Source organism: Martinezella miluonensis, from assembly GCF_900094545.1.
Lineage (GTDB): Bacteria > Pseudomonadota > Alphaproteobacteria > Rhizobiales > Rhizobiaceae > Rhizobium > Rhizobium miluonense.
Map to the genome: position 1 here is coordinate 169,590 of NZ_FMAH01000005.1, position 47,763 is coordinate 217,352.

The following is a 47,763-nucleotide window of genomic DNA, read 5'->3' on the forward strand; positions in this document are numbered from 1 at the left end:
GAGGCCCTGTTCTTCGATGCCGGCCGCTTCCGGTTCCGGGCCGACGAGGGCTGCGTCACCTGCGCCGTGGGTCTTGCCGAAGGTATGGCCGCCGGCGATCAGCGCGACGGTTTCCTCGTCGTTCATAGCCATGCGGGCGAAAGTCTCGCGGATGTCGCGGGCGGCGGCAAGCGGATCGGGATTGCCGTTCGGGCCTTCCGGGTTGACGTAGATGAGGCCCATCTGCACGGCTGCGAGCGGATTTTCGAGGTCACGATCGCCGGTGTAGCGCTTGTCGGCGAGCCAGGTGTCTTCCGCACCCCAATAGATATCCTCTTCAGGCTCCCACACGTCTTCACGACCGCCGCCGAAGCCGAAGGTCTTGAAGCCCATGGATTCCAGCGCGACGTTACCGGTGAGGATCAGGAGGTCGGCCCAGGAGATGCTGTTGCCGTATTTCTGCTTGATCGGCCAGAGAAGGCGGCGGGCCTTGTCGAGATTGACGTTATCCGGCCAGCTGTTGAGCGGAGCGAAGCGCTGCGTGCCGGAGGAGGCGCCACCACGGCCGTCGCCCGTACGATAGGTGCCGGCGCTGTGCCAGGCCATGCGGATGAAGAGCGGGCCATAATGGCCGAAGTCGGCCGGCCACCAATCCTGCGAATCCGTCATGAGCGCGACGAGGTCCTTTTTCAGGGCCTCAAGATCGAGCTTCTTGAACTCCTCGGCATAGTCGAAGCTCTTGTCGAGCGGGCTGGATAAGGAAGAACCCTGATGGAGAATTTTGAGGTTCAGCTGGTTCGGCCACCAGTCGCGGTTCGATCTGGCCGAGACGCTTGTGTTTCCGTGCGGAAACGGACATTTGCCTGTATTTTCAACCTTTGTATCCATGACTTTCTCCCTTGGATGCCTTGAATTGTACTGCCCGAAAAAGGGTATAGGTTCCCCTCGGGAAGCAATGTGGGATCTTTCGTTGTTCCGGCTTTCCGCAAAGCGGATCACCTTGAAACAAAACACGATTCCATGCCCGGATTTCAGATCGATCCGGGCATCGATGAATTCTCTCAGTCAAAGCTCCCAATGTGAGCTGCGTATGACATACGGCGGCATCTCACCGCTGCTGCACGCACTCTAGCCAAGCTATTCGATTAATTTAAGTTGGATTTCCTGATGGGTGCGATAAGGTGAGGTTATGATAAATCTCACCCTCAAGCAGCTGCGCTATTTCGAAGCCTTGGCAAAGCATGGCCATTTCGGACGTGCGGCCGATGTTTGCGCCATTTCTCAGCCTGCCCTCTCGATGCAGATCAAGGAACTGGAGGAGCAGCTTGGCACCGACCTCTTCGAAAGGGGCGCCCGCCAGGTCCGGCTCACCAATTTCGGCGAGGCGTTCGCCGAACGCGTCCGCGAGATTTTGCGGTCGGTCGATGAGCTGGGGGATCTCGCGCGTGCCTCCCGCAGCCAGCCGGTCGGCCGTTTGAGGATCGGCATCATCCCGACCGTCGCGCCCTATTTGCTGCCGACCATCATTGGCAATCTCACCAGCATGTATGACGGTCTCGACATTCATGTGCGGGAGACACTGACGTCGAAGCTGGTCGAGGAACTGGCCGAAGGCCGGCTCGATACGGCCATCGTCGCTCTGCCTGTATCCGAGCCGTCCCTGACGGAAGTGGCACTTTTTGCTGAGAACTTCGTGCTGGTGCGGCCAAGCGAGGACGAGGGCAAGCCGGTGCCCAATCGCGAGGCGCTGCGCGAAATGCGGCTGCTGCTTCTCGAGGAGGGGCATTGCTTTCGCGATCAGGCCCTGTCCTTCTGCAACATACAGTCGGCGCTGCCGCGGGAGCTTATGGACGGCAGCTCGCTATCGACGCTGGTGCAAATGGTCAGCGCCGGCATCGGCGTCACCTTGATCCCGGAGATGGCTGTTGCGGTTGAGACGCGATCTGCCTCGGTATCGGCGGTGCGTTTCCAAAGTCCGCAGCCTTCACGGACGATCGGCATGATCTGGCGCAAGACAAGCCCCTTGGCCAAGCAGCTCATGCGGATTTCGGAAGTCGTTCGTCAATCGGCCGAGGCGATGCGCGAGCAGCACGATTCGATCTGGCGCACACAGGATTTTGCCGTTGGCGGTCTAACGCCCCCGCCTGTGCAGGGCGGCGTCGATGATGCTTTATCGTCCGGAGATCCCTGATTGCGCCCCGGAATAGCTGCTTTCGCCGACGCGGCGTGGGAAAAAATCCGAACGAGGTTATTTCTTTTCCACAAGCGCAGAGATTTCAAACGATTAAAGTAATTTTAATCGTTTAAATTTTTTAATGCCTTGATTTACAAAGAAACTCTTCCATGTCATCCCATTATCGCATGACAATGGAGGTCGTGATGCAAGAGTTCGAAAACGTACGAAATGAGATTCCTACGTATGTGATTGATCGCCTGGAAGGCGAATGGCGGCTGATGCAGGCTCAGGACTCGCAGCTGAAGACCGGGCTGCGGACGCAGACCCGGGAAAACACAGCCCCTGCCACGACCGACCGTTTCGGATCTCTGGATAAGTGACGGGTTTCCAGGGATCGGCGTTGACCGCGCCCTGCTAGGCCGAGACTTTCAAACCGCGCTTGGCGCCACACTTCTTCCCATTACCTCGCAGCGAAATTCGGATCAGCTCTGACCATTGGTCAGGGCTGTCGTTCCGCTGCGCAGGTTTGGGCCGGCAGGAGATGTTACTGTCTTAGGCGTCGAGATAGCGCTCGGTCAGCCGCGCCCACATGGCGGCGCCGGCCGTGAGGCTTTCATCGGCGAAATCATACTTTGCGCTGTGCAGAACCGGCGAGTTGACGCCATTGCCGAGGCGCAGGAAGCTGCCGGGCTTGTGTTCCAGGAAGTAAGCGAAGTCTTCGCTGCCGGGAATGAGGTTGCATGTGGAGACCTTGTCGGCACCGACCAGCTCTTCTGCTACTGTGCGTGCCAATTCGGTTTCCTTCTCCGAATTGACGACGACCGGATACCCGCGGATGTAGTCGATATCGACGCTGGCGCCATAACCTTCGGCAACAGAGTGCGCGAGCTGGCGGATTCTTGTCTCGAGGAGTTCGCGGATCTTCGGATCGAAGGAGCGGACACTCAGCGCCATCCGGGCGCTTTCGGGGATAACGTTCGAAGCTTCGCCGGCGTGGATGGAGCCGACCGTCACGACGGCCGTCTGCGTCGGGTCGATGCTCCGGGCAACCACCGTCTGCAGGCTGACGACGAGGTTACAGGCGACCACGATAGGATCGATAGTCAGATGCGGACGCGAGGCATGGCCGCCCTTGCCCGTTATGGTAATCTCGACGGTATCGGCCGCCGCCATCAATGGTCCCGAGCGCATCAGCCAGCTGCCTTCCGGCGCGCCCGGATGATTGTGCAAGCCAAAAATCGCGTCAAAGGGAAAGCGCTCGAACAGGCCGTCCTTGATCATGGCTTGGGCACCGCTCACCGCTCCGGCTTCTTCGGCGGGCTGGAAGATCAGGTTCACCGTGCCGTTGAACCGGCGGGTGCGGGCGAGATATTCGGCAGCCCCCAAAAGCATGGTCGTGTGGCCGTCATGGCCGCAGGCATGCATCTTTCCAGGCGCCTTGCTGGCATAGGGACGGCCGGTCTGCTCGAGGATCGGCAGCGCGTCCATGTCGGCACGGATGGCGATGCTCTTCTTGCCGGCTCCAGCCGTCAGTCGTGCGACGACGCCATGGCCGCCGACATTGCGTGTCACCTCATAACCCCAGGATTCCAGCTTTTCGGCGACGAAGCGCGCGGTTTCGGCCTCCTCGAAGGAGAGCTCGGGATTGGCGTGCAGATGCTGGCGGATGCCGGTCAATTCGGCCTTCATCGGTTCGAAGTCCGACAGGCGTGCGAAGTCGTTGTCGAGGGTCATGGCCACTCCAATGGTTTGTTTGAGCCGCGCGCACTATGAATCTGGGCGCGGCGGCTCAAAATGGGATCGATACCATCGCGCTAGATGAAGCGCGACAGGAAGCTTCTGGTGCGGGGATGCTGCGGATTGCCGATCACATCTTCCGGCTTGCCCTGCTCGACGATCTTGCCGCCGTCCATGAAGACCACCCGATCGGCCGCTTCGCGGGCAAAGCCGATCTCATGAGTGACGACGATCATCGTCAAGCCTTGGCTGGCAAGGTCGCGCATGGTGGCGAGCACCTCGCCGACCAGCTCCGGGTCGAGCGCGGAGGTCGGCTCGTCGAACAGCATCAGCTTCGGCCTGATGGCCAGCGCCCTGGCGATCGCCACGCGCTGCTGCTGGCCGCCGGAAAGCTGTCGCGGATAGTTATCCGTTTTGGCCGAAAGCCCGACGCGATCGAGCAGTGTCCGCGCATTGTCCGTCGCTTGGCTGCGGCTCTCGCCATGGATGCCGATCGGCGCCTCGATGACATTCTGCAGCGCCGTCATATGCGGATAGAGATTGAACTGCTGGAACACCATGCCGATCTTGCGCCGTTGCAGCGCGATGGCGTGATTGGACAGCTTGACGAGCCGACCCTTGTTCAGCCGGTAGCCGATCTGCTCGCCGTCGACTTCGATCGATCCGCGATTGATCGACTCCAGATGATTGATGCAGCGCAGGAAAGTCGACTTCCCGGAACCGGAAGGGCCGAGGATGACGACCACTTCTCCGGGGGCGACGTCGAGGTCGATGCCTTTCAGCACCTCGAGGTGCTCGAAGGATTTGTGGACGTTGCGGGCGCGGACGAGGGGCGACAAATTGACGTTGGCGTTCATTGGCCCGCCTCCTGCGCCGGTACGAGCGCCGGCGTGTCATCCTTTGCGGGCTTAGCCGCCGCGGAGCGACGGTCGCTACGGCTGTAATGACGCTCGATGTAGCTCTGGCCGATGTTCAACACCGAGGTGATCAGCAGATACCAGATCACTGCGACCAGCAGCATCGGGACCACTTCGAAGGTGCGGTTGTAGATCGACTGCACGGAGTAGAGCAGGTCGGCCATTGCGATGACGCTGACGAGCGAGGTCGCCTTGATCATGCTGATGAGCTGGTTGCCCGTCGGCGGCACGATGGAGCGCATGGCCTGCGGGATGATGATGCGGCGCAGAGCGCGGATGCGGGTCATGCCGAATGCCTCGGCGGTTTCGAACTGGCCCCTGTCGACCGAAAGCAGGCCGCCGCGGATGATCTCGGCCATGTAAGCCGCTTCGTTGAGCGCCAGGCCGGCGATCGCTGCCGTCATCGGGCTGATGACGGAATTCGTGTCCCAGCTGGCGAAGGTCGGGCCGAAAGGGATGCCGATCGACAATGTCGGGAAGAGTGTAGAGAGATTGTACCAGAAGATCAGCTGCACGAGCAGCGGCGTGCCGCGGAAGAACCAGATGAACAGGGAAGCAAGCGAGCTTGCCAGCGTGTCCTTCGATAGCCGGGCGATCGCTAGCAATAGGCCGAGCACGATGCCGAGGGCCATGGCGACGACGGTCAGCCCAAGCGAAACATAGAGGCCGTCGATGACAACGGGGTCGAAGAAATACTGGGCGACGACATGCCAGCCGAAGTTTTCGTTATGGGCGATTGACCAGGCGCAATAGGCTGCGATCAACAGCGTTACAACCCAGGCCGCCACACGGCCCTTCGGGAACGGTGTGTGGGCATTCGCCACATCCCGCTCCGCCGCATCGCCAGATGGCGATGCGATGTTTCCGGTATTCGTGCTCATTTTGGCAATATCCCGCCAAGATTAATACCGGGTTCCTTGATCATGTTGTTCTCAAGGCCCCATTTCTTCATGATGGCGGCATAGGTGCCATTGTCCATCAGAACCTTGACGGCATCCTTGAGAATCGGTCCGAGCGGCGAGCCTTTCGGCACGACGGCGCCCTGATAGAGATCTTCGAAACCGTTCTTCTGGCCGACGCCGGTCAGCTCCAGCTGACCGTTTGCCTGCGAGACGAAATAGGTGAGCGGTGCCTGCGAGGAGAAGAAGGCGTCGGAACGCTTGGAGCGGACGGCGAGGATCGAGCTTGGCTGGTCGGTGAAGGACTGGACCTCGATCGCACCCTTGCCGCCGGTCTTGCACTTCTCGGCCTGCACCTGGATGACCTTTTCGGCCGAGCCGCCGGCCATGACGGCGATGCGCTGGCCGCAGGCGCTATCAAGCGAGGTGATGCTCTTTGGGTTGCCTTTCTGGACGGCGAAGACGACGAACTCCTGCACCCAGTCGACGAAGTCATTGGCCTCCTCGCGGCTCTTGAAATCGCCGATCGGGCCGAAGGCGAACTGATAGCGGCCAGAATTGATGCCTGCGAGAATGGCAGGCAGGCCGCTGACGCTCTCATGCTCGATCTTCACACCGAGCACCTCGCCGATCGCATCGGTCAGATCGGCGCTGGCGCCGGTCAACTTGGTACCGGTGACGATTTCATAGGGAGGGAACGAGCCGTTGTTGACTGAAATCATTTTGCCTGATGTGCGAATGGCTTCCGGCAGCTTGGCCTGCAGATCCTTGTTGATCGAAAGTTTCGGCAAGCTGGCATCCTGCGCAAAGGCCGAGCCCCACATCATCAGGCTTGCCACGGCGAGGTAGCTCATTTTCTTCAGCGACATGTTCATTCCCCTTTTTTGCTTTGTGTCTCTGATTTTTCAGTCGATGATCAGGCAGCGCTCGTCCGGCTGCCGTCGACGTCGAACGGGAAAAGTTCCTCCGGCGTCATCAGGCGCGGCAGGATACCCTGCACATGCAATTCCCCAGCGAAGTCGGCGATCATCTTGCGGTTGGCGGCAAAGCCGCTCGCATCCCAACCCTCGGGCAGCTCGGATGCCGATTTCAACAGCTCGTCGAGCATGAAAGGCGTCGTGTCGGCATATTTGCGCCGCTTGCTCAGCCAGATGCGCTGCGATTCATCGAGGAGGGCACTCAATTCGGCGACGACCCAGGGATGCTCGGCGACGATGTCAGCCTTCAATCCGATCAGGTGCATGCCTGGTACATAGCCCACATCGGCAAAATAGCGATGTTCGGCGGCGCGGAAATCCGAAAGGACCTGACGGAAACCGGAATTGCCGGCAAAATAACCATCCGGCATGAAGGGTGTGAAGATTGCGTCGAGCAGGCCTTCCTTCAGCAGATCGACCATCGGTCTCTCGCCGGGTGCTGCCTCGATCCGGCCGGGACGGCCGAAACCGTCGAGGCGATCGGTGATCGGATGGGCTTCGGTGAGGCGGCCGGCATACCACATGGCATCCTCGACGCCGACGCCTTCTCGGCGAAGTGCGGCGCGTGTCCAGGTGTTACCCGAGTCGCGCCAGCCGGTGACGCCGATGCGCTTGCCTGCCAGCTGAGCAAAGCTCGTGATCGGGCTGTTCTTCGTGGTGATGACACAGCGATGGCGGAAGCCGCGCATGATGAAGTTCGGCATGCCGACCACGCTCTCGTCGCCATCGATGCGCATCTGCGTATAGCGGCTGAACGAGGTTTCAGCTGCGTCATAGGCGTCGCTCTTGCCGACATGCGAGATCAGCGTGCCGACCCGGTCGACCTTGAGGTCGAGTTTCGGGGAGGAGACATCGCCGAGGACCAAAGGCGTAATGTAGTCCCAGTCGCGGAGGGCAAGGCGGAGAGTAAGGGGCATGAAATTCACTCGCGGGAAAACTTGTTTTCTAAGTGAGTAAATGTTCAATATGTGCCGATCAAATGTTATTACGTTATTGAACATTAAAAGTGGCGCAGGAATGAGCGGAAATCGAGACGCGGCGTGGTTTGCCGAAAAATTGAACGATCGGACAATCCGTGGCATCGCACTGGAGACGAGCGCGCTCATTCGCGCCGGCGCGCTGCCTGTTGGTACGAAGTTGCCGCCAATCCGCGATCTCGCATTCGCGCTCGGGATAAGCCCGGCGACCCTGTCCGAAGCATGGAGCGAGCTCCGGCGTCAGAAGATCATCAGCGGCCGCGGCCGGAACGGTACATGGGTCAGCGGCGATCGCTTCGTTGCCCAGCCGGCGCGGCTCGCCAGCGTCGGTGATTATGGCTACGACGCCCTGAACCTCACGGCGGCCGTTCCCGACGTTAAGCTGCTGCCGAAACTGGAAGCGGCCATGGCCTATGGCGCATCAGCCGAAAATCTCAACAGCTATGAGCGCAGCCGTATCCTGCCGGAACTGGAAGAGCAGGTCAGGACGACCTGGCCCTACGAACCGGAGGCGTTCCTGGCGACCAATGGCGGCTACAACGCCGTCTATACCCTGATCAATGCGCTCGTCATGCCGGGCGCTGCCGTTGCGATCGAAGACCCGACCGGCATGCGCCTTCTCGATATTCTCGAGGATCGTGGTGCACGCATCATTCCGGTAAAATGCGATGAGGAGGGCCCGCTGCCGTCTTCGCTGGAGGAGGCGCTGAAATATCGCCCGGTCGCTTTCATCTTTCAGCCGCGCATCCATGCCGTCACTGGTCAGAGTGTGAGCGCGGCGCGCATGGCAAGCATGGCCGAGATTCTTCGGGACAAGGACACATTGATCGTGGAGGACGATGGTATCGCCGATATCTCGACGGCGCCGCGCCATTCGATGGGACATCTCTATCCCGATCGCGTCATCCATGTCCTCTCTTACTCGAAGACGCATGGGCCGGATCTGCGGCTTGCGGTGCTGTCGAGTTCGCGGGCGATCGTCGATCAGATCCAGTCCTATCGCAGCTTCAGCTCCGGCTGGACGAGCCGAATTCTCCAGGCGGCCGTTGCCTGGTTGCTGCGGGATGAGGCAACGGCGGTATGCCTCGATCATGCCCGGCAAATCTACCGGGGGCGTCGGGCCGGCCTGATCGACGCTCTCGGCGAGCGCGGCGTGGAAGCGCGACATGGGGGCGGACTATGCGCCTGGATACCCGTATCGTCAGAGCCTTTCGCAATGGTAACGCTTGCGGCGCGGGGCATTGCCGTGCATCCCGGCGCCAAGTTTTCGATCCTGCCCAGCAGCCATTTGCGCGTCGCGACGGCCAATCTCTCGGAACGGCGCAAAGAGGTTGCGGACGCAATCGCACTGGCCGCAGTTCATACCTGAACGACGGTGCTACCGGCTCGACGCCGCGCCCGCACCTTTAGGCGCCTCCTTCCCGGGTGAGGCATATTTGACCAGGACTGTCGCGAGCTTTGCCGAGATGAGAGCGATGATGGAAATCGCAACGAGATAGATCGCGATATAGACGGGATGCGGCAGTTGCGCATCACGCATCAGGTGCCCGTAGATCTCGGTAAAGCCACGATGGCACATATAGATCGGGTAGGAGAGATAGCCGAGAAAAATGCCGAGCCGCTGCAGCTTGGCCGGCAATTCGAGCATCGTACCGGCAAGGACGACGAGCGGTGAGACCAGGATGCAGAACACCAGCGCATATTTCAGCGAGTAGGTGGGCAGAAATAGCAGGATGCAGATCGCCGCAATGGGCAGCAGGGCGGCATAGCTGTTCACCGTCCGGCCGGGCGCGGTTCGGCTTCGCAACCGATAGATGATCATTCCAAGGGTGAAAGAGAAGAAGACGCGGGCAAAGCCGCCATCCACCGATCGCCATTCCCAGCCGAGATCGAGCGATTTGTGGAAGAAAACCGAGCCGATCAGCATCGCCAGGGATACGGCGGCGATGAGGATGAGGCTTCGCGTTTTCAGCCTGAACAGCACGAGCGCGAATACGAGATTGGCCAGCAGCTCCCAAAACAGCGACCAGGCCGGGCCATTCAGCGGATAGAGCGGCCAGATATCTCCCGCCGATCGGGTCAGAAAGCTCGGGGAAGGCAGCATGAAGACGGTCGACAAAATGCTCGCACCAAGATCGGCCCGCCCGATGCCTGCTGCCTGCCAGTGCAGCAGCAACTGCACGAGACCGAAGACGCTGCCGATCAGGAAGAGCGGATAGAGGCGCGCGTAGCGTGCCTTCATGAAAGCCAGCATTGTCATGCCGCTCGCGAGCTTTTCGCCATAGGCCCTGGCGATGACGAAGCCGCTGAGCACGAAGAAGAAGTCGACAGCGATATAGGCCGAAGGAGCATAGGGCCTGTCCAAGTGATAGACGACAACGGCGAATGCCGCGAGGCCACGCATCGCATCCAGGGCGGCATATCTATGTCTTGTATTGTCAGCCGTCATGGGTTGAGACCTCGTTGGGTAACAGCGACGCTTGTGTCCTATCCGGCCGCGTGAGCACCGAAGAATTCATTTCGCAGGTTCTGATCCAACGGACGGACGCGCGAGAGATTGGCCAAGAGCTGGCGGGGGCGGCGCAGCACCGATGCATTCAGAAAATGCGTCCGGATAAGGTTGGAGGACTTACTGTGAGCGCCGCTGTGTCCGACCCGGTAGATGGCGCCGCGGAAGGGAAGCGACCCAAGCGGATGACCGGCGTCCGCAAGTATCTTGCCGATGCGCACATGGCTGCCGAGCATCGACTTGATGTAGTCGACATCGGCGTCCTCGAAGGTTGCCGGAAGCCCATAGAGGTCTGAGCGGATGATCAGCGAGGTGCCGCAGAAATTGGCAAAGTCATTGTGATGCAGCAGTAGCCGGCCGCCCTCGTTCCAGAGATAGCCGCGGTCGATCTTCCAGCCATTGGCGTTGCTGTTCCTGCCGGCAAACTCGACGATATTGGCGCTGACGAAATCATCGTCGTCGACGATCATGAAGAAGCGCGTGTCGCGGGCGGAAAGCATGCCGCTCAGCACCCGGCGCCCTTTGTCCAGCCGGAAGGCGTCATAGACCTTTTCCCGGTCGGCGCCGTTGATGTCGTGCAGCTGGTTTGGCGGAAATGAGACGCGCTCGACGGAGAATTTCGGCGGCAGGTCCGGCAGGTCGGCGCCCTCATTGGCGACGATCACGCCGCGCCAGTCGCCGTTGGACTGTCCGGAAATCGAGGCGATCGTTTGAGACAGCCGGCTTTTCAGCGAAGGCCAGTCATTGGAATTGGCCTGATGGCGAACCGGGATGATGAAAGTAACCAGTGTCATGACGCGCCCTTTTGACAGGAGGTACGGCTGTTTCGGAAGCTGAAGAGGCGTTGCCGGTTCAAGTCTTGCTTCGATCCGGCGTCCGCGACGGCTGCTATTGGGTTCTTGCGCGGCGACCCTGCAGGGTCGTGCGCACAAGAAAGAGGATCCTTTCCCTGCATAGAAGAAAGATCAGGGCCGAATAGGTGATGCCGCCGACGAGGATCTCGGTGACGAGACGGGCGGCCATGGACCAGTCGCTCAAGGCCGACGATGTTGCCAAGACTGCGACGAGCATGCCGAGATAGGCCGCGATCGGCCTCAGGAACTGGCCGAAATATTCAGGGATGCTCAGCCCGATCAAACGGGAGACCATCCACAGCGTCGCCGGCCAAAGCATCAGCACTTCGAGCATCAGCGCAAAGACGATGGTCGAGACGCCATATGGGTAGAGAACAAACACAGTCAGAATGGTGACGATGTTGCGCACCAGCTGGTAGTAGAACCACCAGTCGGATTTGCCCTGGCTGGTAATCAAGGATGCCTGGATCACGCCGATGCCGCCCATGAGGCCGATCACGCAGAAGAAGCGAACCGGCCAGATGGCCGCCGTCCAGTGAGCGCCGAAGATCAGCGGAATGGCATCGTCGGCGACGGCTGCGAGCCCCATGAAGGCGGGAAAGGATACCAGCGAGCAGCCGAAGGTCGCCATGAGGAAGGCTTCGCGGACCTTGTTCTGATCGTGCTGTAGCGACGAGAGCAGCACATGGCTCACCGAGGTCAGGCCGCCGGCAACGACATTGTTGAGCATCTCGTAGAGCCGCCGGGCAAAATTATAGATACCGAGAGCGGCAGGGCTCACCAGCATGCCGATGATCAGCTGGTCGAGGTTCATGGTCTGCAGGAAGCGGTTGCCGGAGGCGAAAATGCCGTAATGCAGCAGCTCTTTCAGGCTCGAGAGCTTGATCCGGATGCCGGGCAGCCATTTCGCGCCCCAGAAGGCCGCGATGCAGGCTGCGGCGGGTGCGGCGATCTGTGCGATCGCAAGCGCCCACAGGCCGAAGCCGGCGAAGATCAGCGACAGGCAGATGACTGCAGAGACGAAGGTGGCGATCGCGGTACGCACGGCCGCCAGATGAAAGGACATCGTCCTGCCGATCAAGGCATTGGGAACGATGATCATCATGTCGAAGAAGATCTTCAATCCGATAATCGTCAGCAGGTTGACGATCTCGTCATGGCCGACCCAGTGGGCAACGGTCGGAGACAGTGCAAACAGCGCGGCGTAGAGAATGGCGGCCGAGAAGAAGGAGAGCCAGAAGACGGTATCGAGATGGCTGCGCCGGATCGACTTCTGCTGGATCAGCGCTTCGCCGAAGGCGGTGGGGCCAAAGCCGGCGGTGAAGCTGACGACGGCGAAGGCGAGCGCAACGAGGCCGAAATCTTGCGGCAGAAGAAATCGCGACGTGACGACAAAGACGAGACTGTTGAGCGCTGTCGGGATCAGCGTGTCCAGCGCCGACCAGAATGCGCCCCTCAGCGCGGCGCGCGATCGGTTTTCGCTTAGATGCTCAAAGACGATTTCATCCGCTTCGGAAGCCAGCAATCGTATACCTCGCCTTCTGGATTTTCGACCGACGCAGGCGCTACCCGGCATCGGCCAATTGCCGCTCCGCTATCTTTCGATGGATCGGGCGGCGTTCTGGAGGCTTGATCTAGGCCAGCTCTTCGATTTGTCTAGGGACGATTGTTGCATTGCAACATTACATTGCCAAAAAGTTTCTGCGATCGAGATAAACGCGAATGCTCACCGCATCGTCACTGTGCGGCGGAGCGAACCTTGGGTGCCTCATCCCATTCGATGTCGGGCGCGAGTTCGGCGTCGTCGTCGGGCTCGTTCATGACATAGAGATAGCCGTCGAGCATATCGCAGGCGCGTTCACTGGCGCCGATCTTTGCTTCCGTTTCGCTGATTGCAGTGGCGATCGCCTTGATGCGTGCGCGCAGCATGTGGCCGACCACATCCTTGCCCGGGCGCTTTCCGAGACGGTCGAGATGAAGGCCGATGCGGTTGGAGTGACGCTCCAGCTCGCTCTTGCTGAAATGCGCCTTGCGGATCTCCTCGAGCAGAGCCGCCCGCATCTTGGCGACGGGATCGAAGGTGCCGGGCTCGCGCTCGTCGAGGACCATTTCGGTGATAAGCTTTTCGATGGCAACCAGCGCCTGAAGATCGACGGCGTCCGTCAATTCGACATCGTAGCCGGTGTCGTCGAACACTTTGCGGCGCGTGGGGTCGAGAAGCAGCTCGTAGGCCTTCTGCAATTGCGAGAAGGCATCCGTGTCCCCGCCTGAATCCGGATGTGCCGCCTTTGCCCGCTTGCGATAGGCCGCCTTGATCTGCTCTTCGCCCGCATCGCGTGCAACGCCGAGAATATCGTAGGGATCAGTCACTCCAGCTCCTGCCGCCGCTTCGTCCTGTCTCGGGGGCCAAGCCCCTCATTGTTGGTTTCACTGGCAGGCAAATAAGTCCGCCATCGGGCCGTTCCTGTCCGCCTAGGGAAATCTTTGTACCATCACAACGGCGGAGTTTGGACAAAAACTGCTTCTTGTCAAAGCCGATGCGGAGTCTTCTGTGGAGGATGGTCGCGATTGTCAAGCAACCCATCAGCGTTTCGTTTCTCGATCGCACCGGGGTGGTCAGGTGCCAAGCTGCCTCTGCCAGGGCACAAGGTGCAGGCCCACTCTTGCGGGCCGCGGCACGAAAAACCCCGCCTCCGCAAGCGGAAACGGGGCTTTTGGCTGTTATGAGCTTCGACGTCAGGCGGCCGAGAACGGCACGGCGACGAAGGTCTTGGCGCCGTCGCGCTCGATCAGGAGCAGGACGGATTTGCGGCCATCCTTACCGGCCTTGGCGACGGCCGTCTGGACGTCATGGGCGTTGCGGACCGGCTGATCGTTGACCGAGACAATGATGTCGCCGGTCTGGATGCCGGCTGCCGCGGCCGACTTGTCCGGATTGACGCTGGCAACGACGGCGCCCTCGACGCCATGCGGCAGGTTCAGCTGCTGGCGGACATCGGGCGTCAGGTTGGCGAGGCCGACACCTATGCTTGGCTGGTTGGAAGGCTGGACCTTGCCGTCACCACTGTCGTTTGCGGCCTGCTTGCTGTCGTCATTGCCGCCGATGGTGACGCTGACATCCATGCTCTTGCCGTCGCGCCACAAGGTGACGGAGCGCTTGTCGCCGGGAGCGAGATCGGCAACCAGCCGCGACAGGTCCTTCGGCGTCTTGACGGTTTCGTTGCCGACGGCGGTAACGATATCGCCGCTCTTGATGCCGGCGCGTGCTGCCGGCGTGTCGTCGTTAACGTTGGCGATGAGCGCACCCTGAGCCTGCGACAGGCCCATGGCGTTGGCGACATCGGAGGTCACCGGCTGGATCGCGACGCCGAGATAGCCGTGATCGATCGAGCCGTTCTTTTCCAGCTTTGCGACGATCGACTTGGCTTCGTCGGAGGGAATGGCGAAACCGACGCCGACGCTGCCACCATTCGGCGAATAGATGGCCGTATTGATGCCAACGACATTGCCTTCGCGATCAACCAGCGGGCCGCCGGAATTGCCGTGATTGATCGGTGCGTCGATCTGGATGAAGTCGTCATAGGGGCCGCTATGCAGGTCGCGGCCGCGAGCCGAAACGATGCCGGCGGTAACGGTCGTACCGATGCCGAAGGGGTTGCCGATCGCCAGAATCTGGTCGCCGAGCTTCAATTTGTCAGAGTCACCCCAGGCGATGGTCGCCAGCGGCTTCGGCGCCTTGATCTTTAGGACGGCAAGATCCGATTTGGCATCGGCACCCAGCAGCTTGGCGGGAACTTCGGTGCCGTCGTCGAGGGTTACCTTGATGTCAACCGCGTTCTGAACCACGTGGTTGTTGGTGACGATGATGCCGTCAGGGCTGATGATGAAGCCGGAGCCGAGCGCCATGGCGTGCTGGTTCTGCTGCTGGTGCGGCATCTGCTTCGGGAAGGGGATGCCCTGGTTTTCGAAGAATTGGCGGAACTGCTCGTCCATCGGCGAGTTGCTGCCGTCGGTGCTGGTGTCGGTCGCCTTCATGGTGGTGGTGACGGTGACGACGGCGGGCTTGTCGGCATCGACGATAGCAGCGAAAGAGCCGCCGGGCACGATGATGCCGGCAGGTTCGGCGGCAGAGGCGATGGCAGCGGAGGTACTGAAGGCAAAAGGCAATGCGCCTGCGCCGACGATGATGGCGGCGCCTACGATGGCGGCGGTGCGATGTTTGCGGAGGAGAGATGACATGGCAAAAGTCCCTTGCGAGATTGTTGGCGAATTGGCGTCTTGTCCATGTCCGGGACAGGCGTCGAATGGGGCCGCGTCAATTCGTTCGGGGAACCTTGGTTTCCCGCCTTTACTCCAGGGAAGTGAAGTATAAAAATGAATTGGCGCTGATGAACAATATGATCCGCCAATCGACTTTTACAAATTAAATATTGATCATGTTTTTATTGCAAAAATTTAAGATATTACATGAATTTAATGTTCGTCGGCCGGAATTTCCCCATATTTAGCTTTGCGGCACCGGCCATCTTTTAAGGGCTTCCATTCCAAGCTCGGTCAGCGCGTAAATGCCGCGGTCGATGCGCTCGAACCAACCATAGACGTTATCTCTCAGGATTTGCGGGGCCTTCGGTGCTGCTTCGCGCATGTCCTTGGGGCGCTGCACCCCGTTTTCGAGCGCCGCCGCGCAGACCAGAGCCTGTTGCCGATAGGCCGTCATGATCGGTTTGCGCGTGCTGCCGCCAAGGGCCGGGTCACCCTTGCGCCGGCGATGTTCCTCAACAAGGCGTGATCTGCGCCGCGCATTTTTGCGGGGCATCGGCGCGACGGGGCTGACGACGATATCGACGACATCGCTGTCCGATACCGTCAGCATGCCAAAACCCAGCCGGCGGCAAAGGTCGCGGAAGCGGCGATCACTCTCCCGTCCCTTGCCCTTTACCGAGACTCGGGCGGCGATCCAGACTTCATCGCTGGCAGCAGCGCGATCGACGGCCTGCAGGATCAGTTCGAGATTGAAACTCATCTTCAACTCGCAAATGACGACGACGGGCGGCTCGCCATCATTCAGCCCCACGAGATCACAGCCGCCGATCTCGCCTTTCACGGCGTAGCCGGCCGCTTCGAGAAATGACTTGATCGGAAGATATAGCGCCGTTTCCAAATCCGCCTCCGGGCTTTTCACATCCGGATGAGGTTTAGCCGATTCGGTTAACCAGAAGGTCGATAGAGGTGAGAAGGCGGTTTTTGCTGTGAGACCGATTATCGCGAGCGAATGAAAAGAGACCGATAGTGCGGGCCCTTTTCCATTCACGATTGGCTCAGGCCTTGAAATCCAGCTTGACGTCGCATGTGCCTATCGAGGCTGGTAGCAGCGGCTTGCGGATGCGCTGACCGAACTGCCGCTTGAAGCCGAAGATGTTGCCGATCAGGCTCTTGGTATAGAGGCCGGGACCGCTGGAATAGATGCGCCAGCCGCCATCGACGGCAATATCGCCCGCCTTGACGCGCGCCCATTCCGACGAAGCCCGATAGCGGTCGTCGAAGGCCGCGTCGCTGCTGCTGAAATAGGTATTGCGTTGGCGGAGCGCCGCATGCTCGACGCGGCCGCTGACTGCGATCGGATTGGCGAGCGCGAGGGCTGCCCACACAGCTTCTGCATCGTCGTCGAGCGCCAACGCCTCGCAGTAGCGCAGATGCGCATGCACATACATGAGCCCGATCTCGCGGCCGAAGAAGGATGAGGATTCGGCGCGGCGGAACAGCTTTTCCGGGCCGCCGGAATAGGTCGCCGGCTTTTCCATCAACCGCACGCCATCCGGGAAGAGCAGGTTCTCGCGGATGATCTTCATGTGGGCATGGCGCTGATCCCTGGTGAACAGGCCGCCGATCATCGGCTGGGTCATTGCGATCAGCGAATAGTGCAGACCGGTTCTGGTATCCTCAGGATGCAGCAGCAATTCGACGCCGTCATGGCTCGGATCGAAGACGCCGTAGCCGGCGACGATGCCGTCGCGCATCAGCAGCCGGTTGAAATCGGCGCGCATGGCGACGGCCGTTGCTTGAAGCGACTGGGCCTCCTCGTTACGGCTGGCAAGGGTCAGGATGTTGGCGTAGCGCACCAGCTGTTCGTACAGCAGTGAAACGGTCCAGCTGCTGACCATCCAATCTCGCAGATGCGGATCAGCCGGCTGCAGGCTGTCGTTCCAGTCGCCCTCGCCATAGCGGATGAGGCTCGTGCCGGGCACGAAGCGGCTGCGCACGGTGTCCAGCAGCTTTTCGATATGATCGGAGATCGTTGCGCGCTCCGAAGTGAGCTGCATGCTGTCGTCGGCGCGCCATGGCACTGTTTCGGCAAGGAAGGCGATGTCGCCGGTTGCCTCGATGTAATCGCAGAGCGCCTTTAGCGGCCAGACGACGATATCGCCATGCGCTTCGCCGGCGCGGATATTGGCGTAGGGCTCCAGCATGAACCATTGCGGCCAGTCGCCACGGTCCCGATACTGCTCGGAAAAGAGCGTGCTGAGGATCTGCCGGGCCTCTTCATCATGCTCATAGGCGAGCAGGAATTCGATCGGCCCCTGGCAAACGTCACGCGTTCCCCAGGCAGCACCCGTATATTGCTCCAGCCCGTGCGGCACGCTCAGATGCACGATCGCATCATGCGCGATCCAGGGCAGCATGACGGCCTGTGCCGCCACATCGCGGCCATCGCCTTCAATGCGTGCGTCTCGGGTCACATGGCTCCAGAAGCGCTGCGCCGGCGCCAGCATCTCCTCGCTTTCGACACCGGCGCTGTAGCGTGCAGCGAGCGCTTCCGCGGCTTCCGGATCGGTCATCGATCCTGTGACGGCAAAGCGCAATTCCTTGGCCGGATGCGATTTCAGGGCGATGAACGGGCCGTTGCGGGCTGCGCCGTCGCTATAGAGCAGCTCATCGCCGCCGACTGTCTCGAAAGCATCGGGCGTTGAGGTCACGAGATGGTAGCCGGCCTTCGGATAGCGATCCCACAGCCACGACGGCTGCGGGCGGAAGGAGATGCGCTTGGCCGCTGCGTCGACCGCGATATTGGCAACCGCTTCATAGTCGCGCTCGCCGAGCACGATATGGCCGAATACGAGGAAGCGGCAGGCGGTTCCTTCGACCGATACGCTCCATTGCATGGCCGGATCATCGCCCGAAGCGATGGCCGACACGGTGATGGTTCGGCCGGAAAGCCGGTAGATCCAGCCGGTATCGCTAAGGCCCATCTCGAAGGCTGCCGGCACGCCGAGCAGGCGCCAGCCATCGCCGAGATCGACGAGGATGCGCAGGCCGCTTGATCGCGTCAGATTGTATGGATCGCGCGAGACGGAGAACAGCTTGTGGAAGGATGTGTTGCCGATGGTCAACTGCGCGGCAAAAATGCCCTGCATCCAGCAGGTGGCGGCCAGCGTCTGGTCGTCGAGCAGCATGTTTTGCCCGCTGCGGACGATGGCGCCGTGACGGCGAGCCACCAGTTGCTCCTTCTCGCGGAGCACGACATGCCTGTTGTGCGGCCCATCCGGGACGAAGAAGGAGATCAGCTTTCCGTCGGCATACTCTTCCAGCATACGCTTGGGGTAGAGGGCGTCGATCGTCGCCTGATCGAGGCTGTCGCTCTCGGCAAGAGGCGCCTCTTGTACGAGGCTTCGCGCAGGCTGCGCGGCGGTAATGGTGTCCATTGCCAATTCGCCTTGAAGCTTCGGCAAGCCGTTGAGATGGGCTAGATCGGCATCGCTGGAAGCGGCCGGATGATTGGCAATGAAGAGGCCGAAGAAGGTCGTCGTAGCTATCGCAGCCGGCGCGAGTGAAAGCGGCTTTGACTGGATTGCCGGGCAGGCGACCTCGTGCTGGCGACGTGCGCTCGGCAGGCTGGTGCCGAAGTCCTGCACCATGACGCCGTCATTGCCCTTGGAGGGCACGAGGAGCTGGATTGCATCGGTCGCGTAAGCCGCCGTGCCTTCGAGGCAGCCCTGCGCGAGCCACGGATTTCGGCCGCCACCCTGCTTGAGGTTCTGCCGGTTCATGATGACAGGACCGAAGGCGGCGTGGCTGGCAATGTGATGATCGATATATTGCGAGGCATAGGCTTCGCTGTTCATCAGGAAGCCGCGATCGCCAAGGCCGACATCCTGAACGAGGACGAGATCGGCCGAAAGCGCCGCATTGGTGCTGTTTTCCAGTGAGACCTGCCAGAACCATGCGGTCTGGCTCGGATGCAGCCGCAGGCTGACCGTGTGCCTTACGCCGGCCGTCTCGCCGCTCCAGGAAAAGCCGCTGCCGCTATGGCCGAACTGTACCGCAGCCTTCGGACCGACGATTTCAGCCGTTGCCGGCTTGGTGCCGCCGACGCGCAGGTAGAGCCGGCCGATGCCGCCGTAAACAGGCGAACCGAGCACCTGATTGATCATGATCCCGCCCTGCTGGTCGGCGAAATCTAACGAGAACAGCGTGCCGTTCGGCAAAGCCGAAGCGGAAAGACCGGCACTGTTGCCAAGCGTGATAAGACCGAGTTCTTCGCGACGGGGCGTTTGAAAGCTGCGATTGGCGTCGGAGGACATAAGCGGTGTCTCGCTGATTCATGGATCGGATTTGGTGCACTAGATCATAAGGCGACGCCCGATCATAGGAGGCAATTCGCCATTCATCCGCGCAATCTTTCGTGACGATTTACAAGCGATACCTACCCCGATCCGGCGCGATGCGCCGGATATCTCGAGAAAAGCGCGCTTCAAGTTCAGTGATGCGGAGGCTCGGCAACCTGATTGGCCGTGCGAAGGACGGTCGACAGATCGGCGTCTTCGAAAGCTTCCTTGGAGATGCCTTTCACCTTGAACGTCCTGCTTTCGCCGGGGGCGAGATTGACCAGCATGTCGTCGACTTCGGCATTCGGGCTGACGCGATCGACGAACAGGCAGACATCGCGCAAAAGCGACTGCGCGGTGATGGTGACAGCGATCCCTTCCGGCGTCTGGACGCTCTCAATGTCGAAGCGCGGCTTCGGATATTGCAGCTTCATATCTTTCTCGAAGAACCACCAGGCTTCGGCATCGCCAAGGCGGGCGCGCAAAAATTCCCGTCTGGGATCACCGGGCGTCGCAATGTCGCTTGGGATCTCGATATCGGTATTTTCGAAGCGATCGCACAGGATGCGCCAGACGTGGTGGCGGGCAAGCACCGTGCCGTTGAAGTCGAAGCGTTCGACGGTGAAGGGCACACGCCAGAACAGGGTTGCGTCATTGACGGCAACGGCGGCAAGTCCATCGCCGCGCGGCTGGATGGTGAGGAGATGCGGTGCATAGCTGTGGCGCAGCGCATACCAGAGCGGCTTCTTCCTGCCGGCGCCATCGACTGCTGCCCAGGAGGTGACGGGCCAGCAATCGTTGAGCTGCCAGACGATGGTGCCCATGCAGGTCGGCCGATGCGAGCGCATGTGATCGATGCCGTAGCTGATCGCGCGTGCTTGATTGAGCTGTGTGACAAAGAGCCAATCGTCGAAATTTCGCGGATGTGGGAACCAACCTTCCAGGCCCTGCAGCAGCTTGTCGTTGCCGCTGGTCGCTTTCTGATGATGCAGTACGCCCGGCGAGGCCGGCGCACGGTCTTTCTCGCGAACGGATTGGGCAAGCGTCGCAAAGGTCGGCGGCGCCTGCCATCCGAATTCGGAGCAGAAGCGCGGGATATAGTTGCGGTAGGTCTCGTAGCCCACCTCGTTCCAGACGTCCCAGATGTGCTTGCAGCCATGTTCGTCTGCGTTCGGCGCGATCTCCATGGAGCCGGAATAGGGGCTGCCCGCCCAATAAGGACGCATCGGATCGATCTCGGCGACCAGCTTCGGCAGGAGATCGAGATAGTAGCCGGCGCCCCAGGGGCGGTTGCCGAGCACATCCTGCCAGCCCCAGTCGAAATAGCCCCAGATATTCTCGTTGTTGCCGTTCCAGATGACCAGCGAGGCGTAGGGCATGAGCCTTGTGATCGCTTCGCGCGCTTCCGCCTCGATTTCGCTATAGACCGGTTCTTCTTCGGGATACGTGGCGCAGGCAAACAGAAAGTCCTGCCAGACCATGATGCCGGCGGCGTCGCATTCCTCGTAGAACGTATCGGTCTCGTAGATGCCGCCGCCCCAGACGCGCAGCATATTCATATTGGCGTCGCGGGCCTGGGCAATCCTGTCGCGGTAGCGCTCGCGGGTCACGCGCGGCAGGAAGCAATCGTCGGGGATCCAGTTGGCGCCGCGGGCAAAGACAGGCACGTCGTTGACGACGAGCGTGAAGGCCGAGCCGATCTCATCCGGCGTCGTATCCAGCCGCACGGAGCGGAAGCCCACGCGGCGCTTCCAGCCGTCGAGTGCCGCACCGTCCGAGCCGAGCAGCTGCAAATCGAGATCGTAAAGCGGCTGGCCACCCATCCCATGCGGCCACCAGACCTGCGGATTATCGATGCGGCATTCGATCAGCGCGTGAGTTTCGCCCTGCGCCACGCGAACTTCAGCGCGCTTGCCGCCGATAGACAAGAAGAGCGCCACGCTGTCGGTGCCTGTCTCCGCCCATTCGATCTCGACATGCAGGCGGGCAACGCCCTGGCTACCTTGCAGCGTGATTTCCGGGCGGATGGTGCCGAGGCGCGCTTTCGACCAACTCTCGATGGTAATCGGCTTCCAGATGCCTGAGGTGACGACCGACGGCCCCCAGTCCCAGCCGAAATTGCAGGCCATCTTGCGGATGAGATTGCTCGGGCCGGGATAATTTTGGGGGATATCGGCGGCGCTGCCGAGCTGCTTGCGCACGTCCTCGCCATGCTCGTAGGCCGATTGGAAATCGACGATCAGTTCGTTGCGGCCGCTTTTGAGGTGGTCGCCGATGTCGAAGCGATAGCTGCGGTGCATGTTGCGCGTTTCGCCGAGCACATTGCCGTTCAGCTCCAGGCGCGCTGCCGTATCGAGGCCTAGGCATGAGAGATCGATGCGCTCGGCGTCCTCGTCGTCCCAATCGAACGCCAGACGATAGCGCCAGGCCGAGCGACCGATCCAATCCTGCGAGATCTCGTTGACGTCGAGATAGGGATCGGTGATCAGTTGCGCCGCCATCAGGTCGAGATGCACGTTGCCGGGGACCGCTGCAGGGATGGTGTTGGGCAGGGCCGGTGCGCTGGAGGGCGCGCGAAGGCGCGAGATGGTCCAGCCGGTGTCGAGCGTCTGTCTTTTCATGTCATGTGTCCGTGATGAAATGGATGTCTCAAACAGCCTTTGGCGCGATGAAGAGCAGGCCTGCCTGCAGATGGCGGTTCATGTGGTAGGCGTAGGCGATTCGATCCCGGCGCTTCAGCGCTTTGATGAGATCGCGATGCTGGCCGTGCGCGTGGCCCAACCGATGATCCATCGCCGAGGGCTTCCTCCCGATGTCATCCATCTCCACCACCATCCGTCCTCCACTGCTCGAAGACATATTGTTGGTCAACGAAAGCTGTCAAGCCGACCGGGCGGCGATATCGGAGCGAAAGGTTGTGGTGCTAGTGGGATTTCGAGCGATGCCGAGGATGGCGCGGCCTGCCTTGCAAATGCTCGCTCCTTCTGTCGATACCGCCTTGGGCAGCCTGCTTCTGCCCGCAAATGCCTGTCTTCGTGGCTTCTGTATCAACGACTTCCTCGTGCCTTCAGAAAAATAATAAAAAATAGATCTGTCCTGTCGGAAAGTCGTCTATGCCGACGTCCTTGGGTCAGCCCATCGCAAGGGGCGCCACAAGCAATCTCGTTCGCAAGGAGACGAACATGACTGATGCAGCAGAACAGAAGCAATCCTCCCAGCCCCGCGTGCCGGTTCGCGGCGGCGTGGTGGCCTATCTGACCGTGGATGGCGCGGTCAAGGCGGCCGAATTCTACAAGCGCGCCTTCGGCGCCGAGGAGGCCTTCATGTTTCCGGTCGATGAAAAGGGCCGGACGATGCACATCCATCTCTATATCAACGGCAGCTCGGTCATGCTTGGCGATGCCTATCCCGAATATGGCCACGCATTGGAGAAGCCGCAGTCCTTCGTGATGCAGTTGGTAGTCGAAGACTTCGACGCGTGGTGGAAGCGTGCCGTCGACGCCGGGCTGGAGGTCGTCGTCGAGCCGCAGGTGATGTTCTGGGGCGATCGCTGGGGTCAGATGCGCGATCCCTTCGGGGTCATCTGGGCCATGAACGCGCCCGTCAACGAGTGATGATGGAATGCCCTCGGTGCAGGCTTGTACCGAGGGCATGTTCTGACTGCTATCGCGAGATTTCTATGCCGCGAGCAAGGTCCTCATCAGCGGATGACCGGTGTCCATAAGACCATCCAGCACTGAGAAATGATGTTTGTCCGGCTCGACCACGGCTTCCGTCGCGGCGCCAAGGCCGGTCCAGATATTGGCGAGCAGCGCATTCTGGCGGATGAATTCGGCGCGTTCGGCGCCGCCAACCCAGCAGGTCAGGCGAATGGCGTCGACCGGCTCCAGCAGGGCCGGGCTTTCGGCTCTTGCTTCGGCGTCATCGATACGAAGCTCTTTGTTCATTTTGCGCTTCATGATCGGGCGCAGATCGTGGACACCGGAAATCGCAAGCACGTGACGAATACGCCCAAGGATCATCTCGCCAAGCGGCGACGTCGTCGTCATCATCCGGGCGACGAGCTGACCGCCGGCTGAGTGACCTGTCAGAATGATGGGGCCACCGACCATCTCGGCCGCAGCCGTGATCGCCGCTGCGATCTCCTTGCCGATTCCGCCGATGCGATTTTGCGGGCAAAGCGTGTAGGACGGAATTGCGACTGCATAGCCGGCCGTGACCGAACCCGCCGCCAGATGTGACCAATAGCTTTTATCCAGCTGCAGCCAGTAGCCGCCATGAACGAAGACCACCAAACCTTTCGGCTCCCCTTCGGGCAGAAAAAGGTCGAAGCGATTGCGCTCACCGGGACCATAGGCAAGGTCGAGTTTTGCGCGGCCGGCCGCAGCCATGCTGTCTCGGAAGGATCGAGCCGGCTCGATCCAGGCCTCCGGCCATTGGTCGCCATCGACGATGTAGGCGCTATTGGTATAGGCGCTGTCCCAATCGGTGAGTTTGAAATAGCTCATCTGCAACTCCTCTGGCCGGCGACCGGTAAAACTGGATCAGGTCACCGCCGAGCGAACGGCAAAGCGCTGATCGCGCCAGGATCCGCTGCTCAAAATCTCTTCCAGTACCGAAGCTGCCAGCCATACGTCGCGATAGCTGACATAGAGCGGGGTAAAGCCGAAGCGCAGTGTCGAGGGCGCGCGGAAGTCGCCGATGACGCCGCGCTCGATCAGCGCCTGCATGATCTCATAGCCATTGCTGTGGGTGAAGGAGACCTGGCTGCCGCGTTTCTCGCTGTCACGCGTGGTGTCCAGAACGACGCCATACTGGCCGCATTTCGCTTCGACCAGCCGGATGAAGAGATCGCTGAGCGCTATGCTTTTCTGGCGCAGCGCGTTCATGTCCACTTCGTCCCATATGGAGAGGGCACCCTTCAGCGCTCTTAAGGACAGGATGGGTTGTGTGCCGCAAAGAAAACGCTTGATGCCGGCATCGCCGTCAAAGTTTCGCTCGAAAGCAAAGGGGCGGGCATGGCCCCACCAGCCGCTGAGCGGCTGGGCGATCGATGCGAGATGGCGGCGGGCTGCATAGATGAAGGCCGGAGCGCCGGGGCCGCCATTCAGATATTTATAGGAGCAGCCGACGGCAAAGTCGGCACCCGCGCCGTCGAGATCCACAGGAAGCGCGCCGGCACTGTGGCAAAGATCCCAAATGACCAGTGCTCCGGAGGCCTGGATGCGCTTTGTCAGCGCTGCCATGTCGCGCAACTCGCCGCTCTTGTAGTTGACATGATTGACGAGCACGACGGCGACATTCTCGTCGATCAGTTCCTCGATAGTGTCGGCATCGCGACCTTCGAGACGGAGCGTGACACCCGGACGGGTCGAAGCGACGCCCTCGGCCATATAGAGATCGGTCGGGAAACTATCGCCCTCGGCAACGATAACGTTGCGGCTTGGCCGCATCGTCAGAGCGGCATGAAGCGTCTTGTAGATGTTGATCGACGTCGAGTCGGTCACCACGGTCTGGCCTTCGGCGGCGCCGATCAGCCGGCCGATGCGGTCGCCGAGTTCGAGTGGCAGGTGAAACCATCCGGCGCTGTTCCAACTGCGGATCAGGCCGTTCCCCCATTCCTCCATGGCAGCCTGCCGCACTTCGGCAAAGACTTCGTGTGATGCCGCGCCGAGCGAGTTGCCGTCGAGATAGATGACGCCCGCCGGCAAGGCAAAGCGGCTGCGGAAGGCGCGCAGCGGGTCGGCCTCGTCCATAGCCTCGATGGCTGCGAGATCGGGAAGGCTGTCCATGATGCTGTTGCCTCTTGATTTATTCGCGAATGGTTTCCCGGGCGACTGCCCCGCCGCGGCTGCGGCGGATGCTGGGCAGTGCGAGCATGATGAGCACGAAGAGGCCCGTGGCGAGCTTCAGGTTCGGCGGCGGCATGCCGGCGGCGAGACACAGCGATACCAGCTGATAGTAGATGATCGATCCTACGAATGGGGCCAGCAGCTGTCGCAGCACGGTTTGCTTGCCGGTGAAAGCTTCGCCGATCATGAGGGCAGCAAGGCCGTTGATCAGGATGCCGATACCCATATTGACGTCGGCAAAGCCTTGCGACTGCACCATCAAGGCGCCACTGGCAGCGGAAAAAGCGCTGGCGATACCGACGCCGCCGATGGTGGCAGCCCAGACGTTGATGCCTTGCGCCTCTGCCATATCTGGATTGGAGCCGACGGCGCGCATGGCCGTGCCCTTTTCCGTCTTGAAGTAGAGATTGAGGGCGACCAACACGATGAGCGCGAGCAAGCCTGCAATGACGATCTTGCTTGCGGGAAAGCCTGGCTCGGTAAACGGCACGACGTCGAATACGGTTGGCGAACCGAAGACGGACAGGTTGGACTTGCCCATGATGCCGAGATTGACGCTGTAAAGCATGGTCGACATCAGAATGCCCGCAAGCAGCGTATGAATGCGGAAGCGTAGATGGATGAAGGCCGTGCAGCAGCCGGCGGCGAGGCCGACGACGAAGGCGACGGCAATGGCGAGCGGCGGCGCAACGCCGGCTGCCAGCAATATGCCGCAGACGCAGCCGCCGAGCGGAAACGCGCCTTCACTGGTCAGATCCGGAAAGCTCAGCATCCGGAAGGGAATCATGATGCCGAGGACGACGAAGCTCAGAATGAAGCTCTGCGCCAGCGTCACCGGGATGAGCGAGACGAAGCTCGAAACGGTAGTCTGAATGAAATCCATCATGATGTCAGCTCACCAGCAGCATGCGGTCGGTCTTGACGGCGAAGTGACCGATGAGTTCGGGTACGGTGATGCGCCGCTTGCCTTCGCCGGTAATTTCGAGATGAACGCGCCCGGCATCGAGCATGATGATGCTGTCGCCGAAATCGACGGCGTGCTGCATATTATGCGTCACCATCAAGGTCGTCAGCTTCAGTGCCTCGACGGTGCGAACGGTTGCCTGCATGACGATCTCTGCCGTGCGTGGATCGAGTGCTGCGGTATGTTCGTCGAGCAGCAGCACGTCGGGCGAACCGCCGACCGCCATGATGAGGGACAGCGACTGGCGCTGACCGCCCGAAAGAAGCTCTACCTTGGTATCGATGCGATTTTCCAGGCCGAGGCCGAGAACGGCGAGGCGCTCTTTATAGGCTGCAAGACGGGCGGCGTTCACGCCGGAGCGAAATCTCCTGCTCTTGCCGCGCAGCTCCGCGAGGAGCATGTTCTCGCCAACCGTCATGCTGGCGGCGGTTCCCTTCATCGGATCCTGAAACACGCGGGCAAGGCGCGCGGCGCGCTTGTACACCGGGATGTTCGTAACGTCATTGCCATTGATGAGGATCTGACCGGAATCGAGGCTGAGCGCGCCGGAAATCGCGTTGAGCATGCTGCTCTTGCCTGCGCCGTTCGAGCCGATGACGACGCCGAATTCCCCGGGCTTGAGGGAGAGTGTCAGGCCGTTGAGCGCGACCTTTTCGTCGGGTTGGCCTTTGTAGAAAACCTTGCGCGCGGATTTGATATCCAGCATCCGTGCCTCCCCTGCAGTGTAGGGTTATAAAATGGCGGCGTCCTTGACGCCGCCATGGATCGGGTTGATCCCTCGAAAATGCCGCTTATTACTTCGTGAAGCAATTGCAATCGGCAAGCGAAGCAGGAACTTCGGCGCCGAATGCCTTCAGGACGGCCTTGTTGATCAGCGGCGCATGGTCGGCATAGGCCGGGCGCGCGGGCTTGATCGTCTTGGGATCGGCGCCCTTCAGGATCTGCGCAGCGATCTTACCGGCATTTTCGCCGACCTGTATATAGTTGACGGCGAAGCTTGCCGGCACGACGCCACTGCGAACCGCTGCGTCATCGGAATTGACGATCGGGATCTGCGCCTGACGGGCGGCGGCGGCAACGGCGGGGATTGCCGGCTGCAGCAAGTTGGAGGCGGGCGTGTAGATCACGTCAGCCTTGCCGGCGAGCGAGGCGATGCGCTGCTGGATGTCGTTGACGTTGTCGACGCCGACGGGCACGACTTCGAAGCCGGCGGCGGGAGCCGCTGCCTTGACCTTATCGATCAGGGCGACGTCGTTAGCTTCGCCCGGATTGTAGGGTACACCGATGCGCTTGGCATTCGGAAACAGCTTCTTGGTGAAGGTCAGAATTGCAGAGATGTCCTGCAGGTCGCTCGAGCCGGTGATGCCGACGTCACCCGCATCCCAGGACGGGACCAGCTTGGCGGCGACAGGATCGGTTACAGCGGTAAAGACGATCGGAATGCCGGAGCCGGCAAGCGCCTTCTTGGCGATCTGCGACACGGGCGTCGTGACCGTATACATCAGCTTCGGATGTTCTGCCTGCAGCTTGGCGATCATCTGCGGCACAAGCGAAGCATCGAAGCTCGTATTGCTTTCGGAATAGACGACGTCCTTGCCCTCGACGAAGCCGTTCGCGGCCAGCGCCTTCTTGAAGCCGGCGATCGAGGCGTTCAGCTGCGGATGCTCGCCGAAATTGGCGATTGCGATCTTGATGGGCTCGGCCGATGCAGTAGCGATGCTTGCCATGAAGGCGCCGGCAATCAAGACGCCGGACAGCCATTTGGATGTGGAATTGCGCATGTTTTCCTCCCGGGTGTGTCAAGGAGCCGCGTTCCCTCCGGCTCTCTTGGCGCGGATCATAGCGACTGCAGCAAGCCTGTCAATTTGCGATATATGATATGCACTGCGCCAATCTTTAATATATATTTCCCCGCCACGGCGGTTTTATATATAATCTTAGCCTGAAGATGACGGGGATGAGGATCATGCAGGACAAGGATACGTTGAGCAAGACGGAGGCAGCTTATTTGCTGTTGCGACGCGATATCCTTAATACGAGGCTGAGGCCCGGCGCATCTTTGCGGCTTGGCGCTCTGCGGGATAGCTATGGCCTTGGATGGACGCCGCTTCGCGAGGCGCTGTCACGGCTGGAGGCCGAGAAACTGGTGACGGCCGTGAGCAATCGCGGCTTTGCCGTTGCTCCTGTTTCGCGGGCGGAACTGGAAGACCTGATGCGGGCGCGCATGATCGTCGAAATGCCGTTGCTCCTGGAATCGATCGAAAAGGGCGGCCCGGATTGGGAATCGGCTGTCGTGATAGCTCATTATCGCCTGTCTCGCTGCAAGATCACACCCGATGACGCTTCGGATGAGGTGGCCGACGAATGGGACGAGAAGCATACGGCCTTCCATGCGGCACTCCTGAGTGCGGCGACCTCGCATTGGCTTTTCCGTTTCCAGTCCACCATTAGCGACCAGCTTCGCCGTCATCACCGTTTTCTCGGTCTGACACCGACGCAGCGCGCCGCCGCCGGCCTGAGCCTCGGCTATGAGAAGGCCGCTGCCGCCCTGCAGGACGCGATGGCGATCGAGCATCATACGGCGCTGATGGACGCAGCGCTCGACCGCGATCTCGATCGCGCCAAGGCGCTGATGACCGAACATATTGGCTATTCACTGCAGGTCTATATCCGCTCCGAGGACGAGGTGGACGTGAAGGAAGGGCCGAAGCGGCTTATTGATACGCGACCGTAGGAATGTCGGCGCCTCCGTTCATCGCGGGGTGATGAGCCAAGCGCTCAGGCCCGCGTCGTTTGACGCTTGAGCCAGGCATCCATGCCTTCGGCCGCAGCGCGTCCCGTGGCAAAGCAGGCTGTTAGGAGATAGCCGCCGGTCGGCGCTTCCCAGTCGATCATTTCTCCGGCGACAAATATGCCGGGGAGCTTTTTCAGCATGTAGCTGTCGTCGATTTCGCTCCAGCGGATGCCGCCGCACGACGAGATGGCTTCGGCAATGGGCCTCGGTCTAGACAGTGGAATCGGCAAGGCCTTGATCAGACGAGCGAGGCTTTCCGGATGCGAAAGGGTAGGGGGTTCGGCAAGTTCGCGGACGAGGCCGGCCTTCACGCCCTCGATCCCCGCACCCTTGCGCAGGCGGTTGGAAAGGCTGGCCTTCGGATCCTGTCGGGCCAGATCGCTGGCCAACCGCTCGCCCGTGCGTCCGGGCGCGAGATCAATGACGAGCGCTGCGCTGTTTCCGTTTGCCAGCCGGTCGCGCAAGGCAGCGGCATGCGCATAGACGAGGCTGCCTTCGATGCCGGCTTGCGATATGACGAATTCGCCGGGAAAGGTTCCAGCCTCCGAGGTTGCCGTCACCGCCTTGAGCGGCGCGCCGGCGAAACGGTCTTTGAACGGAGCGCTCCAGGCGACGTCGAAACCGCAATTGGCGGGTTGGAAGGTGGTGACATCGATCGCCTTGTCTCGAAGCCTGTCGACCCAAGCGGCATCCGAACCTAATCGGGGGTAGCTGGCGCCGCCAAGTGCGAGGAGGACAGCGCCATATTCGACGATGCTTTGCCCCTGCGGCGTTTCGAAAATCAGGCGGTCGTCGGCGAAGCCAGACCAGCGGTGCCGCATCATGATGTTCACGCCCCGCGCCTCCAGCCGGGCGAGCCAGGCGCGCAGCAGCGGCGATGCCTTCATGGCCTTCGGAAAGACGCGACCCGACGAACCGATGAAGGTCTCCGTTCCCAATCCGTCGGCCCAGGTTCTGATATCGTTCGGTTTGAAACCATCCAGAGCGGCGCGCAGTCGGCGTGACGCCGCGCCGAAGCGACTGGCGAACAGGTCGAATTCTTCCGAATGGGTAATGTTCAGTCCGGATTTGCCGGCGAGCAGGAATTTACGCGCGACCGTCGGCATACTGTCGTAGACGGTCACTCGGTGGCCTGACGCAGACAAGATTTCTGCCGCCATCAGCCCTGCAGGGCCGCCGCCGATGATTGCGATATGCTTCTCAGCCATGAGCTATCCGGTGTCAGTTCCTCTTCGCTCTCTTGAGCCGGACCGGCGGCGAAAGCAAGGTTGCCGCCTTCATTTGTCAGGGAAATCCATGCGGTGTCCGATCGCGCAGCCGGGCATATATCCACATTTCAATCGATATAACCGTCTGGTTACTACGAGCAGGACATCGCAAGGGACTGTCAACTTATGCGATGATCGGTTACTTATCGGCGAGAAGAAAGGCGTCGCAGCCTTGAGAGATGCCGCCAGGAGCCATAATGCCGGAAGCCAGAACCGTAAAGCGCCGCACGAAGAGCGAAGACCCTGCAAATGCGGATCAGGCATCCTCGCGAGCGTCATCGGAACGGCCACGTTTGAGAGATGCGGAACGCACCAGCAAGGCGATCCTTGCGGCCGCAACCAAGGAATTTGCCGAGCGCGGCTATGGCGGCGCACGCGTCGATGCCATTGCCGAGCGCGCCAAGATCAACAAGCGGATGCTCTACCACTATTTCGGCGGCAAGGACGCGCTGTACGTCGCCGTTCTCGAAGGCAGCTACATCGCCATCCGCTCGGCTGAGGCAAGGCTCGATCTTTCCCATCGCTCACCTGCAGACGGCATGCGGGAGCTGGTTGTTTTCACCTGGCAATATTTTCTGGATCACCCTGAATTCCTTGGTATTCTCAGCACGGAAAACATGCACAAGGCCCGCTTCCTGAAGCGGTCGGCGCGCATTTTCGAGCTGCATTCGCCGCTGGTTTCCGAGATCTCCGGCCTGCTCGATCGCGGGACTGCTGCAGGCGACTTCCGTGCCGACTGCGATCCCGTCAAAATTTATATGAGCATTGCAGCACTAGGCTCGTTCTTCCTGACGAACCGCTGGACGCTGTCGACGATCTTCCGGCGCAACCTTTCCGAGAAGGCGGAGATCGACGCCTGGGGCGAGCACATCGTCGACGTCATTTTTGCCTATCTACGCCCCTAGGCGCCCTCTCTACACAAGTTCGATAATCTCGGGTGATCTGCACTGCGGCTATTGACGTTGGCCGTTGACAGCACCGCTTTGCCATGTCAGTTATGTAACTATATAGTTATTTACGGGAGGAATGACTTATGGCAACGAAGCCGATCGGTATCATCATGCATGGCATCACCGGCCGCATGGGCTACAATCAGCATCTGGTGCGTTCGATCCTGGCGATCCGTGAGCAGGGTGGGGTCCTGTTGGCAAATGGCGACCGGCTGATGCCCGAGCCGGTGCTTGTCGGCCGCAATGCGGAAAAGATCGAGTCGATCGCCCGCAAGCATGGTCTTTCCAAGACGACGACCGATCTTGATGCCGCTCTTGCCGATCCGAATAACACGATCTTCTTCGATGCCGGCTCGACGCAGATGCGCGTCGAACTGCTCGAGCGGGCGATTGCCGCCGGCAAGCACGTTTATTGCGAAAAGCCGATCTCGGAAACGCTGGAGGAGGCGCTGTCGGTCGCCGCCTCCGCGGAACGCAGCGGCGTCAAGAACGGCGTGGTCCAGGACAAGCTATACCTGCCGGGCCTGCGCAAGATCGCCATGCTGCGCGACAGCGGCTTCTTCGGCAAGATTCTCTCCGTGCGCGGCGAGTTCGGCTACTGGGTGTTCGAAGGCGATTGGGGCGTCAAGGCACAGCGTCCTTCCTGGAACTACCGCAAAAAAGAGGGCGGCGGAATGATCCTCGATATGCTGCCGCATTGGCGCTATGTGCTCGACAATCTGTTCGGCGAGGTCAAATCGGTGAGCTGCCTCGGCGCCACCCATATTCCAAGCCGCGTCGACGAGAACGGCAAGACCTACGTCGCCGATGCCGACGATGCCGCCTATGCCACGTTTGAGCTGGAAGGCGGGGTCATCGCTCATATCAATTCCTCCTGGGCGGTACGGGTTCGTCGCGACGATCTCGTCACCTTCCAGGTCGACGGCACGCATGGTTCTGCCGTCTGCGGCCTGATGCGCTGCTGGACGCAGCATCGGGTCAATACGCCGAAGCCGGTCTGGAACCCTGACCAGCCGCAGCCGATCAACTTCTTCGACACTTGGGATGAGGTGCCGGACACGCAGGTCTTCGACAATGGTTTCAAGGCGCAATGGGAAGATTATCTGCGCCATATCGCCGAGGATACGCCGTGGAAATTCACGCTTCGCGAAGGCGCCAAGGGCGTGCAGCTGGCGGAGCTGGCGCAGCAGAGCTGGGCCGAGCGCCGCTGGGTTGATGTTCCCGCACTTTCTGCTCGCTGAGGAGCCGGCATCATGACGAGAAGCCTTCGCTTGCCAATGGCTGGCGGCACGGTTGCCGATTTCACGCCGATCAATGCGCCGTTGAGCGCTCCCCTTAAGCCGGCCGGCGGCCATCGGTTCAATCGTGTTGCCTATGCCGCCGCTCACGTCGTCGTCGATCCTTTCGCCGACAACGATCCCTGGCTCGACCGAAATATCGACTGGGAGCGGACCATCGCCTTCCGCGAATATCTCTGGGATCTCGGTCTCGGCGTGGCGGAGGCGATGGATACGGCGCAGCGTGGCATGGGTCTCGATTGGGCCGGTGCAAAAGAACTGATCGCGCATGCGCAATCCGCGGCTCGCGGACGGCCGGATGCCATGATCGCCTATGGCGCCGGCACAGATCACCTGCCGCCAGGCCCGGATGTCACGATCGACGATGTCATTCGTGCCTATGAGGAGCAGGTTGCCTATGTCGAAGGGCAGGGTGGCCGCATCATCCTGATGGCAAGCCGCGCGCTTGCCGCGGCTGCCAAAGGCCCTGACGACTATGTCCGCGTCTACGACCGCATTCTCGGACAGGTCAAGGAGCCGGTGATGATCCACTGGCTCGGCTCGATGTTCGATCCGGCCCTCGCGGGCTATTGGGGATCGACTGACGATATGCAGGCGATGGAAACGGCCGTCGCGATCATCAACCGGAACGCCGCCAAGGTCGATGGCGTCAAGATCTCCTTGCTTTCGGCCGAGAAGGAAATCGTCATGCGCCGGCGGCTCCATCCGTCGGTGAAAATGTATACGGGCGATGATTTCAACTATGCCGAACTGATCGCCGGCGACGAGCAGGGCTATTCGCACGCGCTGCTCGGCATCTTCGATGCCATCGGTCCGGCTGCGAGTGCCGCCCTGGCGAAGCTCGCCGACAACGATCTCGATGCCTTTCATCAGATCCTGGCGCCGACCGTTCCGCTGTCGCGTCATATCTTCAAGGCGCCGACACGCTTCTACAAGACCGGCGTCGTCTTCCTCGCCTATCTCAATGGTTTTCAGGATCACTTCCAGATGCTTGGCGGCCAGCAGAGTACGCGCTCCATCCTGCATCTCTCGGAGCTTTTCCGATTGGCGGATGCCGCCCGCGTACTGCGCGATCCGGATCTGGCGGTGCGTCGGATGAAGACGATCCTGGCCACCGTCGGCATCGAATAGCGGAAAAGCGATTGGGGAGGAGCAGCGCAATGGCCCTAAAAGGTCTATCCATCAATTTAGCGACGGTGCGCCAGCAATATGACATGCGCCAGGCGGTCGAAGCCTGCCTGAAGCAGGATATCGTCGCGATCGCCCCCTGGCGCGATCAGGTTCACAAGATCGGCCTTGGCGAAGCTGCTAGGATCGTTGCCGATAACAAGCTCAAGGTGACCGGCCTTTGCCGCGGCGGCATGTTTCCGGCTGTTGATGCCGAGGGCCGGGTAGCCGCGATCGACGACAACAAGCGGGCGATCGATGAGGCGGCGGCACTGAATGCCGATTGCCTTGTTCTCGTCGTCGGCGGATTGTCTGGAGGATCGAAGGATATCGCTCATGCCCGCGAGATGGTGGCCGATGGTATCGCGGCGATCCTGCCGCATGCCCGCAGCGCCGGTATTCCGCTGGCGATCGAGCCGCTGCATCCGATGTATGCTGCCGACCGGGCTTGCGTGAACACGCTGGAGCAGGCGCTCGACATTTGCGATCTTCTCGGCGACGGCATCGGCGTTGCCATCGACGTCTACCATGTCTGGTGGGATCCGAAGCTTCATGAGCAGATCGCGCGTGCCGGTGCTGGCGGGCGAATCCTGGCGCATCATATCTGCGATTGGCTGGTCCCAACCACGGACCTGCTGCTTGATCGTGGCATGATGGGCGACGGCGTTATCGACCTCAAGCGCATCCGCGCCGAGATCGAGAAAGCGGGCTTTTTCGGTCTGCAGGAAGTCGAGATCTTTTCCCAAAACAACTGGTGGAAGCGACCGGGTGAAGAAGTTCTGTTTACCTGCGTCGAGCGTTTCCGCACCGTTTGCTGAATCGTAGCGGTTCACGCATGGACCACCAATAATAAAGCCGGGCCAACGAGTGGCCCGGCTGCATTGCAAAGCATTGAAGTAACGGCTTATTCGGCCGAAACGATCTTGCCGTTTTCCCACTTGTAGAGCGAGAAGCTCTGCGAGGTGAGGTCGCCGGTTTCGCCATAGGTAACCTTGCCGATGGCGGTATCGACAGGTTCGCCCTTCTTCAGCGCGGTGGCGACGGCTTCGGCGTTGTCAGCCTTGCCGGCCTTCTCGATACCAGCCTTCAGCACCTGTACGGCGGCAAAGGCGTTGAGGGTGAAGGCTTCCGCCGGAATGTTGCGTGCCTTGAGGGCCGCAACGGCCGTCTGCGAATCCGGGTTCTTCAGAGCATCAGAGGCGTTGGTGAAGAGGGTGCCGGCAGCCGAGTTGTTGGCGATCGCCCAGTATTCGGTGTTGGACAGGCCGTCGCCGCCGATGATCTGCGCCTGGACGGAGATGTCATGCAGCTGGCGGGCCAGAAGGCCGGCTTCCGGATGGTAGCCGCCGAAGTAGATCAGGTTGACGCCTGCCTGCTTCAGCTTTGCCGTCAGGGCGCTGTAGTCCTTTTCGCCCGGGGTCAGGGAGTCGGCGAGCACTTCGGTTACGCCGCCCTTGTTGAGGGTCGCCTTGAAGGCTTTTGCCAGGCCCTTGCCGTAGGCGCCCTTGTCGTCAAGGATAGCGATCTTCTTGTCCTTGAAGTTCTTCACCACGTAGTTGGCAGCGACAGTGGCCTGCTGGTCGTCGCGGCCGCAGGTGCGCAGGATATTGGTCAGTCCGCGATTGGTCAGGTCCGGAGCGGTTGCGGTCGGCGTAACCATCAGGATGCCGTTTTCGGCAAGCGCATCGGAAACCGGGATGGCAACGCCCGACGTGACTGGGCCGACGACGAAGTGGATGCTGTCGCCGACGAAGCCGTTGGCAACGGACACACCCTGCTTCGGGTCGCCGGCGTCGTCGCCGAGCTTCAGAACGAGCTTCTGGCCGAGAACGCCACCGCTCTTGTTGATTTCGTCGACTGCGGTCTGCGCTCCGTTTTTGACCTGTTCGCCGTAGGCGGCGACCGGGCCGGTCAGCGGCGCGATGAGGCCGATCGTGATGTCCGCATGCGCGAGAGGTGCGAAGGCCAGCGAAGCGACGAAGGTCGCGGCCGTCAATGTCTTCAGACTCATGTTATCTCTCCTTGGATGGGCGCGGCATCGCCCTTTGAACCCCCCACCTGTCTCGAAGCGCAACTGCCGTAAGCGCCTCCCTAAGGAGACAGGACTGGCATCGAAGCCGATGATCGCTTTCGGACATTTTTGACCTTGAAAGCGTTCATGAGAGTATTTTCTCTAGGAATGTTGCGACGATTCCGCAAGAAAATAACCGTCGCGAAGACAATTTCGGCGATTTTTCGGAAATTTTCATCGAGTGATGGTTGCTGCAATCTTACAGGCATGGGTTGCGATCACTGCCGCCACACCTATCTGATCGGCTGCCCGCCACAGCTCAGCGCCTCGCGCCATGCTTCTCGATAGTTGGTGAGCCCGGGCAACTCGGCGCGAACAGGTGCGCTTGCCATGGTGGTGTGGGGGCGAATGCCGGTCAGCAGGGCGGCGCCCTGGCTCGTTCCCGTCGAGCCGGGCAGAGCGATGACCTCGGCGCCGGTCAACGCGGCCAGGGCAATCAGATAGGCGCCATTGGTGGCAAAAGGGCCCTCGACGAAGACCGGTCCCTTGGCGCCGATCAGGCCGAGGCAGGCTTCGGTCATCAGAGCGAGATAGAGGCTGACGGCCGCCAGGCGTTCGGCTGTGTCCATCGAGGCCTCACCGATCCAGCGCATCTTGCTGCCTGGAAATGGCCCGGACCCCGCGACGACATTCGGCAGCAGCATGAAATTCTTTTCGATCACCCTTTCGAGCGCACCTGCAATGGCGTCTGACGGCGCCGTGCCGATCTTCGCCGCCAGGATCTCGAATTCGCGACCGCCCATGAAACGGGAGGAAGGCACAGCGCGGCCATAGGCATCGACATTGGCAAGGACATCGCGCTCGGGATCGAGATGGTCGAGATCGCCGCCGACGGCAAAGCTGATCACCCATGTTCCCGTCGACACGACGGCGAAAGGCGCGTCGTTGTCGACAAGATGCGGCAGCAGCGATGCGTTGGAATCATGGATGCCGCAATAGACAGGCACCGGTGCGACAAGGCCGATCTCGGCGGCAAGCGCGGGCAGCACCGGTCCGAGAGCGTCGAATGCCGAGCGTACCGGCGCCATCAGTTCGCGAATGCCGAGCGTGTCGACGAGGGAGGAATAGGCTCCAGCCGTCGGATTCCAGAGATCGGTGTGGCAGCCGAGCGAGGTGACTTCATTTGTGGCAATGCCAGTCAGGCAAAACGCCCAATATTGCGGATAGGTCAGGATTGTCGCGACGCGAGCGAAATCCTCCGGGAAGGTGTTCTTCTGATAGTGGAGCTGCGCGCCGACATTCAGGCCACCCGAGAGCTCTGGCGAGAAGGTTTCGGCAAAAGCCGGGCGCAATTGCGCATAGGCCTCCTGAACGGCTTGCGGATAGCTGTGTTCGTAATCGAGCACGGGCAAGGCAAGACCGCCTTGGGCATCGAGCAATACAGCCGAGGCGCCATGCGTGGTGATCGATATGGCATCGAAGCCGGGCGCCGCTGCAAAGCTCTTCAATGCCTCGATGATGAACCCCCAAAGCCTTTCGATATCGTAGTGCGGATAGGGGGCGGTCTTCAGCACGCTATTGTTCGTTTTGACGACAGCGATTTCCGCGCCGGTCCGGGCATCGAGGACGACGACCTTGGCATTGGTCTTGCCGATGTCGATCACGGCGATATTGCGGTAGGCCTTAAAGTCGCTCATGGCAGATGAAAAACCGTGACCAGATCGCTCTGAACGGGCGAGTTATCGGGATTGGTCGCCATGATATCGGCCATATGCGCCCACCATTTCTTCATGACGGGATGCTCGGGCAAGCTCGCCATGGTGTGATCCTTCGGCCGAGTCAGCACGCCGAAAAGCGTGTTCGTCTCGCGATCGAGATGGATGGAATAATCGCTGGCTCCCGCCTGATGCAGCAAGTCCACAAGTTCCGGCCAGATTTCGTCATGGCGCTTCCTGTATTCCGCTTCCATGCCTGGATTGAGCTTCATCTTGAAGGCGTGGCGTTCGAGGGCTGCGATCATTTGGGGCTCATGGTCCTGATGCGCCTTGCGACGATCGGCAGGGCGATGGTGATGATGAGGAGGAGGCCGATGAAGATCGACATGACGATGCCCGGAACGTTGAGCAGGCCGAGGCCGAAGGTGACGAGGCCCATCACGAAGGCGGCGATGACGACTCCGCCGATCGTCCCCGAACCGCCCAGGATCGATACGCCGCCGAGCACGACCATCGTGACCACTTCCAGTTCCCAGCCGAGTGCGATCGAGGGGCGCGTGGAGCCGAGGCGCGAGGTGAGGCACACGGCGGCAATTCCGCTCATGATGCCGGTCAGGAGGAACAGGATGAATTTGACCCGCTCGACCGGAATGCCGGAGAAGCGTGCGGCGAAATCATTATTGCCGATCGTATAGACTTGGCGACCGAAATTGGTGGCATGCAGCAGGATAGCAAAAGCGATCGCCAGCACGATGAAGAGCACGAATTCGAAGGAGAAGACCCAGACGACATAGCCCTGGCCGAAATAGGCGAAACTATCCGGATAGTTGCCATAGGCCTGATCGCCAAGCACGATATAGGAGATGCCGCGAAACAGGCTCATCGTGCCGATGGTGACGACGATCGACGGCAGTTTCAGTGCGGAAACGAGGAAGCCGTTGAAGGTGCCGCAAACCAGGCCGACGCCCAGGCCGATGGCGACGAGGCCCGGCGTGCCGACGCCCACTTGCGCGGCAGCGCCCATAGCCGTCGAGGCGAGCGCGATGATCGCTGCGACCGAAAGGTCGATTTCGCCCGCAATGACGAGCAGCGCCATGGCAAAGGCGATCATCGCCTTTTCGGTGAAATTGAAGGTCGCGTCCGAGAGATTGTAGGGATCGAGGAAATAGGGCGAGGCCAGCGAATTGAAGATGAAAATGGCGACCGCGACGCCAAGGAGCAGCGTTTCCCAGCTTGCCAGGATGCGTTTGAACGGCGTCCCGAGGCGATCCGGAATGACGCGTTTTTCCGCCGTTGCCGCTTGCGAACCGTTGCTCATGCGCTTGCCCCCTGGCTGGCGGTGTCCTTTGCGGCCTGATCTCTAAGGATGATGCGGCCGCGGTTGCGTTCGCGCCTAGCGTTGAAGACGACGGCAAGGATGATGACGGTGCCGGAGATCGCCATCTGCGTGAACGGCGAGATGCCGATGACCGGAAGGGCGTTCTTGATGACGCCGAGGAACAAGGCGCCCAATACCGCACCGGCCACTGAACCGACGCCGCCCGCAATCGAAATGCCGCCGATGACGCAGGCTGCCACGCTATCGAGCTCGAAGCCGTTGGCGATATCGACATAGGCGACGGCGTAGCGCGATACCCAGAGGTAGCCGCTAAGGCCGGCGAGCGCGCCGGATAGGACGAAGGCGAGGAAGCGCGTCCAGCCGACGTCGATGCCGGCATAGACGGCCGCAACCGGATTGCCGCCGCTGGCATAGGCCGAGCGGCCGAACTGCGTATAGCGCAGCACCAGATACATCATGAGCACGATCGCGATGCCGATCCAGGCAAGCACCGGCAGGCCGAGAAGCGGCGTGCGCGGCACGTTCAAGAAGATCGGCGTGAACTGGTGCGCATTGACCCAGGCGCCACCCGACAGCACGAAGGCCATGCCGCGATAGATCGTCAAAGTGCCGAGCGTGACTACGATCGGCGGGATTTCCAGGGCCCAGACGAGATATCCGTTGATGGCGCCGAGAACTGCGCCCATCAGGATCGCCATGACGACGAGCGCGATCAGTGGAATGTCGGGATAGGCCGCGTTCAGCATCGCAACCGCCATGCCCGTCAGTGCCAGGTTTGCGGCGACGGACAGATCGATCGACTTCGTCAGGATGACCGTCATCTGGGCGAGGGCCAGAATGATGAGGATCGAGGTGTCGTTGAAGATATTGGCGAGATTGGCGGGCTCGGCGAAGCCGACCGCACGCGTTGCGAAACCGGCGATCATCACGACGATGATGATGGCGAGCAGTGTTTCGCGCTTTCTGAGGATGCGTGGCATCCCGTCCTCCCTAGAGCATCTTGCAGCCAGGCGTCCTCACCTGGCGTCGCACAAATGCGGCAAAAACAAACAAGGAGAGCGTTCTGGCTGATCGAAGAAAAGCCATGACGCTCTATGCGTTGCCCGTGGCGGCGCGTACCAACGTTTCCGGCGTCAGCCCCTCGCGCTCGAACAGGCCTGCAGACAAACCTTCCTTCATGACCAGCACGCGATCCGACATGCCGAGGATCTCGGGCAGTTCGGAGGAGATCATGATGATACTGAGGCCTTCGGCCGCCAGCTCGCTGATGAAACCGTGGACGGCTGCCTTGGAGCCGATGTCGATACCCTTGGTGGGTTCGTCGAGAATAATGATCTTCGGCTGTGTCGCGAGCCACTTGCCGATGACCACCTTCTGCTGGTTGCCGCCGGAAAGCGTGCCGACCGGCACGGAAAGGGCGGCAGCGCGCAGATCGAGCCTTTCGGCATATTTGCGCGCAAGTGCGAATTCGTTGGCGGCCTTCAGGAAGCCCTTTCGCGAGGTGCGTCCGAGCGACGGAAGCGATATATTCTGGTAGATGGGCATCGGAAGGGCGAGGCCATGGCGACCACGCTCCTCCGGCACGTAGACGATGCCGGCGCCGATGGCGTCCTGCGGCGAGCGCACATGGATTTCCTGTCCATCGAGCGTCAATCGCCCGGACAGCGGCTTGGTGATGCCGAAGAGCGATTGGCAAAGCTCGGAGCGCCCGGCGCCGATCAGGCCGTAAACGCCAAGGATCTCGCCGCGCCTAAGCTTGAAGGAGATGTCGCGGAATTCCGTGCGGTGACAGTATCTGTCCACTTCGAGAACGGTGTTGCCGATGGTCACGGGTACTTTCGGAAAAGCGTCCTTGACATCACGCCCGACCATCATGCGGACGATCTCGTCCTGTGGCGTCGTTTTCAGATCGCCGTGGCCGACGTCGCGGCCGTCGCGGAAAACGACGAAATTGTCGGCGATTTCATAAAGCTCGTCGAACTTGTGGCTGATGAACAGGATGGCCTTGCCCCTTGCCTTCAACCCTTCGACGATGCGGAAAAGATCGTCGATCTCCTTGCGGGACAGGGCGGCGGTGGGCTCGTCCATGATGACGATGCGGGCCTCGATCGACAAAGCGCGCGCGATCGCAACAAGGTGGCGCTGCGCAATGGAGAGGTCCTTTAATCTGGTCGCGGGATCGATCGCGCTTTCGAGCGATTCAAGAAGCTGCCTCGACCGGCTGTTCATCGTTTTCCAGTCGATGGTACGCCAGGACGTGCGCGGCGGATGGCCGAGGAAGATGTTTTCGGCAACGGTTAGCTCATCGAAGAGCACTGTCTCCTGATGGATGGCCGTGACGCCGGCATCGATGGCGGCCTGTGCACTGGCGAAAGCCGTCGGCGTGCCGTCGACGAGGATTTCGCCTTCGTTCGGACGGTAGATGCCGGTCAGGATTTTGACGAGGGTCGATTTGCCCGCGCCATTTTCACCGATAAGGGCGGTCACCTTGCCGGGGTAAAGCGAAATGCTGACGCCATCCAGCGCCTTGACGCCGGGAAAGATCTGAGAAATGCCGCGCATTTCCAGAATGGCCGTATTGCTCGCGGTTGGTGCGTCCGCTAGGGAACGTTGAAGGACTGTGGTCATCAGCAATGTACCGGATCAATGAAGCCAGGTCCGGCGGCTGATGCCGCCGGAGAGCTGCGGATGCTTATCTTCGATCAGAAAACCTTGGAGAACTGATCGATGTTCGAAGCGTTGTAGACGAACGGGTCGGCCATGGCGGCTTCGCCGTTTTCGCCAACCTTGATCTTGCCCATGCGACCGGCATTGATCTCGCTGCCCGGCTTGCCGTCGGTCTCGCCCTTGACGAGGCGATAGGCGATCTGCGTTGCAGAGTAGCCAAGATCGATCGGGTTCCAGATCGCAAATTCCTTCGTCGCGCCGGACTTGATCGCGCCGGCCATCTCAGACGGCAGGCCGAGGCCGGTCACATAAACCTGGCCGATCTTGCCGGCATCCTTGACGGCCTGCGAAGCGGCAAGCACGCCGACCGTCGTCGGGGCGACGATGACCTTGACTTCCGGATGCGAGGTCAGGAGGCCCTGGGCTTCACGATAGCTCTTGTCAGAGAGATCGTCACCATAAACGGTCGTGACCAGGTTGAGGCCCGGGAAGTCCTTGAGCTGCTTCTTCATCTCGCCGATCCAGATGTTCTGGTTCGTCGACGTCGTTGTGGCCGACAGGATGGCGAAGTTGCCCTTGCCGCCGTCGAGATGATCCTTGGCGAGCGTCAGGCACATCTTGCCGATTAGCTCATTGGACGATGGGTTCAGCTGCAGGATACGGCCGGCCTTTGCGACGCCGGAATCCCAGGAGATGACCTTGATGCCGCGCTGCGTCGCCTTCTTGAGGGCCGGGACGACTGCATCGGGATCGTTTGCCGAAATCGCGATGGCATCGACGCCCTGTGCGATCAGCGAGTTGATCACTTCGATCTGGCCTTCGGCCGTGGTCGAGGTCGGGCCGGTGTAGATCACCTGCACGCCGCCGAGATCCTTGGCAGCTTCCTGCGCGCCCTTGTTGGCGGCTTCAAAGAAGCCGTTGCCCAGCGACTTCACCACGAGGCCGATCTTGATGTCTTTTGCGCTGGCCGTGCCAGCCATCAGTGTCGCGGCGAGCGCGACGCCGATCGCCAGTTTCTTTGCTATATTCATGTCTCTTCCTCCCAAGTTGATAGGCTATGCTTCCCCCGTCACAGCCGCGTCCCTTATGCGACCGACGGGGAATCTTCCTCCTCGGCCTCAGCCGAAACATTCGCGATAATCAGCGATACGCCTGCGCCCTCGATCATCCGCACCGTGTCTGCCGAAATGCCGTCATCGGTAATGATCGTAGTCACCTGTTCGAGTGGGCAAAGGATCAGGCTGGAGCGCTGACGGAACTTGCTGGAGTCGACCATGACGATGAGTTCATCGGCCTGGCGCATCAGCTTCTGCTCGCTCTGGATCAGCAGTCCGTCGGCCTCCATGATGCCGAGCGGGCCGACACCCTGTGCGCCAAGGAACATGCGCCGTGCGTAGAAATTGCGGGTCGTGTCATTGTCGAAGGGCGACAGGATCAGGCTCTGCTCGCGATAGATCGCGCCGCCCGGAACGGTCACCGTATTTTTCGAATGCTTGACCAGATGTTCGGCAATGGCGAAGGAGTTGGTCATCACCTGCAGCCGGAAGGCCGAGATGTAATGAACGAGCTGAAAGGTGGTCGTGCCGCCGTTGATGATGATGGCATCGCCCGGATTGCACAATTCAGCGGCCTTGCGCGCAATTGCGCGTTTCTTATCGATGTTGACAGATTCCGAAACGCGGAAGGGGCGACCGGCAAGGCTGCCGAGCTGCGCAGGGTGGATTGATTCGGCGCCGCCGCGGACGCGGCGGATCTTTCCCTGCACATGTAGGGCGGCGATATCACGGCGTATCGTCGCTTCCGAAGCCTCTGTCAGCTCGGAAATATCCTGAATCGTCACCACAGGTTTTTCCTGTACGGCGCTCAGAATAATGCGATGGCGTTCACGTTCGTGCATCGGCTCCTCCTTGAGGGCGGTTATTTCGCAAATATGGCAATGTGTCAATCAGAAACGATCATAAACTTTCATATTGCATCGCAGCATTATCGAATATGATCGTTTTCGATTGACAAGGTGACTGTGCGTGAGCGATACCCTGCTCACAAAGAGTGGTGCCATCATGATCCGGTCCGCTCGCAAGACTTGATTTCAAGGGAGGATGACATGGCGGCTGACGTTCAGCTTCTGAAGAACCGTTGGGATGAGGCATATGCGGCCGGCCTCGATGAGCCGGGCAAGCTGCTTTATCGATCGAATCTGCTCGGTGCAGACAAGCGTATCACCAACTATGGCGGCGGCAACACGTCGGCCAAGGTCATGGAAGCCGATCCGCTCTCCGGCGAAAAGGTTAGAGTACTCTGGGTCAAGGGTTCCGGCGGCGACGTCGGCACCATCAAGCTCGACGGTTTCGCGACGCTCTACCAGGACAAGCTCGACAGCCTGAAGAATATCTATCAGGGTGTCGCCGACGAGGATCGCATGGTCGGCTTCCTGCCGCATTGCACCTTCAATCTCAATGCGCGCGCCGCCTCCATCGATACGCCGCTTCATGGCTTCGTGCCGTTCATCCATGTCGATCACATGCATCCCGATGCCATCATCGCCATTGCCGCCGCGAAGAACTCGCGCGAGCTGACGCGCGAAATTTTCGGCGACGAAATCGGCTGGCTGCCCTGGCGCCGTCCCGGCTTCCAGCTCGGGCTCGATCTCGAAGCCTTCGTCAAGGCGCATCCGAATGCCAAGGGCGTCGTGCTGGAAAGCCATGGCCTCTTTACCTGGGCCGATGATGCCAAGGCCTGCTACGAGTTGACGCTTGCAATCATCAACAAGGCGATCGGTTGGTTTGCCGCCAAGACCGAGGGCAAGACCATTTTCGGTGGCGCGGTCGCTGATAGCCTGCCGCAAGCGGAGCGCCGTGCAATCGCCTCCCGGCTGATGCCCGAGATCCGCGGCCGCATCGGCAAGGCCGAGCGCAAGCTCGGCGATTTCGACGATCAGGATGCCGTGCTCGAATTCGTCAACTCCAAGAGCCTTCGTCCTCTCGGGGCGCTCGGCACCAGCTGTCCGGATCATTTCCTGCGCACCAAAATCCGCCCGTTGATCGTCAATTTCGATCCCGCAAAGCCCGATGTCGATGCGGTCATTGCCGGTCTCGACAAGGCACTGGAAGATTACCGCGCCGACTACGCGCGCTACTACAGTGATTGCAAGCATGACAATTCGCCTGCGATGCGCGATCCGAATCCGGTGATCTTCCTCGTTCCTGGCGTCGGCATGCTTTCCTTTGCCCGCGACAAGGCGACCGCCCGCATTGCCGGCGAATTCTATGTCAACGCCATCAACGTCATGCGCGGCGCATCCACGGTCTCCGAATATCAGGGCCTGCCGGAGCAGGAAGCCTTCGATATCGAATATTGGCTGCTGGAAGAGGCAAAGCTGCAGCGCATGCCGAAGCCGAAGAGCCTGGCGGGCCGCGTTGCCTTCGTGACCGGCGGTGCCGGTGGTATCGGCCGCGCTACGGCAGCGCGTCTGGTAGGCGAGGGTGCCTGCGTGGTTCTGGCGGATATCGACCAGGCGGCGCTTGAGAGCACGCAGGCGGATTTCGCCAAGATGTACGGTGCCGATGCGGTGCGCAGCGTCAAGCTCGATGTGACGAAGGAAGATGCCGTCATCTCCGCTTTTGCCGAGGCTTGCGTCGAGTTCGGCGGGGTCGATATTCTGGTATCGAATGCCGGGATCGCATCGTCTGCACCGATCGAGAGCACCGAGCTTTCGATGTGGAACCGCAATATCGACATTCTCGCGACCGGCTATTTCCTCGTCTCGCGGGAAGCGTTCCGGCTGTTCCGCCGTCAGAACCTCGGCGGTAACGTCGTTTTCGTCGCATCGAAGAACGGTCTCGCGTCGTCGCCGAATGCTGCCGCCTATTGCACGGCAAAGGCTGCCGAAATTCATCTGGCCCGATGCCTGGCGCTGGAGGGTGCGGAAGCCGGCATCCGCGTGAACACGGTCAATCCCGATGCCGTTCTTCGCGGCTCGAAGATCTGGAACGGTGAATGGCGTGAACAGCGCGCCGCCTCCTCGAAGATCGAAGTGGACGAGCTGGAAGAACATTACCGCAAGCGCTCGATGCTGAAGCTGAATGTCTTGCCTGAGGACATTGCCGAGGCGATCTATTTCCTGGCTTCGGACCTGTCCGCCAAGTCGACCGGCAACATCATCAACGTCGACGCCGGCAACGCACAGAGCTTCACGCGCTGACATCAAACGGCCCGCGCCAGCATTACGCTTGCCGGCGCGGGCCTTCATCGTTTGGGAGGAAAGAATGGCCGAATACAGGATTGCGCCCGATCTGGTTGCTGCAGAAAACGGCAAGCGCGCTGCCGCGCTGAAATCTGATTATGAGGCGCTTGGCGCCACGCTCGCCCGGCGCGGCGTCGACATCGAGGCTGTGACCAAGAAGGTTTCCGAATTCTTCGTTGCGGTTCCGTCCTGGGGTGTCGGCACCGGCGGCACGCGCTTCGCCCGCTTCCCCGGCACAGGCGAGCCGCGCGGCATCTTCGACAAGCTCGACGATTGCGCCGTTATTCAGCAGCTGACCCGGACGACACCCAAGGTTTCGCTGCACATTCCCTGGGACAAGGCGGACCCGCGCGAGCTCAAGGCCAAGGGCGACGCACTCGGCCTCGGCTTCGACGCCATGAACTCCAATACGTTCTCCGACGCACCCGGCCAAGCTCATTCCTACAAGTTCGGCTCGCTCAGCCACGTCGATGCGGCAACCCGCGCCCAGGCCGTTGAGCACAACATCGAATGCATCGAGATCGGCAAGGCGATCGGCTCGAAGGCGCTGACCGTGTGGGTCGGCGATGGCTCGAACTTCCCGGGGCAGACGAATTTCACCAAGGCGTTCGAGCGCTACCTCGCCGCTATGGCCGACATCTACAAGGCCCTGCCGGATGACTGGAGACTGTTCTCCGAGCACAAGATGTACGAGCCGGCCTTTTATTCGACCGTCGTTCAGGACTGGGGCACCAACTATCTGATCGCGCAGACGCTCGGCCCCAAGGCGCATTGCCTCGTCGATCTCGGCCATCACGCGCCGAATACGAATATCGAGATGATCGTCGCGCGCCTCATCCAGTTCGGCAAGCTCGGCGGATTCCACTTCAACGATTCGAAATATGGTGACGACGATCTCGACGCCGGCGCTATCGAGCCCTATCGCTTGTTCCTCGTCTTCAACGAGCTGGTCGATGCGGAGCGGCGCGGCGTCAATGATTTCAATCCGGCGCATATGATCGACCAATCGCACAATGTCACGGACCCGATCGAGAGCCTGATTTCCAGCGCCAATGAGATCCGTCGCGCCTATGCGCAGGCGCTGATCGTCGACCGAAAGGCACTCGGCGATTATCAGGATGCGAATGACGCACTGATGGCATCGGAAACGCTGAAGCGCGCTTATCGCGCCGATGTCGAGCCTATCTTGGCTGAAGCACGCCGCCGCGCCGGTGGCGCCATTGATCCGGTCGCGGCCTATAGGGCGAGCGGCTATCGTCACAAGGTTGCCGCCGAGCGCCCGGCTTCTGTCGCCGGTGGCGGTGGGATTATCTGAGACTAGGGGTGCTGGCCGACGATAGCGCCGGCACCCATCCTGCCCGGCGGCGCCCCATCCGCATGTGTCCGGATGGGTCATCAAGGCATGCGCCTTTGATCGGTCTCGATCGTATATGCGAGAAGGATTGACTTAGCGCCACTGGACGCCATGATCGCATGGCATCTGCGTTTTATGCATTCTTCAGCATGACTCGAGCTAACATTACAGTTGCATTTTTGACCTGAGATGCGCTTGCCTTGCTGCGGCTTGGTGTGCCCGTCGCCAAAGCGACCATGCGATGACGGCTGAAGGTTCAATTCGCCGTCGTGCGAGGCGTGTTGCGATCCGGCGGATTTCCTGGATCGACCAGCGGATCAATTGCTGATGCCGGGTCCTAAGCGCCGCCTCGTTTTTGGGGGTGGCATAGTGTTGGCGCGATGACGAATGACCGCCATCATGGCGAATGCGAGCATGACCAGCGAGACATGGCGATACCAGCCGTGCCAGGAGCGGGTCTCATTGTGGTCAAGGCCGAGCTCGTTCTTGGCGGTTTCGAAGCTGTCTTCGATG

Annotated in this window: 40 protein-coding genes and 1 pseudogene (1 of these 41 cut by a window edge); 11 read left to right on the forward strand and 30 right to left on the reverse strand. The window is 60.7% G+C overall.

Annotated features, from left to right (window positions below):
- Positions 1 to 867 carry the start of a catalase/peroxidase HPI gene (gene katG / locus GA0061102_RS07770; RefSeq protein ID WP_092845582.1) on the reverse strand. The gene continues 1,332 nt to the left of window position 1, outside the view, so the window shows 867 of its 2,199 coding nt (coding positions 1-867); its start codon is at positions 865 to 867; its stop codon lies beyond the left edge, outside the window.
- Positions 868 to 1,168: 301 nt separating this feature from the next.
- On the opposite strand from katG, the gene GA0061102_RS07775 reads away from it, so the two are divergent.
- Positions 1,169 to 2,170 carry a hydrogen peroxide-inducible genes activator gene (locus GA0061102_RS07775; RefSeq protein ID WP_092845584.1) on the forward strand — a complete coding sequence of 334 codons (1,002 nt, stop codon included), beginning with the start codon at positions 1,169 to 1,171 and terminating at the stop codon, positions 2,168 to 2,170.
- A 188-nt stretch (positions 2,171 to 2,358) separates the two neighbouring features.
- Positions 2,359 to 2,535 carry a hypothetical protein gene (locus GA0061102_RS07780; RefSeq protein WP_245297942.1) on the forward strand — a complete coding sequence of 59 codons (177 nt, stop codon included), beginning with the start codon at positions 2,359 to 2,361 and terminating at the stop codon, positions 2,533 to 2,535.
- A gap of 172 nt (positions 2,536 to 2,707) precedes the next feature.
- Here GA0061102_RS07780 and GA0061102_RS07785 read toward each other — a convergent pair whose 3' ends face one another.
- The 5 genes from GA0061102_RS07785 to GA0061102_RS07805 all read right to left on the reverse strand — a co-directional run bounded on the left by GA0061102_RS07785 (position 2,708) and on the right by GA0061102_RS07805 (position 7,602).
- Positions 2,708 to 3,889: a M20 aminoacylase family protein gene (locus GA0061102_RS07785; protein ID WP_092845588.1), complete on the reverse strand. Its 1,182-nt coding sequence runs from the start codon at positions 3,887 to 3,889 to the stop codon at positions 2,708 to 2,710.
- A gap of 80 nt (positions 3,890 to 3,969) precedes the next feature.
- The gene (locus GA0061102_RS07790; protein ID WP_092845590.1) at positions 3,970 to 4,749 is read right to left on the reverse strand and encodes an amino acid ABC transporter ATP-binding protein; all 780 of its coding nucleotides are present in this window, start codon (positions 4,747 to 4,749) and stop codon (positions 3,970 to 3,972) included.
- Entirely contained in the window at positions 4,746 to 5,690 is a 945-nt protein-coding gene (locus GA0061102_RS07795; protein ID WP_092845592.1) for an amino acid ABC transporter permease, read from the reverse strand. The genes GA0061102_RS07790 and GA0061102_RS07795 overlap by 4 nt, the downstream gene beginning before the upstream one ends.
- Positions 5,687 to 6,577 carry an ABC transporter substrate-binding protein gene (locus GA0061102_RS07800; RefSeq protein WP_092845668.1) on the reverse strand — a complete coding sequence of 297 codons (891 nt, stop codon included), beginning with the start codon at positions 6,575 to 6,577 and terminating at the stop codon, positions 5,687 to 5,689. Before GA0061102_RS07800 ends, GA0061102_RS07795 begins: the two co-directional genes overlap by 4 nt.
- A gap of 47 nt (positions 6,578 to 6,624) precedes the next feature.
- Positions 6,625 to 7,602 carry a substrate-binding domain-containing protein gene (locus GA0061102_RS07805; protein ID WP_092845594.1) on the reverse strand — a complete coding sequence of 326 codons (978 nt, stop codon included), beginning with the start codon at positions 7,600 to 7,602 and terminating at the stop codon, positions 6,625 to 6,627.
- 100 nt (positions 7,603 to 7,702) lie between these two features.
- Here GA0061102_RS07805 and GA0061102_RS07810 point away from each other — a divergent pair, with 100 nt between their 5' ends.
- Entirely contained in the window at positions 7,703 to 9,031 is a 1,329-nt protein-coding gene (locus GA0061102_RS07810) for an aminotransferase-like domain-containing protein (protein ID WP_092845596.1), read from the forward strand.
- Between the two features lie 9 nt (positions 9,032 to 9,040).
- Here the strand turns inward: GA0061102_RS07810 and GA0061102_RS07815 are convergent, their stop codons facing one another.
- From GA0061102_RS07815 to GA0061102_RS07855, 9 genes are all read right to left on the reverse strand, one after another.
- Positions 9,041 to 10,111: an acyltransferase family protein gene (locus GA0061102_RS07815; protein ID WP_092845598.1), complete on the reverse strand. Its 1,071-nt coding sequence runs from the start codon at positions 10,109 to 10,111 to the stop codon at positions 9,041 to 9,043.
- Between the two features lie 38 nt (positions 10,112 to 10,149).
- Positions 10,150 to 10,965 (reverse strand): galactosyl transferase, encoded by an 816-nt coding sequence (locus GA0061102_RS07820; protein ID WP_092845600.1) that lies wholly within the window; start codon positions 10,963 to 10,965, stop codon positions 10,150 to 10,152.
- Between the two features lie 94 nt (positions 10,966 to 11,059).
- Positions 11,060 to 12,550 carry a lipopolysaccharide biosynthesis protein gene (locus GA0061102_RS07825; protein WP_167667929.1) on the reverse strand — a complete coding sequence of 497 codons (1,491 nt, stop codon included), beginning with the start codon at positions 12,548 to 12,550 and terminating at the stop codon, positions 11,060 to 11,062.
- Between the two features lie 212 nt (positions 12,551 to 12,762).
- Positions 12,763 to 13,395 (reverse strand): J domain-containing protein, encoded by a 633-nt coding sequence (locus GA0061102_RS07830; protein ID WP_092845602.1) that lies wholly within the window; start codon positions 13,393 to 13,395, stop codon positions 12,763 to 12,765.
- Positions 13,396 to 13,761: 366 nt separating this feature from the next.
- Positions 13,762 to 15,264, reverse strand: a complete 1,503-nt coding sequence (locus tag GA0061102_RS07835) for a DegQ family serine endoprotease (RefSeq protein WP_092845604.1) — start codon at positions 15,262 to 15,264, stop codon at positions 13,762 to 13,764.
- 265 nt (positions 15,265 to 15,529) lie between these two features.
- Positions 15,530 to 16,186: a DUF2161 domain-containing phosphodiesterase gene (locus GA0061102_RS07840; RefSeq protein ID WP_092845606.1), complete on the reverse strand. Its 657-nt coding sequence runs from the start codon at positions 16,184 to 16,186 to the stop codon at positions 15,530 to 15,532.
- A 157-nt stretch (positions 16,187 to 16,343) separates the two neighbouring features.
- Positions 16,344 to 19,604 (reverse strand): GH36-type glycosyl hydrolase domain-containing protein, encoded by a 3,261-nt coding sequence (locus GA0061102_RS07845; RefSeq protein WP_092845608.1) that lies wholly within the window; start codon positions 19,602 to 19,604, stop codon positions 16,344 to 16,346.
- 176 nt (positions 19,605 to 19,780) lie between these two features.
- Entirely contained in the window at positions 19,781 to 22,249 is a 2,469-nt protein-coding gene (locus GA0061102_RS07850; protein WP_092845610.1) for a glycoside hydrolase family 2 protein, read from the reverse strand.
- A gap of 28 nt (positions 22,250 to 22,277) precedes the next feature.
- Positions 22,278 to 22,463 (reverse strand): hypothetical protein, encoded by a 186-nt coding sequence (locus GA0061102_RS07855; protein ID WP_092845612.1) that lies wholly within the window; start codon positions 22,461 to 22,463, stop codon positions 22,278 to 22,280.
- 347 nt (positions 22,464 to 22,810) lie between these two features.
- Between GA0061102_RS07855 and GA0061102_RS07860 the strand changes: the two genes are divergently transcribed.
- Positions 22,811 to 23,242: a VOC family protein gene (locus GA0061102_RS07860; RefSeq protein WP_092845672.1), complete on the forward strand. Its 432-nt coding sequence runs from the start codon at positions 22,811 to 22,813 to the stop codon at positions 23,240 to 23,242.
- A gap of 63 nt (positions 23,243 to 23,305) precedes the next feature.
- Here the strand turns inward: GA0061102_RS07860 and GA0061102_RS07865 are convergent, their stop codons facing one another.
- The 5 genes from GA0061102_RS07865 to GA0061102_RS07885 all read right to left on the reverse strand — a co-directional run bounded on the left by GA0061102_RS07865 (position 23,306) and on the right by GA0061102_RS07885 (position 28,225).
- Positions 23,306 to 24,136 (reverse strand): alpha/beta hydrolase, encoded by an 831-nt coding sequence (locus GA0061102_RS07865; protein ID WP_092845614.1) that lies wholly within the window; start codon positions 24,134 to 24,136, stop codon positions 23,306 to 23,308.
- A 36-nt stretch (positions 24,137 to 24,172) separates the two neighbouring features.
- Complete coding sequence (gene kynU, locus GA0061102_RS07870; protein WP_092845616.1) at positions 24,173 to 25,420, reverse strand: kynureninase; 1,248 nt, start codon at positions 25,418 to 25,420, stop codon at positions 24,173 to 24,175.
- A gap of 19 nt (positions 25,421 to 25,439) precedes the next feature.
- Entirely contained in the window at positions 25,440 to 26,363 is a 924-nt protein-coding gene (locus GA0061102_RS07875; RefSeq protein ID WP_092845674.1) for an ABC transporter permease, read from the reverse strand.
- A 7-nt stretch (positions 26,364 to 26,370) separates the two neighbouring features.
- Entirely contained in the window at positions 26,371 to 27,150 is a 780-nt protein-coding gene (locus GA0061102_RS07880; RefSeq protein WP_092845618.1) for an ABC transporter ATP-binding protein, read from the reverse strand.
- Positions 27,151 to 27,238: 88 nt separating this feature from the next.
- Positions 27,239 to 28,225: an ABC transporter substrate-binding protein gene (locus GA0061102_RS07885; protein WP_092845620.1), complete on the reverse strand. Its 987-nt coding sequence runs from the start codon at positions 28,223 to 28,225 to the stop codon at positions 27,239 to 27,241.
- A 185-nt stretch (positions 28,226 to 28,410) separates the two neighbouring features.
- On the opposite strand from GA0061102_RS07885, the gene GA0061102_RS07890 reads away from it, so the two are divergent.
- Positions 28,411 to 29,178, forward strand: coding sequence for a GntR family transcriptional regulator (locus GA0061102_RS07890; protein ID WP_092845676.1), 768 nt, complete (start codon positions 28,411 to 28,413; stop codon positions 29,176 to 29,178).
- A 44-nt stretch (positions 29,179 to 29,222) separates the two neighbouring features.
- Here GA0061102_RS07890 and GA0061102_RS07895 read toward each other — a convergent pair whose 3' ends face one another.
- Positions 29,223 to 30,446, reverse strand: a complete 1,224-nt coding sequence (locus GA0061102_RS07895; protein ID WP_092845622.1) for a TIGR03862 family flavoprotein — start codon at positions 30,444 to 30,446, stop codon at positions 29,223 to 29,225.
- A gap of 257 nt (positions 30,447 to 30,703) precedes the next feature.
- Here GA0061102_RS07895 and GA0061102_RS07900 point away from each other — a divergent pair, with 257 nt between their 5' ends.
- From GA0061102_RS07900 to GA0061102_RS07915, 4 genes are all read left to right on the forward strand, one after another.
- A complete protein-coding gene (locus GA0061102_RS07900; RefSeq protein WP_092845624.1) occupies positions 30,704 to 31,411 on the forward strand; it encodes a TetR/AcrR family transcriptional regulator in 708 nt (235 codons plus the stop codon).
- A gap of 128 nt (positions 31,412 to 31,539) precedes the next feature.
- On the forward strand, positions 31,540 to 32,697 hold the full coding sequence (locus tag GA0061102_RS07905) for a Gfo/Idh/MocA family protein (protein WP_092845626.1): 1,158 nt from the start codon (positions 31,540 to 31,542) through the stop codon (positions 32,695 to 32,697).
- Positions 32,698 to 32,709: 12 nt separating this feature from the next.
- On the forward strand, positions 32,710 to 33,885 hold the full coding sequence (locus GA0061102_RS07910) for a dihydrodipicolinate synthase family protein (protein ID WP_092845628.1): 1,176 nt from the start codon (positions 32,710 to 32,712) through the stop codon (positions 33,883 to 33,885).
- 29 nt (positions 33,886 to 33,914) lie between these two features.
- Positions 33,915 to 34,739, forward strand: coding sequence for a sugar phosphate isomerase/epimerase family protein (locus GA0061102_RS07915; RefSeq protein ID WP_092845630.1), 825 nt, complete (start codon positions 33,915 to 33,917; stop codon positions 34,737 to 34,739).
- 86 nt (positions 34,740 to 34,825) lie between these two features.
- Here the strand turns inward: GA0061102_RS07915 and GA0061102_RS07920 are convergent, their stop codons facing one another.
- The 8 genes from GA0061102_RS07920 to GA0061102_RS07955 all read right to left on the reverse strand — a co-directional run bounded on the left by GA0061102_RS07920 (position 34,826) and on the right by GA0061102_RS07955 (position 43,550).
- Positions 34,826 to 35,932 carry a branched-chain amino acid ABC transporter substrate-binding protein gene (locus tag GA0061102_RS07920; protein ID WP_092845632.1) on the reverse strand — a complete coding sequence of 369 codons (1,107 nt, stop codon included), beginning with the start codon at positions 35,930 to 35,932 and terminating at the stop codon, positions 34,826 to 34,828.
- A 293-nt stretch (positions 35,933 to 36,225) separates the two neighbouring features.
- Entirely contained in the window at positions 36,226 to 37,629 is a 1,404-nt protein-coding gene (locus tag GA0061102_RS07925; protein WP_092845634.1) for an FGGY-family carbohydrate kinase, read from the reverse strand.
- Positions 37,626 to 37,952, reverse strand: coding sequence for an L-rhamnose mutarotase (rhaM, locus tag GA0061102_RS07930; RefSeq protein ID WP_092845636.1), 327 nt, complete (start codon positions 37,950 to 37,952; stop codon positions 37,626 to 37,628). Before rhaM ends, GA0061102_RS07925 begins: the two co-directional genes overlap by 4 nt.
- Complete coding sequence (locus GA0061102_RS07935) at positions 37,949 to 38,965, reverse strand: ABC transporter permease (RefSeq protein WP_092845638.1); 1,017 nt, start codon at positions 38,963 to 38,965, stop codon at positions 37,949 to 37,951. The genes rhaM and GA0061102_RS07935 overlap by 4 nt, the downstream gene beginning before the upstream one ends.
- Entirely contained in the window at positions 38,962 to 39,966 is a 1,005-nt protein-coding gene (locus GA0061102_RS07940) for an ABC transporter permease (RefSeq protein ID WP_092845640.1), read from the reverse strand. The genes GA0061102_RS07935 and GA0061102_RS07940 overlap by 4 nt, the downstream gene beginning before the upstream one ends.
- Before the next feature lie 112 nt (positions 39,967 to 40,078).
- Entirely contained in the window at positions 40,079 to 41,614 is a 1,536-nt protein-coding gene (locus GA0061102_RS07945) for a sugar ABC transporter ATP-binding protein (RefSeq protein WP_092845678.1), read from the reverse strand.
- Between the two features lie 74 nt (positions 41,615 to 41,688).
- Positions 41,689 to 42,684, reverse strand: a complete 996-nt coding sequence (gene rhaS, locus GA0061102_RS07950; protein ID WP_092845642.1) for a rhamnose ABC transporter substrate-binding protein — start codon at positions 42,682 to 42,684, stop codon at positions 41,689 to 41,691.
- Positions 42,685 to 42,737: 53 nt separating this feature from the next.
- Entirely contained in the window at positions 42,738 to 43,550 is an 813-nt protein-coding gene (locus GA0061102_RS07955) for a DeoR/GlpR family DNA-binding transcription regulator (RefSeq protein ID WP_068393884.1), read from the reverse strand.
- Between the two features lie 207 nt (positions 43,551 to 43,757).
- Here GA0061102_RS07955 and GA0061102_RS07960 point away from each other — a divergent pair, with 207 nt between their 5' ends.
- The gene (locus GA0061102_RS07960) at positions 43,758 to 45,854 is read left to right on the forward strand and encodes a bifunctional rhamnulose-1-phosphate aldolase/short-chain dehydrogenase (RefSeq protein ID WP_092845644.1); all 2,097 of its coding nucleotides are present in this window, start codon (positions 43,758 to 43,760) and stop codon (positions 45,852 to 45,854) included.
- A 64-nt stretch (positions 45,855 to 45,918) separates the two neighbouring features.
- The gene (rhaI, locus tag GA0061102_RS07965; RefSeq protein WP_092845646.1) at positions 45,919 to 47,211 is read left to right on the forward strand and encodes an L-rhamnose catabolism isomerase; all 1,293 of its coding nucleotides are present in this window, start codon (positions 45,919 to 45,921) and stop codon (positions 47,209 to 47,211) included.
- Between the two features lie 356 nt (positions 47,212 to 47,567).
- Here rhaI and GA0061102_RS07970 read toward each other — a convergent pair.
- Positions 47,568 to 47,763, reverse strand: a pseudogene (locus GA0061102_RS07970) (IS701 family transposase); the annotation flags it as partial.

Excerpts from the sequence above, each read along its gene's own strand:
- GA0061102_RS07775 (WP_092845584.1), top strand. The coding sequence starts at position 1,169 with ATGATAAATCTCACCCTCAAGCAGCTGCGCTATTTCGAAGCCTTGGCA.
- GA0061102_RS07780 (WP_245297942.1), top strand. The coding sequence starts at position 2,359 with ATGCAAGAGTTCGAAAACGTACGAAATGAGATTCCTACGTATGTGATT.
- GA0061102_RS07785 (WP_092845588.1), bottom strand. The coding sequence starts at position 3,889 with ATGACCCTCGACAACGACTTCGCACGCCTGTCGGACTTCGAACCGATG.
- GA0061102_RS07790 (WP_092845590.1), bottom strand. The coding sequence starts at position 4,749 with ATGAACGCCAACGTCAATTTGTCGCCCCTCGTCCGCGCCCGCAACGTC.
- GA0061102_RS07795 (WP_092845592.1), bottom strand. The coding sequence starts at position 5,690 with ATGAGCACGAATACCGGAAACATCGCATCGCCATCTGGCGATGCGGCG.
- GA0061102_RS07800 (WP_092845668.1), bottom strand. The coding sequence starts at position 6,577 with ATGTCGCTGAAGAAAATGAGCTACCTCGCCGTGGCAAGCCTGATGATG.
- GA0061102_RS07805 (WP_092845594.1), bottom strand. The coding sequence starts at position 7,602 with ATGCCCCTTACTCTCCGCCTTGCCCTCCGCGACTGGGACTACATTACG.
- GA0061102_RS07810 (WP_092845596.1), top strand. The coding sequence starts at position 7,703 with ATGAGCGGAAATCGAGACGCGGCGTGGTTTGCCGAAAAATTGAACGAT.
- GA0061102_RS07815 (WP_092845598.1), bottom strand. The coding sequence starts at position 10,111 with ATGACGGCTGACAATACAAGACATAGATATGCCGCCCTGGATGCGATG.
- GA0061102_RS07820 (WP_092845600.1), bottom strand. The coding sequence starts at position 10,965 with ATGACACTGGTTACTTTCATCATCCCGGTTCGCCATCAGGCCAATTCC.
- GA0061102_RS07835 (WP_092845604.1), bottom strand. The coding sequence starts at position 15,264 with ATGTCATCTCTCCTCCGCAAACATCGCACCGCCGCCATCGTAGGCGCC.
- GA0061102_RS07845 (WP_092845608.1), bottom strand. The coding sequence starts at position 19,604 with ATGTCCTCCGACGCCAATCGCAGCTTTCAAACGCCCCGTCGCGAAGAA.
- GA0061102_RS07850 (WP_092845610.1), bottom strand. The coding sequence starts at position 22,249 with ATGAAAAGACAGACGCTCGACACCGGCTGGACCATCTCGCGCCTTCGC.
- GA0061102_RS07855 (WP_092845612.1), bottom strand. The coding sequence starts at position 22,463 with ATGGTGGTGGAGATGGATGACATCGGGAGGAAGCCCTCGGCGATGGAT.
- GA0061102_RS07860 (WP_092845672.1), top strand. The coding sequence starts at position 22,811 with ATGACTGATGCAGCAGAACAGAAGCAATCCTCCCAGCCCCGCGTGCCG.
- GA0061102_RS07865 (WP_092845614.1), bottom strand. The coding sequence starts at position 24,136 with ATGAGCTATTTCAAACTCACCGATTGGGACAGCGCCTATACCAATAGC.
- kynU (WP_092845616.1), bottom strand. The coding sequence starts at position 25,420 with ATGGACAGCCTTCCCGATCTCGCAGCCATCGAGGCTATGGACGAGGCC.
- GA0061102_RS07875 (WP_092845674.1), bottom strand. The coding sequence starts at position 26,363 with ATGGATTTCATTCAGACTACCGTTTCGAGCTTCGTCTCGCTCATCCCG.
- GA0061102_RS07880 (WP_092845618.1), bottom strand. The coding sequence starts at position 27,150 with ATGCTGGATATCAAATCCGCGCGCAAGGTTTTCTACAAAGGCCAACCC.
- GA0061102_RS07885 (WP_092845620.1), bottom strand. The coding sequence starts at position 28,225 with ATGCGCAATTCCACATCCAAATGGCTGTCCGGCGTCTTGATTGCCGGC.
- GA0061102_RS07890 (WP_092845676.1), top strand. The coding sequence starts at position 28,411 with ATGCAGGACAAGGATACGTTGAGCAAGACGGAGGCAGCTTATTTGCTG.
- GA0061102_RS07895 (WP_092845622.1), bottom strand. The coding sequence starts at position 30,446 with ATGGCTGAGAAGCATATCGCAATCATCGGCGGCGGCCCTGCAGGGCTG.
- GA0061102_RS07900 (WP_092845624.1), top strand. The coding sequence starts at position 30,704 with ATGCCGGAAGCCAGAACCGTAAAGCGCCGCACGAAGAGCGAAGACCCT.
- GA0061102_RS07905 (WP_092845626.1), top strand. The coding sequence starts at position 31,540 with ATGGCAACGAAGCCGATCGGTATCATCATGCATGGCATCACCGGCCGC.
- GA0061102_RS07910 (WP_092845628.1), top strand. The coding sequence starts at position 32,710 with ATGACGAGAAGCCTTCGCTTGCCAATGGCTGGCGGCACGGTTGCCGAT.
- GA0061102_RS07915 (WP_092845630.1), top strand. The coding sequence starts at position 33,915 with ATGGCCCTAAAAGGTCTATCCATCAATTTAGCGACGGTGCGCCAGCAA.
- GA0061102_RS07920 (WP_092845632.1), bottom strand. The coding sequence starts at position 35,932 with ATGAGTCTGAAGACATTGACGGCCGCGACCTTCGTCGCTTCGCTGGCC.
- GA0061102_RS07925 (WP_092845634.1), bottom strand. The coding sequence starts at position 37,629 with ATGAGCGACTTTAAGGCCTACCGCAATATCGCCGTGATCGACATCGGC.
- rhaM (WP_092845636.1), bottom strand. The coding sequence starts at position 37,952 with ATGATCGCAGCCCTCGAACGCCACGCCTTCAAGATGAAGCTCAATCCA.
- GA0061102_RS07935 (WP_092845638.1), bottom strand. The coding sequence starts at position 38,965 with ATGAGCAACGGTTCGCAAGCGGCAACGGCGGAAAAACGCGTCATTCCG.
- GA0061102_RS07940 (WP_092845640.1), bottom strand. The coding sequence starts at position 39,966 with ATGCCACGCATCCTCAGAAAGCGCGAAACACTGCTCGCCATCATCATC.
- GA0061102_RS07945 (WP_092845678.1), bottom strand. The coding sequence starts at position 41,614 with ATGACCACAGTCCTTCAACGTTCCCTAGCGGACGCACCAACCGCGAGC.
- rhaS (WP_092845642.1), bottom strand. The coding sequence starts at position 42,684 with ATGAATATAGCAAAGAAACTGGCGATCGGCGTCGCGCTCGCCGCGACA.
- GA0061102_RS07955 (WP_068393884.1), bottom strand. The coding sequence starts at position 43,550 with ATGCACGAACGTGAACGCCATCGCATTATTCTGAGCGCCGTACAGGAA.
- GA0061102_RS07960 (WP_092845644.1), top strand. The coding sequence starts at position 43,758 with ATGGCGGCTGACGTTCAGCTTCTGAAGAACCGTTGGGATGAGGCATAT.
- rhaI (WP_092845646.1), top strand. The coding sequence starts at position 45,919 with ATGGCCGAATACAGGATTGCGCCCGATCTGGTTGCTGCAGAAAACGGC.